A 43813-nucleotide genomic window follows, 5' to 3' on the forward strand; every position below is an offset into this window, starting at 1 on the left:
GGGCCTGTCGATAGGTGAGACCGCGCGGTTCGACTCCGCAATCGAGTGGCGCGTACTCCGGCGCCGAACATTGCCGCAGGGTGTCGATCCCGGATCCGTCGGCGATCGTGGCCCCGCGCGGAGTTCGGAATGGCGTACTCATCTCGACCGCCCCTCGCGTCTGCCGGATGGGGAGGCGACGATGGTGACGCTGGTGCGAAATCGCTGCGTACCTCCCCGATTCTGGTTCCGAGTTTAGGCTCTCGGCACTTGCAGATGCAAGTACATTTGCACGAACGACCAACAGGAATAGAACGGCGGCCGTCGACCGGGAGGCCGATGACCGCCGTTGCGCCGCTTGCGCTTCAGGGCTTGCGTGCGACCGCGCCGTCGGCGATCTGGCCGACCTCGGCGACCTCGGCGGCATCGGTGCGCCACTGGGTTATCGAGACGAATCCAAGCTCTACCGCTTCCAAACCGTCGAATACGGGACGGATTTCGGCCTGCGGCGGGGGTATACAGCCGGTGTGGGTGTAGTTCTCACACAGCGTCACGCACTGCTTGCCGTCGTCGGTACCGTCCCAGATGACCAGGAAGCTGCCCGACGGCACCGTGGCGAGCGCCGTGCGCACGATGCGTAGCAGCTGGTCATAGGACTTGGCGGGCCCGAGCGCGCCTATGAACATCACCGCGATCGGCTTTCGAAATTCAGTACGTTCTCGGCGCACATGAGGAACTGGCGCGACTATGCGGCCATGGTGGTGATGTCGGGGTCCACCTCGACACCTCGGCGAGCTGATAAACAGCGAATCGGACTGCGCAAGCGGGTGTCGCGATTGACTCGCTCCGCCGATGTGCGCTGTGACAGTACAAGATTCGCATCTGCTCGACCGAGGGCGTAGTAGTCGATCACGCATTTCGGGCACGGCACGTGGTGCGCCGCGGCGCTCGCGTAACCCGTTGAACAGACGTCGCGAAGGGGACCGGCAGGTCTGAATTCTTTTGTGTCGCATAGCGGAGCGTCATGCTATCTTGCAGATGTAGGTGCAAATGCAAGAACGTTTGAGCGCACATCTGTAAGGCCGCTCGAGCGTACATCGCACACTGGAAGCCGAGGAGTTGGGAAGATGTTCGACACCGGTACACCCGAGATCAAAGGCGCGTGGCGCAAGAGTTCGTTCAGCGGTCCGTCCGGCGGCAACTGCGTCGAGGTCGCCGAGGCTTCGGATGGTTCGATCGCCGTTCGCAATTCACGCGACCCAGAGGGGGGCATGCTGTTCTACACGCGACCGGAGATCGATGCGTTCGTGCGCGGCGCGAAGGCCGGGGAGTTCGACGACCTGACCAGCTGAGCGGTAATATAGGCGATCGGCGCGGTGTGTTCTGGAACGCGGTTCTTGTGACACACTGTGGTCAAACCCGAGTATCGGAGATGACTTCATGATCGCAGAACCCGATGACGACGGTCGTGTGCAATCGGTTGTAGTGGAACGTGGTCCAACCGTATTGCGGATCGCGCTGGGCGGGCAATTGCGTGATCTCCGGGTGAAGAACGGTATCACCCGTGAGGCCGCAGGTGAGGCCATCCGCGGTTCACACGCCAAGATCAGTCGTCTCGAATTGGGGCGCACCGGTTTCAAGGAACGCGATATCCGCGACCTGCTGACCCTATACGGCGTCGCCGACGCCGAGGAGCGGGAACGTTTCCTGGATCTGGCCCGGCAGGCGAATGAGCCGGGCTGGTGGCATCGCTACAGCGACCTGCTGCCATCCTGGTTCGGCACCTACCTCGGCTTGGAGCAGGCCGCGACCAAGATCCGCACCTACGAGGCGCACCTGGTGCCCGGTCTGCTGCAGACGCCCGAATACGCCAGGGCCGTAATGTCACTCGGGTACGAGGACGCCGATATGGACCGCCGCGTGCAGGTCCGCATCCGTCGGCAGGAGGTATTGCACCGCGCCGATCCGCCGGTCGTCTGGGCGATCATCGATGAGGCAGCGCTGCATCGGCCGGTAGGTGGCTCGCGGGTGCACCGGGAGCAGATGGAACACCTCATCGAGCTGGCGGAACTGCCGAATGTCACAGTGCAGGTCCTGCCGTACTCTGCGGGTGAGCATGCGGCTGCGGGTAGTTCGTTCAGCATCTTGCGTTTCGCCGAGGCCGAGCTGCCCGATATCGTCTACCTCGAACATCTGACCAGTGCCCTGTACCTGGATCGCAAGCAGGATCTGGCGCTGTATCTGTCGGTCATGGACCGTCTGAGTGTGCAGGCCGAGGCGCCCGGCGAGTCGCTGAAGATCCTCGCCGACTACGCCAAGAAAGCCTGAGCGGCTCAGTACCCCGATCGACCCGGCTCGCTCGCGTCGATAGTGCTTGTCTCGGCCGCGAACGTGTCCGTGACGGCGAGATCGAAATCCCGTGGTCACTGCCGAGTCCGCGAGCGACCAGCGCGGCGACCGCACTGCCGAGTATCGCGGCGGCCCGCAGATTCCGGCCGAGCGCGATCGCCCGAATGAAACCAGCGGCGAACGCGTCGCCGCAGTCGGTGGTGTCGACGACTTCGATGGCGAACGCGGAATGTGCTGATGGTCGACGTCGGGGCCGACGAGTAGCGACGGAGGTACTGACGCCATTGTCCTTGGCGTGCTGTAGAACTCGCGCGGCGTTGGTCGCGCCGATCAGCTCCGGGCCGCCGAGGTGCAGATGGTCGACGGCGGCGAGCGCGGCCCAATCGATATCGTCGAGGGCGTCGAACGGGTTGGCACTCAACAGATGCCGGCTGCGACGCTCGCCACTGAGGCGGATCGGCAGAACCGACGACGAGGTGGGCTGATCTTCCTCGCGCACCGCCGGTTCTGTATCGATGCCGGCCTCTGCGTCGTGTGCCGATTCAGGCGCGCAGCCGGGATCGGTTGGCGCGGGTGCTCGAGGTGGCCGATAGGCCGATCGCCGCGGAGGGCGTCGAGGCGCTGACCATGATCAGAGTGGCTGGGAAGGCACGGATTTCGGTCGGCTCCCTATATCAGTACCTGACGGATCGCGAGGCCGTCATCGAAACCCTCGCCGCGGCCTATATCGAGCAGTTGGAGGCCAAGGCGGCCCTGCTGCTCGAGTTCGCGCGCCAGGGACGTTGCGGCGATCCGATCGGTGCGCTGGTGGACGCATTCGCCCAGGTGTATCGGGAAGACCCCGGCTTGCGCGCGCTGTGGTTCGGCAAGGATTTCAACGCGGCCGCATGGGCCGCCGATCGCGAGCACAAACGTCGGATGGCGGTGACGCTACGGGATGTGATACTCGCCCAGGGCGCTGCGGCCGATGTCGAACGACTCGATATCGCCTGCCGCGCTGCCTATCTCATGGGCGATGCCGTCCTACAGGAGGCATTCCGGTCCGATCCCGACGGCGACCCGAAGCTGTTGCGAGGCCAAGATTGCACTGCGGGCCTATATGGCACAATGCGTACCGGCGACCGAGGCATGAAGCAATTCGGTTGCGCTGCTAGATCATTGGGTGCGCGGCTGGTTCTTGCCGGTCACTGCTTGATGAAGCTGGAGGCGATGCGCCAGAAGGTGGCCGGCTGCAGGGCCTCGAGATCCCAGTCGTCGGCCAACGCATGGGCGGTGGTGACGATCCGGTCGATATCGAAATCGTGTCGAGTGGCCGCACCGGTCGACTCGACGGCATCAATGACGAAAGCGACAGCGGTTTCTCGCGAGTATGCGGAACTGTGCTGTCCGCTTCGGGTCGACGGTGTGCTCATAGTTTTTATACCGTTCGCTGGCTGGTCGACCAGTGCGGCTTCGGCGATTCCGAGCCGGCCGCCGTGAATTGGTTGGTCCATTCGAACGCCCCTGACTTCTGGCGACAGCAAACCCCTGGCAACATCGGCCCTTGGCTTACCCACGCGGCCTCCCCTGGTTGTCCCATGTAATGCCTTGCGGGACTGAGTTTAGGTCGGTGCGCCTTTCAGATGCAAGCACATCTGCACGATCGATTGTGCATTCGCGGTAGGGTTTTCGAACCTGCTAATAATCCGCGAACCGGCGCGATCGCGGGCGAATTTCGCGCGATCATTTCGCATTGATCACCACATCGGTGCTGTAGTGCACCTGAGTGCCAGGTTCGACAAATCGGTCGGCCGCGCAGCGCCAGGCGAGGAAATGGTCGGTGAAACGGTGCGCTTCGGCGGCCTCCTCATCGGTATAGACCTGGTAGAGGAAAAACCGGTGTGGATCAACGCGGTCGGCACATGCATCGAATCGCAGGCAACCGGGTTCCTCGCGCACCGATGCGGCCGCACTGCGACCTACCACATCGAGGAATTCGCCGCGGGATCCAGGTCGCAGCTTCAGGGAAGTGATACGGCTGAACACAGTTATGTTCTCCAATCCAGCGGCGAAAAATATCAATCGGTAAGTGCGGCACCGCCTTCGGCGACCGATTGGCTACCGATATCTGAGACCGCTTGTGATACCGGTGTGTCGCCTGCGACGAGTTCCAAAGTGGTACGCGTGGTCTGTGCCGCGTACAGAATTTCGGCGAGAACGGCGGCGACATCGGCACGGGCGATGCTGCCGAAGGGCAGCGGCGGTGTGCTCAGCAGAACCCGGTCCGTCGCGGCGGTATCGAGCAGTCGGCCGGGGCGCAGGATCGTCCAATCGAGATCACGGGCCCGCAGATCGTCCTCTGCCTGGGTCTTGGCGTCCATATAAGCGGCCCATACCTCGTCGGTACCGGGTGCCGGCGGCTTACCCGCGCCCATGGTGGAGATCTGCACGAACCGCCGGACACCGGCCGCCTCGGCGGCATCGGCCGACAGCACCGAACCGCCCTTGTCCACCGTATACTTGCGGGCCGCCCCGCTGCCCGCACCGGCACCCGCGGCGAAAATTACAGCGTCGGAACCCTTTACGATGGCGGCGAGTTCCGCCACCGTGCTGTGCTCGAGATCGAACACGACCGGTCGTGCGCCGGTCGCCGTTACCTCATCCGCATGGTCGGCATTGCGGATCAGGCTGTCGACCTCGTCGCCGTGCCCGGTGAGTATCTCGCTGAGCAGTAGCGCGATCTTCCCGTGTCCGCCTGCGATGACGACGCGCATATGGGTCCTTTCCGGGCGTAGCGACTGCTTGCAGATCGCTGGAAATGATCAGCGTTCGGGGCCTCCGGGATTACACGATGCCTGGACGGTGGCCTGATAGCCCACCGCCGGGCGCCAGGGTTCCAGATTCCAGCTCTCTTTGTCGGGTTGCACCATGCGGGCCCAGACCCAGTGACAGATGAACTGGTCACGCATTCCGGGTGTATCGGCGTCGGGGGAGTGCGTGAGCACCTCCTGCCACGCCCGCTCCTCGGTATTGGGGAACGCCTCGCGCCGCCCGGCCTCGGTGGGGTAGACCAGCAGGCGCGGGCCGTCGACCCCGTCGGTCCAGGTGGTGTGGTCGATGAGCGGCACACCGGCGTAGGGATCGACGCTCGGCAGGGCGGCAAGGGGAGTCGTGGGTGTGGGTGCAGCCGTGGTTGTCGATGTAGTTGTCATCACGGTCTTCCCGACCGACGGTCTCGCGTCGGAGTCGCACGCGGCCACGGCCGCGACTAGCGTACCGCAACACAGCAGCGCCGCGCCCCATCGTGCCCGTTCGGTATTCCGCTGGGTCAATGTCGATCCTCCCGCATGCTGTCCACCATCCGAGAGTAGCCATCGTGCGGCGGCACAATAGCCATACCGAGATGTGGCCGTCCAGCGGTTCACGGCAGCGGTGCCGTAGCCACAGCCAGTACCACCGCGAGCCGCACCGCAGGCGCCGCAGCCCGGTCGGACCTTGCTGTCGACCGGCACAGTGAACCCGGCGTTGACCGCGGCCGAAGTGAACTCCCAGGACTCGGCTCGGGTGGGCGGCGTACTCGAGAACGAGTGCGTCCTCGGGGGTCGCACCGGCGAAGTAGACGGTGATCGGTCGCGGATTCTGGATATCCATCGGATACACCGATTTTCGCTCGGGGGAATCCGTTTTCGGATTTCACAGTGCGGTCCATGCCACGGCCGTCTTCCGACCCGACTCGCCGCGTCGATGGATCGACAGTAAGACGGGCGTCATGGTGCGGTGCAGGGTCGGGCCGATCGGTTGGACATATCACAGAAACGACACCTTGCGATCGGAGACGGTCACGAAGGCGCCTGGCTGCGACCATTGGTCGGGCACCAGGGAGTTGTGAATTCTCAGAACATTTCGCTTTGCCTTTGTCTTCTGACAATCGCGGTCCACTATGTTCGCAGCGTTGGACCATACTCTCCCCCGGAGGCAAAACGTCGATGAAACAGGCCCCACGTAGCCCGATTCGCGCACTCGGCGTCGTGATGAGAACGACCGGCAAAAAGTTGCTGACGATGACGATCGGTCTGCTCATGGTGCTTACGGCGGTGGGCGCCGCCCACGCCACCCCCCTGTATCCCACCCCGGATCCCGACCCCTTCTACGCGACCCCGCCCGATCTGGCGGATAAGAAACCCGGTGATGTGATCGCGACGCGGGTGATGCCTGCGCTGGCGATCTTCCCGGATACCACCGTCACCGTCGTGCGCTTCCGTTCCACCAGCTCCGAAGGTCAGCCGATCGCGGCGACCACCACGGTGCTCACTCCAAAGGCGCATGCACCCGACGGCCCCTTGCTCTCCTATCAGCACATCATCAACGGACTCGGCGCCGAGTGCTCGGTATCCCGGGTGCTCTACACCGGTGATCCGAACCTCATCGTTAGGGAGGCGCCGAGCTGGAATGTGCTGCTCTCGCGCGGCTGGAGCGTCGCGCTGCCCGATCACCTCGGTCCGAATTTCGCCTACGGCGCGGCCAAATTGGGCGGCATGATCACCCTCGATGGCATCCGGGCGGTGAAGCAGGTCGCCGAATTACAGGTGCAGAAGAGCCCGGTATCGATGGTCGGCTACTCCGGCGGCGGTATGGCCACCGCATGGGCGGCCGCGCTGGCTCCCCGATACGCGCCCGAACTGGAGATCGCCGGAGCCGCGATGGGCGGTGTGCCGATGAATCTGGTGACCATGCTCGAGACCCTGGGCTTCAACTCGCACCCGGCCTTCGGGCTCGCCCTGGCGGCCGGACTCGGTCTCGAGCGGGAGTATCCGGACCGCTTTCCGCTCAGCGACCAACTCAACGAGCGTGGCCTCAACGCACGGGCCGCGATCGCCAACAGCTGCACCAATGACATTCTGGCCGCCGGCGCGGGCCGCGGCGCGCTCGACTTCGCGAAGTCGACCTCGATGATCAACGATGCCACCGCCCGGGCGGTGGTCGAGGAGAACAGCCTCGAACTCTACGACGGCGTGCCGACAACGCCGGTCTTCGAATGGCATTCGCCGATCGACGGACTCATTCCCATCGACGCGGTGGTGAATACCGATAAGCGCTGGTGCGCGGCCGGGGCGCGGGTGCAATCCGAGCAGATCCCCGTGCCCGACCATCTCACCGCCGCGGTCCTGGGCATTCCTGCGGCGCTGAATTGGTTGGATGCACGATTCCGAGGGGAAGTGGCGCCGAGTAACTGTTGAGAAGGAGCACAAGCGATTTGGTGCGATCCGGCGCATGCCGGATCGGCATCGAAGCGGATCCGCATTGCTGGACAAGCGGATTCGGCTCGGAATGTTGCGATTCGGCGACGTGACACATACAACTCGGGCACGGCGCGGTAACTCGGCGATTCGCCTCGGTTAGCCTGACGTCCTGGCCTCGGCACTCAGGGGCATTTCGGGGGTCGAAGGCACCAAAAAACCCGGGCGCCAGGGAACCTGATGTCGCACCTTGGGGCGTGTGTTGATGAGTTGCCTGCGTGTCATAGTTTTCGCACTGTTGCTGGTGTGTTCGGTCGCGACGGGGGAGGCGGCGGCTGAACCGCCGCCCGCGCCGGCCCCGCCCGCCATTCCGGGTCTGCCCGCCATGCCGACTCCGACCGGCGGTTCGCTCCTGCCGGATCTGCAGCAGTGGATCGATAAAGTGATCCCGCCGCCGCCGATCGCTCCCGGGCCGCCGGTGTCGGGTCCGAGGCAGGAGGCCACCACCCTGTCCCCGGCGCTGGCCGCTCTGCGCGAGGCCTCGGCACCGAGTGCCATCGGTGATCCGATCTTCGACGCGTGGCCGGCGAATCTGGAGGATTACGCGCCGGGTGAGCTCGTGGAGGTGCGCGATGTCAGCGCCACGGCCGGGCCGCTGGTGCTGGTGCCCGTACGGCAAGCGTTGCTACTGAAATACCGCACCACCGATTCGCGCGGTGCGGCCTCGTATGCCACCGCGACATTGATCATTCCGGCTACCGCATGGCCTGGTCCTGGCGGTCGACCGGTCGTAGTGAACAATCTCCCGATCGACGGGCTCGGCCGGGACTGCACGCCCGGCTACACATTCGCGCACGGCTGGTCACGCAATACCAGCATCACCGACTTGTTTCCGCCTACAACGCAATTGGCGGCATCGCGTGGATACGCGGTGCTGGTTCCGGACCATGAGGGACCGTGGATGGCCTACGCTGAGCCCTATGTCGCCGGACATGCCGTCCTCGATGCGATTCGCGCGGTGCGCGGACTGCGTCCCGACGAATTCGGCGACAGCCGATTCGGTATGACCGGCTATTCCGGCGGTGCCATCGCCACCAAAGGTGCGGTGAAGCTGATCGACAGCTACGCACCGGAATTGGTCGGATCGATCGTCGGCGCCGCGCTCGGCGGCGTGCCCGCCGACTATGAAATTCTCGGGCGCAGCATGAACGGCAACCTCGCCTCGGGGGTGTTCCTGGCCGCGACCTTCGGCGTCGGCCGGGAGCGCCCGGAGATCCTGGCCAGCATGAACAATCTGGCGCAGTGGGCGGCGACCTCGCCGCTGAAAGATCTGTGCGGCAACGCATTCGGTGCGGTCGGCGTGCTGATGCTGCCCATCGATATCGCCGCCAAGATTCCGGATCCACTGCACTCCGAGGTCGCCACCGAGATATACGACGTGACGCGCATGGGGGGCATGAAGTCCGCGACACCGCTCTACATCTACAACGGCGAGCAGGAATTCTGGATCCCGCCCGAGGGTGCACGCAACCTCTACCAGGAGCAGTGCGACCTCGGCGTGTCGGCGGTGTATCGCAGTGTCTTCGGTGAACACATCATCGCCGGGGCAACCGGCTATCCGGAGGCGATGATCTGGCTGGATCAGCGTCTGCAGGGCGTACCCGCGCCCGATGAATGCTGAGGGAATTATGTCGATCGCCTATCAGAGTTGCATCTGGCGCCGGGGCAGCGATGTATGACATGTGACGGTTTCGAGTGGATCTGAGCAGGCCCGCGCGATGGTGGGGCGCCACTATCGGATGTCCGACCATTATGAGGTCGGGCGGGAGAAGATTCGCGAATTCGCCCGCGCGGTTCGCGGCTTCCACCCCGCGCACTGGTATGAGGACGCGGCGTGCGAACTCGGCTACGACGCGCTCATCGCACCGCCGACCTTCTCCTCGATCATTTGGCTGCTGCTGCAGCGCAGGATGTTCGATTCGGTGCTGACCGGCTACGACATCAGCCAGGTGCTGCAGACCGAGCAGAGCATACGGGCGCACCGGCCGCTCGTCGCCGGTGATCGACTGCGCTGCGACTCCTACATCGAATCGTTCCGGCAGTTCGGCGATATGGACTTCATGATCATCCGGAATGTGCTTACCAACCAGTACAAGGAAGTACTGCAGACCGCGCATACCACCGCGGTGGCCCGCACCGACGACGACGTTGCCACCGAACTGGTCACCGCGGTCGACGGTGTCATCATGAGTGGCGAGGCGCTGGCGGAGCGGCAGGACGCGACCCGGCGGCTGCCGGCGCATGTGGGCAACGGCGTGATGTTCGAATGCTTCGACGAGATGGCGCCCGAGGCTTATATGGACGACTGTCCGGTGCGGGTGCCGTGTGGCATCGCGTTCGACGAGTTGCGGGTCGGTGCCGACCTGCCCACCCGCGTCGTCCCGCTCTCGCGGGGCGATCTGGTGAATTATGCCGGGGTATCGGGTGATTCGAATCCGATCCACTTCAGTGAGCATGTCGCGGTGACCGCGGGACTGCCCGGTGTGGTGTCGCATGGCCTGCTGACGATGGGGCTCGGCGCGAGCTATCTCACCGACTGGCTCGGCAATCCGGCCGCGATCGCTGAATACGGTGTACGCTTCGCGGGATTTGCGCCGGTCCCGGCCACCCGACAGTCCGAGATCGAATTCCACGGCCGGATCAAGGCATTGAATCCGGACCGCCGTGCGGCGACCATCGCACTCACCGCGATCTCCGATGGCCGCAAGCTGTTCGGTCGGGCGAACGCGGAGGTTCTGCTGCGCTGACCGAACATGTTCAGGAATGTCCTTGCAGATGCGCGAATGCTTGTGAATGCGGGGCATTTCGGTTCTGGAGAGTCGGTGCTATTTCATGGCAAACGCATCGAATGCGTGCTTCGGCACTCCGACATTAGTTTTCCAGCAAGAATCCGGCTGCCGACGGTGGACCGGCCGCATTGCGAATGATGCTCGGCAGGATGCCACGACTGCGCGAGGCCTGTGACCTCTCCGGCGAGGACGCGGGCGAGGCGATCCGCCGTTCCGCATTCCGAGATCAGCAAACTCCAATGGGGGCGCCAGGCGATTCGCGGTGAAACGCTGAAAACGACAAGCGGCACAATCCGACTCGGCGTGATGCGGTGCAAGGCCGGGTTCGTCAACAGCGTACGGAGTGATGCCGGGTCTCATACGATAGAGACCGCACAGATCCCATGGACAAAGGTATCGACAATGACCGACGATGCTGCGCCCCCGACTCGGCTCGATCGGGAGATCGACCAGAGCAAACCGAGTATCGCTAGGGTTTACGACTATCTGCTCGGCGGTAAGGACAACTATCTGGTCGACCAGGGGGTCGGTGATCACTTCAAGGTGAACCTGCCCGGTTCCGTGGCGATCGCCTTCACCAGCAGGCAGGCGCTGATCCGCGGGGTGCGCGATATGGCCCGCGCGGGTATGCGGCAATTCATCGATTTCGGCAGCGGCCTGCCGACCGCCGACAATGTGCATCAGGTCGCGCAGCGGTACGCCGCCGACGCCCGGGTGGTGTACGTCGACAATGATCCGATCGTGCTCGCGCACGGCCGCGCGCTGCTGGCCACCGATAAGAACACCACGGTGATCCAGGCCGACGCCCGCGATCCAATATCGATCCGCGATCATCCGGAGGTCGCACGGTTGATCGATTTCGAGCAGCCTGTCGGCGTTATCTTCAGCTCGATCCTGCATCACCTCAACGACGACGAGGATCCGGCCGCCGTGGTGCGCTTCTGGAACGACCAGATTCCTTCCGGCAGTTACATATTCATCACGCACTTCCGCTCCGGCCACAATCCGGAGACCACTGCGGCCGAGCAGAAGCTGCAGTCGACCTTCGGGCGCGGGCAGTGGCGTAATGCCGACGAGATCCGCGATCTCTTCGGCGACCTCGAAGTCCTCGATCCGGATGTTGTCCCGTCGGCGCAGTGGCGACCGGACGTGCCCACGGATGATACGGCCACGGTCGGCGCCGTCGGCCGCGAACTCAGCGTCTGGGAGCAGCTGATCGTTACCGGGCTGGCACGTAAGCCCTGATGTGAATCACACCGAACTAATGTCCCGCTGGGACAATAGGGCGTAGACTCCCGGTATGGGCATCGACGACGACGTCGACCTCGACGGCCGTCGACTGCGCACGCTGCGCAGTCGCGCGGCAATGTCGCGTGCCGCATTCGACCTGCTCAACGAGCGCGGGTTGGGTTCGGTGGCTGTCGAGGACATCGCGGAGCGTGCCGGGGTCACCCGGCGGACCTTCAGTCGTCATTTCTCCTCCATCGAGGAGGCCGTACTCGGCGAAATCGAACAGGACGTGCACCTGTTCAACGAGGCGCTGCGCTGCCGCCCCACGGGCGAGTCGCCGCTGGTCGCCTACCACAATGCGGTGCACGATTGGCTGGCCGCCGAACACGCCGGTCCGAAGGCGGCGCGCTTGGCCCGGCGCTGGGCGCTGTTCCAACGCTTCGAGGCGGAGCCGACACTTGCCGCGGGCTATCAGCACATCCGATTGGACGGCCAGCGCGAATCCGTACGGATCATCGCCGCCAGACTCGGTGTCGATCCAGCGGTGGACCGGCGGCCCGAGGCGGCCGTCGCGGCCGGGACCGGACTGCTCATCGCCGCCCTGCAGGTCTGGGGCGCAGGCTCGGACACCGGCGGATTACCCGATCTCATCGACACATTCTTCGCCACCCTGCACGGGTTGACAGCTGAATTCCAGAGCGAGGTGTCATCGTCATGACCGCAGCAACCGGGTCACCGAGCGTTGTCCGCCGCACCTGCCGCCGGGTCGGCCTGGATCGAAATCCGATGCGCCGCCGCGAGGATCGCCTGCAACTGGCGGTCGCCGCGGTGCTCACGCTGTTGTTCCTGATCATCGTCCCACTGCTGTCGATGGCGGTCGGCGGCCGGATCTACCAGACCGAAGACCGCATCGCGCGTGCCCAGGCGGCGCGGTTGCACGAGGTCGACGCGACCGTGCTCGAGGTCGGCAAGACGCCGCTCTATGCGCCCATCACCCCGGCACGGGTGCAGTGGCGCGACGCCGACGGTGCCACGCATACCAGCGACTACCAGGCCACCGGATTGGTGAAAGCCGGTGGCATGGTGAAGATTTGGCTCGACAGCGCGGGCAAGGTCACCGAGCCGCCGTCGAGCACTCGGGCACTGAGTAAGGCAGTGCTGATCACCACCGGCATGGTCTTGGGGATCGCGGTCTCCTTCGGCAGCGGCTACGCGCTGCTGCGCCGCGCGCTCGATCGGCGCAGGGCCCGGTTGTGGGAGGCCGAATGGGCCACGGTGGAACGCATTTGGGGCAACCACGGGACGCGTCCGGATCAGGCATAGTGCCCAAGTGCGGCGCGCCGACTCGGAGTGGGTGGGGAAACTCTCGGTGGGCGCGCGTGTGACACAACACGAACGGGACACCGCACCCTACACCGGGAAGAGGCTGTGCTTGCGTGGGTTGTGCTTGCGGACCGCGTCCTTTTCCCGCAGCAGGCGCAGCGCCATGCGGATCTCCAGACGGGTCTGTGACGGCTCGACCACGGCATCGATATAGCCGCGTTCGGCCGCGGTCCACGGCGTGGCCACGGTGGCGTTGTAGAAATCGATCATCTGCTGGCGCACGGTGGCGCGCTGGTCGGGCGGGGTCGCCTCCAGTTGCCTGCGGCCGATGATGCCGACCATACTTTCGGCGCCCATCACCGCGATCTGCGCCGTCGGCCAGGCCAGGGCCAGATCCGCGCCCAGCGGCTTGCAGCCCATCACCGCATAGCCGCCGCCGTAGGCCTTGCGTGTCACGATCGAGACAATCGGCACGGTGGCCTCGATGACCGCGCGGAAGAACCGGCCGCCGCGCTTGATGACGCCGTTGCGTTCCTCTTCGAGGCCCGGCAGTACACCGGGGGTGTCGACAACGAAGATCAGCGGCAGGCCGAACGCATCGCACAGTCGGATGAAACCCGCCGCCTTATCCGAGCACAGCCCGTCCAGTGCGCCGCCGAGTACCTGCGGCTGATTGGCGACCACGCCGACACTGCGACCGTCGACTCTGGCGAAGCCGGTGATCAGATTCTGGGCGGTGCCCGCGCTGATCTCGTGGAAATGGCCGTCGTCGAAGATACGCAGCAGCACCTCGTGCATGTCGTAACCGGACCGGTCGGAATCCGGAATGATCGAGTTCAGCTCCAGGTCGTGGGCGGTGACCTGCGGTTCCAGGCCCGGATTAACCACCGGGGCCTGCTCGAGGCAGCTCGACGGCAGGTAGCTCAGATAGCTGCGGACCCAGTCGAAAGCGGCCTGCTCGTCGGCGGCGACATGGTGCACCGTGCCATTGGCCTGCAGGGCGGCCGCGCCACCGAGATCGTCGGCGCTGACCACTTCGCCTGTCACCGCCTTGATGACCTCGGGCCCGGTGACGAACATGTACGACTTCTCGGTCGCGACCAGTACATCCATATTGATCGGGCCGTAAACCGAACCGGCCGCGCATTTGCCCAGCATGACCGCGACCATCGGCACGAAGCCGGACAGATCCTCCTGGCGTCGGCACATCAGCGCGTACCAGGCCAGCGATGTCACCGCCTCCTGGATACGGGCGCCGCCGGAATCGTTGATCGACACCACTGGGCAGGCCTTCTCCTGCGCGAATTCCATTGCGGCGGCTACCTTTCGGCCGAACATCTCACCGACCGAACCGCCGTGTACCGTCTGGTCGTGGGCGATGACGACGACCGGCCGGCCGTCGATGTAGCCGCGACCGGTCACAACACCGTCGCCGTACATGCCGTCGGTGCTGCCCGGCTGGCGCACCAGCGCGCCCATTTCGACGAAGGAGCCCTTGTCCAGCAGCATGCGCACGCGCTCGCGCGCACTCGGTATGCCCTTGCTCTTGCGTTTCGCGATACCGGTCTCGCCAGCGGGTTCCTCGGCGAGCTCCAGGATGTCCCGGAGCTCCTCCAGCTTTTCTCGCGTGTCGCTCATAGCGGGTATGCCATCCTTCGAACTCGTCGCCATGCACCGTCCGGGTTCACCGAACGGCACAAGGCGCTCGATGCTGTCGGGCACATAACCCGCAGCACAGGGATTCCACCTTAGTCATAGGACGGCTCACAGGTTAGCTGGGTGTGCTCGGCCTGAGTCCGCACCGAGTGGGTACCGGCGTGCCGTCCACGACGGGCGTCGGTGGATCGCCGCCGGGTGTTACAGCCGTCGCGCCGAGGCGGCGCATCCGCGTCAGTGTCCGCGTGCCGTACCCGGGCTCGGCGGACAATTTCCGGTCATCTGCATGACCGGAAACATTGTGGCCGAGAATCGCTACGCTGCTTGTTGTTTCGCCCGCGCCGGTCGGCGCGGTGTGAATGACTTTCCTAATTACTGAACCGGGTATGCAATTTGGTCCGAACGCCGCTATACTTCCGGATTCTTGGTGGACAAGCAGGCTGGTTCGGGCGGGCAATCCTGGAATCGAAACTGGTCGAATATTTGCCTTTCCAGGCCGGGGTCGCACAGTGTGGAGATCTCGGTACTATCACGCGCAGCTATCCGGCGGAGGTCGCCCGAGTGCTGGAAACGGTTCCACCGCGCTGTCGCCGCTGACGGCTGCACGATCCTGGTGCCCGATCACGAGGATATCCGCCGCCGGTCGCCATCTCGACGAGCACTTGCGCAAGGCCATGGTGTCATCCGCACGGTTATGTGCCATGGGGCGATAGCCGGAACTTCGCGGCCCTGGGCGGTATCGATGGGATCCGGAACAATCGCAGGTATCGGAGTTCGCGCGGGCCCCATGGTGATCAACCTGACCCGAGGTAAATCTGAACTCCTATCACCGGGAGATCTCGGAGTTGTTCTCATTGGACGGCATCTGGCGCACCTGGGTCAGGCGCTGAACAGCGGAGGAAAATCGTCATGCGATCGTCATGCGCGATTATCCGGTGGTGACCCGCGCAGTGGACCCGTGGCCCTCGAACAGGCCATATGGCACATATGTCATCGGTGTCGCGAAACCGGATAAGCTTCCGCATTTCCTGCGTTCGGTCGCATTTGTGACACTATAGGAACTGGCGACCCGGATAAGTCACAGAAATACCGGCGCCGCCTGTAATGAGCCTGTCGCCGAGTGTATGCTGCAAAGAATTGCCGCCGACGAGAACCTGCATATGATCTGCTATCGCAACCTCAGTGCCGCCGCCTTCGCTCGCGATGAGGCCATGCGCGCGGTCACCGATATCGTCAGGCGGTTCCAGATGCGCGGTCTCACCCAGTCCGCCTGCCGGCGAAATGCCGTGGTACTGGGCAAGAACGGCATCCACGACCTGCGCCAGCATCTGGATGTCGTGCTGCGCGCCCGGAATGTGTTCGGCCGCACCGATCTGTGCGACGACGGCGAAGGTGCCCGCGATCAGCGCGGCGCCTTCCTCGACGAGTTGGACATCAAGGTAGCCCGTTTCGAGGAGCAACGCGACCGCGCCGCGGCCGGACAAGCAGAGCGAGCCGCCCTCGTACCATGAGTTTCCGAGCACCGATCACCGCGGCGGCGATGGCCCTCATCGCCGCGCTGGCGTCTGTGCCCGCACTCGCGGATCCGCCTCCTGTCGATCCGGCCATGACGCGGACCGGAACGATCGGCATCGAAGCGGTCGGTCCGCGCCACGAACGTTTCGCCATCGCCTCGGCCGCCATGCGTCGGGTCATTACAGTGGATGTGTTGCGCGGCAGCGGTTCCGGGCCGCGTCCAGTGCTGTATCTGCTGGATGGCGTCGACGGCGAGGCGGTCTCGGGGTGGCTGACCAAAGGCCGTGCGGCCGAGTTCTTCGCGAATAGACCGGTCGATGTGGTGTTGACCAGCGGTGGCACCGGGAGCATGTACAGCGACTGGTTGCGCCGTGACGCCGCCCTCGGAGTGAATCGGTGGGAAACCTTTCTTACCGCCGAGCTGCCACCGATTATCGAGTCGTATCTGAAAACCGATGGGCGACGGGCGATCGCGGGTGTATCGATGGGCGCGCAGGCGGCGATGATGCTGGCCCAGCGCTATCCCGGGCGGTATCGCGCGGTCGCGGGAATGAGTGGATGTTATTCCACCGCAGACGATCTCGGTCGTGCGGTAACCACGATCACTGTCGCCTCACGCGGCGGCAATGTCGAAAACCTCTGGGGCCCACCGGGATCACCGGAGTGGAGCGCGCACGACAGTCTGCTCGGTGCGCCGCACCTGCGCGGCACCACGATCTATCTGTCCGCGGCCAGCGGCCTACCGACCGACGCCGACCTCGTCACGGCATCGCGTGCGTCGGACCTGGTCGAAGCCCTGAAGACGGCGGGTGGGGGTCTGGCCCTCGAAGCAGGGGCGCGCTCGTGTACCGAACGCTTCGCCGCGCGACTGGCTGAGCTGAACATTCCGGCGACCGTCGACTACGCCCCGACAGGCATGCACACCTGGCCCGACTTCGAAGCCCAGCTGCCGCGCGCCTGGCGCGTACTGGCACCGGCCCTCGGCCTGTCCGACCCGTACTGATTGACGCGGCACTCCTGGAGCTGGTGCGGCTGCCGCGGTGTGTCGCGTCGGTAGGGTGGAGGCACATCGACGGAGGGGACATTCGATGCTGGAAGTCGCACACCTGGTGCGCCGGTTCGGGGACGAGGTGGCGGTGGACGACGTGTCGTTTCCGGTGCTGCCCGGGCGCTGACCGGATTCGTCGGCGCCAATGGCGCGGGTAAAACCACCACGATGCGAATGATCATAGGGGGTGCTGGCGATTCACGGTGGGGGAGGTCCGGTGGCGGGGCCGGTCGGTGACCGTCGGGGATCGGCGCTCGTTCGGTTATATGCCCGAGGAGCGCGGACTTTATCCGAAGCAGCCGGTGCTCGACCAACTCGTCTACCTGGCGCGGCTGCGCGGATTGTCAGCTGTCGAAGCCAAGCGGCACGCCGCCGAACTGTTGGACCGGTTCGCGCTCGGGGACCGAGGGAAGGACAAACTGGAGTCGCTGTCGCTCGGTAATCAGCAGCGGGTGCAGATCGCGGCCGCGGTGATCGCTCAGCCGGAGGTGCTGATACTCGACGAACCGTTCTCCGGTCTGGATCCGGTCGCTGTTGATTCGATGGCAGAGCTGCTGCGGGAATATGCGGCGCGGGGGATACCGGTGCTGTTCTCCTCGCATCAGTTCGATCTGGTCGAGCGGTTGTGCGATCAGTTGGTGATCCTGGCGGCCGGCGCGGATCAGATCATCGCGACCGCGAACAGCCTTGCTGACCGTGCCGATAAGAATGTCCACTTTCACGCCGCATCCGGGGGCCGATGTGGCCGCCGTGGAGCGGCAGGTACGTGACGACGCGGTCGATGTCGGGTTGGTGCCCGCCGGGGTGAGTGAGTGGCGCCTGGTCGGCAAAGCCGGCCAGGACGATTATGCCGCGACATACCTGACGGACGCGGTCCGGCAGATTGCGGTGCAGCGCAATGCGATTGCCGCTGGCACATCGATGGGGGAACCGATGGGACTGCGGGGTTTCGAATGAATTGCCTGATCACGTTCGCCCAGGAGTGCCGATCAGGTTCGGGGGCCGGTGATTTCGAGTTCTCGGAGGGTGGGGTGGGGGTTTGGGGTGGTGATGGTGAGGCGGATGTAGCGGGTTGACATGGGGGTGGGCAGGGAGCCGGTGGTCGGGTCGGGGGTTGCCGGGGTCCAGGTGTGGTTATCGGGGGAGGTGGTGAAGGTAGTCGGGGTGGGGATGCTCCAGTGGGGGAGTATTCGGTCGATGTGGGTTTCCTGGCCCAGGTCGACAGTGAGGGTTGCGGTGGGGGCGTCGGGGGACCAGCCGGTGGCGGGGGTGCCGTCCACGGCTGCTTCGGCGTATTTGCCGGGTTCGTCGGAGCTGGTGGTGACCGGTTTGCAGCGGGCGAGGTTATCGGTGGGGGTGCGGTCGGGGCGGCGGGTCGGAATGATCAGCTCGCTGTCGAGGCGGTGGGTTTCGCTGTCGGTTCGGACTTGCAGGGGTTGGCCGCCGGTGAGGGTCAGTGCGGTTTTCTCAGGGCCGATGGTGGCGTCGAAAGTTCGGCCCTGCCAGTGGATGCCATGGATGGTGAGGCCGTTCGGGAGTTCCGGCGGGAGGGTGGGGGCGATGCGGATCTCGTCGGTGTCGAAGCGCAGGCCGAGCAGGCCGTTGGTGAAGGTTTGCAGGAAGCCGCCTGCCGCGGTGACGAATGTGAAAGCGGGTGCGCCCGCAAGTGGATCCTTGGCACCGACCTTCGCGCCGCGCGCCTCGGCGAATTGGCCGAAGGGGGCGCGGACGAACGGGCGGGCGGCACGTTCGAGGAAGGTGTCGGTGGCGCAGCCGGGGACGCCGAGTGTCGCCGCGTCGATGGCGTGCACCGAATCGGTCATTGCCGGGCCGTCGGGGTCTGTTCGCTCCGAATAGTATTCGAGCACATTGGCGGCGACATCAGGTGGCATCGGCCAGTTCAGAGGGTAGACGAGCAGCACGGTGTCGGCCTGCTTGACGGGAGTGCCTGTGTAGCCGTCGAATTGGACGAAGATCCGCAGCTTTGCATCGAAGGGCATGCGCAGACGATCGGCGATCGCGGTCCATTCGGGCGGGTGCGGCACGCCCAGCAACTCCGCCGCGCGTGCGGCATTGCGCAGGGCGAGAGCGGCAACGGCGTTGGTGTAGACCGAGTCGTTCACCCCGTTGCTGTACTCGTCGGGCCCCGCGACATTGCGAATCGAGTAGCTGCCATCGTCATTGCGCGTCACCCGCGAGACCCAGAATTCGGCGAGCGCGCGCATGACCGGCCAACCGCGTTCACGCAGGTAACCGGTGTCACCGGTGGCCGTGTAATACTGCCAGGCCGCCAGGGAGACATCGCCTTGTAGATGGATCTGGGTCAGGCAGTGCGGCGGATCCCAACTGTGGCATTCGTCGAGATCACCGCGACTCGCACTGGTCCACGGATAGAAAGCACCACGGTAGCCGAGCCGCTTGGCGTTGGCCTGCGCCGCGGACAATGTCCGAAAGCGGTAGTCCACCACGGATTTCGCCGACTCCGGTGTGAACTGCAGCAATCCGGGAAGCATCCAGATATCCGCATCCCAGAACACTGCGCCGCCATAGTTGTCGCTGCTGAGTCCGACGGGCGAGATGCTGTTGTCCTGTGCCGAATTCGTGCTGGAGTACAGCGAATACAGCGCACCGCGCGCCCAGATCTGCACGTCGGGCTGTCCGGGCACCTCGATATCACCGTGCCACCGCGTCCGCCAGGCCGCGGATGTTTCGGCGAGCAGGTTCGCCCATCCGGTCCGCACGGCCCGCTGTGCTGCCTCGAATGCGGTCGCCGCGGGATCAGGCGAGGTGCGGGTGGTGTCGACACCGACGAACTTCGTCACCTGATATGTGCCGCCGTCATGCACCGGAAACCGAACATCCTGGCGCACAGTCAGATCGCGTCCCGGCGGCATCGGCTCGATCGCGTTCGAAGCGATACCCGCTCCCGGCCGCAGCACGGAGACGATATCGCCGTCGACATCGGTGCCGTCGGTACGGAAGCCGACTCGAATGGTGTCGTCATCGCGAGCGCCCGCCTCGGACTGGCTCACCCGTCGTGCACCCGCGCCGTCGACGAGATCGGAGACGACCATCTCGCCCGACCAGCGCGGCACCACCGTGACGTGCACCGCGCCGACATGCTGATCCGACTGATCGGCGAGCACGTCGTAGACCAGATCGGTGGCGTTGCCATCGGGTGTGGTCCAGGTCAACCTCGTGCGCACCAGTCCGCAGCGCAGATGCAGGGTCTGTGCGAAGTTCGTGATCTGAGCCGCCGGTGTGGCGGGTGAATAGGTGTGCTCGCCGACACCGACCAGCAATCCGGACCAGTTCGGGATGGCGGCGGCGACCTCGCGGTTATCGGCCACACCCGGAGTGTGGGCGTAGAGGCCCGCGACGAAAGCGCCGTCGTAGGCGGGCGTATAGAGCGGCCAGCCAGTCATCTCATCAGTCGCGGTGTACCCCATGCCGCGCGGCGGCACACGTAACCCGAGATAGCCGTTGCCGACATATGGATGCGCTGCGATCGGCGCGTCTACCTGGTCGTTCGTCGGCGCCCACGCCGGTGCCGATGCCAATGGATCATCCGGACATGCGCCGCTGACCACCCGATCGGTGTGACGCACCACGACCAGCACCGCGGTTGTCGCCAACACGATGACGGCCGCGAATGCGATACCCAACAGAATCGTGGTGCGACGGCTCACACGGTGTAACAACAGGCCGATCCGCGACATTCACGCCTCCACGTCGAGCTCGACGTTCGTGCCGAGCCGCGATACGCGTCGACGACCGCAGGACCGGCTACCGGTTTACGCAGCTGTGGTTCGTATTCTTCCATCCGGCACCAGCCGAACGATGGAATGCGGCGGGGCCCGGGGTGTTGACACACATCACTTCGGGACTCGATCAGGTGCGGTTTCGATTCTGGATCGCTCACGAGTCGGGCGCGGACAGAGCCATCCGGAGGCACTGCGCGAGACCGATGGAATTCGCTCGCCGGCACAGGACTGGGGATATCACCGGTTCTGGGTCTCGGGGCATCACCTCTTGGGGCATCACAGTGTGCCCGGCGTTGTGGGCTCGGCGCCGACCGTATCCGCCGCGGCCACCGCGGCGGCGGCCTGGCGGATCCGGATCGCGACGGCGGGGCGACGGTGCCGAACCATCAGCCCCGGATCGTCGCCGAGCACGGTGGGCATTCGGATGTCCGGAGGCGTTGTGGCGTGCGGGTGGTCGTCGTGAACGTTCGGCGAACTCCGGGACACCGCCGGGAGATGCTGGTTCACTACTAGACGGCAGTGTGATTGGTGTTATATCGGGTGGGCTCGGCACGCCTATCCGCGACCACAGCAACCGACCAGTGAATGGAGATACCGATGCCTGTTCGAAGCACGCCTTGGTCCGAGGGCACCCCGTGTTGGGTGGACTGCCAGGTCGACGACCCGGCGAAGGCGAGCGAGTTCTACGCCGGTTTGTTCGGCTGGACCATCGAGGGCGGTGGGGAGGAGTCCGGCGGATATCTGATGGGATGGAAGGGTGGAAACGCGGTAGCCGGAATCGGTCCGAAACCCCAACCCGGGATGCCCTCGGTGTGGACGACTTACTTCGCTGCCGACGATGCGGACGCGATCGCCGAACGGGTCGGTGCGGCGGGTGGCGAATTGGCCATGGCCCCGTTCGATGTACTCGAGGCTGGGCGCATGTTCATCGGGGTCGACAGCGTCGGCGCGGTATTCGGCATCTGGCAGGCCCGCGCGCACGTCGGCGCGGCCGTCTACAACGAGCACGGCGCCTACTGCTGGAACGAACTGCACACCCGGCAGCTCGACACCGCGAAGAAGTTCTATGCCGACGTCTTCGGCTATACCTACACCGATATCGGCGACGGCAAAAACATGATCTACGCGATGTTCACCCCGCGCGGCGGTGATCAGCCCGCGGGCGGCATGAACGACGACACCGTGATGCCCGGCGAGCCTGTGCCGAGCCATTGGCTGACCTGGTTCCAGTTCGACGATGTCGACGCCGGCGTGCAGCGGGCTTCCGAACTCGGCGCGTCGGTGCTGTTGCCCGCCTCCGACTCGCCGGCCGGCCGGATGGCGATGGTCGCTGCGCCACAGGGCGAGGTGTTCGGACTTATCGACACGAACGTGATGGTGGGCGAGATGCCGCAGTAACTGACGGAATATCTGCGCGTCGTATCTGGAGCACGGACCGTCTGCGGCGATGGTAGCCAGGAAGGTGCGGACCGTCCTGCAAGCATCCGGACCGCGCCGACCTGTGCGACGACCATACGATCCTCCCGAATCTGCTCCAGCGAATCGGCACGCACCGATAATCGACGCCTGATCGGCGTGGGCGGCGGCGCTCGACGATGCCGGCGGGAATGATGTGGCGATGGCCAATGATCCGAGCGTTCCCGATATCAAACCGCGCAGCCGCGACGTCACCGACGGTCTGGAAAAGGCGGCGGCGCGTGGCATGCTGCGGGCCGTCGGCATGGACGACGGGGACTGGGGCAAATCCCAGATCGGCGTGGCCTCGTCCTGGAACGAGATCACGCCCTGCAACCTGTCGCTGGATCGGCTCGCCAAGGCCTGCAAGGAGGGCGTATTCGCGGGCGGCGGGTATCCGATGGAATTCGGCACCATTTCGGTCTCCGACGGCATTTCCATGGGCCATGAGGGCATGCATTTCTCGTTGGTCTCGCGGGAGGTGATCGCCGACAGTGTCGAGACGGTGATGCAGGCCGAACGGCTCGACGGTTCCGTCCTGCTCGCCGGATGCGATAAATCCCTACCCGGCATGCTGATGGCCGCGGCGCGACTGAATCTGGCGAGCGTATTTCTGTACGCGGGCTCGATCCTGCCCGGTATCGCGAAACTCTCCGATGGCAGCGAGCGCGAGGTGACGATAATCGACGCGTTCGAGGCTGTCGGCGCGTGCTCGCGCGGGTTGATGAGCCGGGCGGATGTGGATGCCATCGAGCGGGCCATCTGTCCCGGCGAAGGCGCGTGCGGCGGGATGTACACCGCCAACACCATGGCCAGCGCGGCCGAGGCCCTGGGCATGTCGCTGCCGGGCAGTGCGGCGCCGCCCGCGACGGATCGGCGGCGCGACGGCTATGCGCGGCGCAGCGGTGCGGCGGTGGTGGAATTGCTGCGGCGCGGGATCACCACCGCCGATATCCTCACCAAGGAGGCCTTCGAGAACGCGATCGCCGTCGTCATGGCATTCGGCGGCTCTACCAATGCGGTACTGCACCTGCTCGCGATCGCGCACGAGGCGAATGTGGATTTGGCGCTGGACGATTTCGCCCGTGTCGGTCGCCGGGTGCCCCACCTCGCGGATGTGAAACCCTTTGGGCGACATGTGATGACGGATATCGACCGGATCGGCGGCGTACCCGTGATGATGAAGGCGTTGCTCGACGCGGGCCTGCTGCACGGCGACTGCCTGACCGTGACCGGTCGGACGGTGGCCGAGAACCTCGCCGATATCGCCCCACCGGATCCCGACGGAAAAGTGGTGCGGGCCATGACCTCCCCGATCCACCCGACCGGCGGTATCACCATCCTCGCCGGATCCCTCGCGCCCGGCGGCGCCGTGGTCAAGTCCGCGGGCTTCGACTCCGACGTATTCACCGGCACCGCACGGGTTTTCGACCGTGAGCGGGCGGCGATGGACGCGTTGGAGGACGGCACGATCACCGCGGGCGATGTAGTGGTCATCCGCTACGAGGGCCCCAAAGGTGGTCCCGGAATGCGTGAAATGCTCGCGATCACCGCGGCCATCAAAGGCGCGGGGCTCGGCAAGGACGTGCTACTGCTCACCGACGGGCGATTCTCCGGCGGGACCACCGGTCTGTGCGTGGGCCACGTCGCCCCCGAAGCGGTGGACGGCGGTCCGATCGCGGTCGTCCACGACGGCGACCGAATCCGCCTCGACGTCGCCGCGGGCACCCTCGACCTGCTGATCGCGCCCGCGGAAATCGCCCGCCGCCGCGACGGTTGGCATCCCTTGCCGTCGCGCTATACCCGTGGCGTACTTGCCAAGTATTCGAAGCTGGTCGGCTCGGCGTCCTTCGGCGCGGTCTGCGACTGACGGCAGGTCCGGTCGGATCGGGTTCGGTGTGCCGGCGAAGGTTCGGTAGAACATTCTTCGCCGATATCGATCCTGATCCCGTCGATCGCGGAATTCGATGCAGCACAGCGCCGTATGCGAACTCGCACAGTGTGCAATGTCGCACTGCATGCCAAGAGCTGGCTATCGGCCCACGATCACCGCCTGGTCGGCGGCGGTCGCAGCCCGAGATGCTCGCGCAGCGTGGTGCCGGTGTATTCGGTGCGGTACGAACCGCGCTCCTGCAATTCCGGAATCAGCCAGTCGACGATCTCATCGAGCCCGGTGGGCACGAGATAGGGCGAGATATTGAACCCGTGGGTCGCGCCGTGGCGGACCCAGCGAGTGAGCTCGTCGGCGACCTGGCCCGGTGTCCCGGCGAATCCGGACCGCTGCGAGGTTTCGATGGCGACCTGGCGCAGCGACAGATTCTTGGCCTCGGCCAGCGCACGCCACTCGCGGGCGATCGCCACTGGATCCTGACCGGCGCGCTGTGCGCCGCGCTCGCCCGACATCATCCGGGGCTGCGGGTCGTCTGCGGGCAGCGGACCGTCCGGATCGAGATCCGACAGGTCACGACCCCACACCTGGCCGACCAGGGAAAGTGCGGTTTGGCCGGTGAATTGGCCCTCCAAAACCCAGCGCGCCTTCTCCTCGACCTCGGATTCCCGTTCCGCCAAGACGATCTGGGTGCCGGGCAGGATCTTGATGTCATCGGCCGGTCGGCCCGCGCGTTCCAGGCGGGCGCGAATATCGTTCGCGAAGGCGAGCGCGGCGTCGAAATGTGTTCCGTGCCTGGAGAAGATGACTTCGGCATTGGCCGCGGCGAAATCGCGGCCTGCGGGTGAATCACCGGCCTGGAAGATCACTGGATGGCCCTGCGGGCTGCGCGGCAGGGTCGGTGTGATCGCGACGTGGAAGTGCTCGTCGTCACGGGTCACTGTCCGGACCGAATCCGGTCTGGCCCAGTCGGTATCGTGGCGCGAGGTCGCGATCGTATTGTCGGCCCAGGCATCCCAGATCTCACGGGCTGTCCGAATGAATTCGCCCGCGCGCTCGTAGCGCTGCGCGTGATCGAGGAAGCCGCCGCGCCGGAAGTTCGCACCGGTCCAGGCATTGTTGGTGGTGACCGCATTCCAGCCCGCACGGCCGCCGGATAGCAGATCCAGGCCCGCGAGTCGGCGGGCGAGATCGGCGGGTTCGTTGTAGGTGGTGTTCTGGGTGGCGACAAGACCGATCCGGCTGGTGATACCGGCCAGCGCCGCCAGCTGAGCGATGGCGTCGGGACGTCCGGCGATATCGGTATCGAGCAGCTGTCCGTTCTGCTCGCGCAGGCGCAGGCCCTCACCGAGGAAGAAGGCGTCGAAGAGTCCGCGCTCGGCAGTGCTGACGGTATGCCGGAAGGTCTCGAAGTCGATCTGCGAGCCGCTGCTCGGATCCGACCAGATGGTGCTGTGGTTGACGCCCTGGAAGAAGACGCCGAAATGGACCTGGGCGTCAGGAAACGGAACCTGCGTCATCAGTGCTGATCCTTCGCATAACGGTTGATCGGCCGCGCCAGGCCGAGATCGGCGCGCAGGGTCGAACCCGGCACCGGACGGTGGGTCACACCGGCCCGCAAGAGTACGGGCAGGACGTAGCGCGCCAATGCCGGGAGGTCTTCATCGATGACGGCAGGATGCACCCGCACGCCGTCGACGTGGTGCGCTAGCTCGGTGATGAGCCGCACGAGTTCGGCAGGGGAGCCCGAGAATCTCAGGCGTTCGGTGCTATTCGCGGCCGTGTAGGAGTCCAGGTGGGCGAGGCGTTCGGCGGCGGTCGTGTCCGGAATATCCAGGGCGACATCGAGTTCCGCGAATACCAGCGCACCGGTGGCCCGCGCACGGTCGGCGGCGGCGAGCGTCCGATCGAGATCGCCTCCGGTGACCAGGATGACGTCGGCGGCGCCGGTGTCATGGGCGAAGACGACCACCTGCCCCTGTGGCGGCCGCGGCACGATCGCCGGACCCTTCACCGAGAACGTTTCGCCGCTGAAGTCGATGTAGTGCAGCTTGTCTCGATCGAGAAACCGGCCCGCCGCATAATCGCGTACCACGGCATCGTCTTCCCACGAATCCCAGAGCCGACGCGCGACCTCGATCGAATCACGTTGTTCGCGTGCGAGTTCCGCATCGGTAGTGCGCGCGGGACGTCCCCAGGCGGTGGCGGCTGCGGCATCGGTCGTCGCGATCCATCCGCCGCGCCCGCGCGAGGCGTAATCGAGTGTGGCCAGTTGTGACGAGGTGTGGAACGGTTCCGCGTAGGTGGTCGCGACCGTGGCCACCAATCCGATGGTGCTGGTGGTCGCCGCGACGAATGAAGCCCGCGTCACCGCGTCGATCCGCCCCGCCGGAGCTGCGACAGGCGGCAGGATCGAATCATCGAAGGTGGCGAGGGTGAAACCGGCATTCTCGGCGGCGCTGACTCGTTTGTGCAGCGTACCGCCGGTAAGCAGCTGGTCGGGGGCATGCGCGGCCCGCCGCCACGCGGCCGGGTGATATCCCTCGCCATCCAATTCGATGCCCACCGCGAAGAAGTTTCCGCTCATTGGTATGACGATCGTCAAACTTGCCCGCCGCCGCCATGATTTGCGTCGCGATGATCCGAACCCGCCGCATCGAGCCGACGATTCCAGTGCGGCACACGAGAACCTCGGCCGTCGTGGCAAATGGGCCCGCGCCCGATCTGTGGGACTGGACCGGTTCACCGTCTCGTGCCGCGACGGTCCGCTCGTTAACATTGGTACACGCAACAGCTGAATACGGTCTGGTCAGGGCAAGTCGAAGCCCAGCGCCTCGGCCGCGGCGGTGGGGGTCGGCTGGGACCAACGCTCGATCAGGGTTTGGCTGGAGGTCAGCGAGCGGGTGATGGCGCGATCGAGGTAAAGGGTGCCCTCGAGGTGGTCGATTTCGTGTTGGACGATGCGGGCGGGCCACCCGGACACTTCCTCGTCGAGTTCGCGGCCGCGTTCGTCCTGGCCGCGCAGGCGCGCGCGGGCGTGACGCGCGACGACGGCCTGCCAGCCCGGGACGCTCAGGCAGCCCTCGAAGAACGCGGCCCGTGCGTCGCCGATGGGTTCGTAGCTCGGGTTGATCAGGACTCGGAACGGTAGCGGGACCCGCCCGCGAACCGCGCGCAGCTCATCGGTCACCTCGGCCGGATCCTCCAGGACGGCCAGCCGCAGCGGTATCCCGACCTGCGGTGCGGCCAATCCGACGCCTGGCGCGGTATGCATCGTCTCTCGCATCGCCCGCACCAGGCGGTCCAATTGCGCCTGCGTCAGCTGTCCGTCGTAGTGCGCGGCGGGCGCGCGCAGCACCGGGTCGCCTGCGGTAACAATGGAGAGTGGACCACCGAGCAGCGTCTCGACAAGATCGGGGAGCGGGATCGTCATGGTTACAGGATCGCAAGGTGCGGCGCGACGCACTGATCTGACCAGGCCCGTTGCCGAAAATTTGCCGCACTGGAATATTTAGCCAAGCTAACGTGTTGTTGGCTACGGGCGTCTTGAATCTGCACAGAACAACCGACGGTCGGCATAGGACCGAAGGAGGCTGGCCATGATTATTGATACGCGGATGGAACAGGTCGTGCGTCGCATCGCCGACCTCTACGCCACCTATCCGGACATTCGCGACGCGCGACCGATACCGGAGACTTTCGCCGCGATCCGAGAACCCGGAATGCGGCCGGCGCAGATCGTGGCGACGGTCATGGCGGCCTACGCTGATCGTCCCGCGCTCGGGCACCGGGTCCTCGCGCCCGCGACGGACGAGTCCGGGCGGCGCACGCTGCGACCGCTGCCCGAATTCGCCACCATCACCTACGGCGAGTTGTGGGCGCGCGTCGTCGCGATCGCCGCAGCCTGGCAGCACAATCCCGACAACCCCGTCAAAGCGGGCGACTTCATCGCGACAATCGGCTTCACCAGCGGCGACTACGCCACGCTCGATCTGGCGTGTCTGTATCTCGGCGCGGTCGCCGTACCACTACAGGCTGGTGCCGCGCCGAAGCAATTGTCGGCGATCCTCGCCGAGACCGCACCGCGCGTCTTCGCCGCGACGCCCGAAAACCTCGCTACCGCGGTGGAGTGCGTCCTCGCCGGAGCGACGCCGGAACGCCTCGTGGTCTTCGACTATCACCCCGAGGACGATGATCAGCGCGACGCGTTCGAATCCGCCCGCGCTCGCTTGGCGAACACTCCGATAGTGGTGGAATCGCTGGCAGCGGTGATCGAACGCGGCCGCACCGTGGCGCCCGCACCACTGTTCGTACCCGCCGACGACGATGCGTTGGAGGCGCTGATCTACACCTCCGGCAGTACCGGCACTCCCAAGGGCGCCATGTACACCAGCCGGCTGGTGACCGCGATGTGGTCGGCCCAGCCCGAGGTAGCTGGGATCAGCCTGAACTACATGCCGATGAGCCATGTGGCCGGACGGTTGTCGCTCTATGGCGTGCTGGCCCGTGGCGGCACCGCGTATTTCACGGCCAAGAGCGATATTTCCACGCTGTTCGAGGATATCGGCCTGGTCCGGCCCACCGAGATCTTCTTCGTGCCGCGCGTGTGCGATATGGTCTTCCTGCGCTATCAGAGCGAAATGGAACGTCGTTCGGAGTCGGGTATCGCTCACGCGGAACTCGACCGTGCGGTGAAAACCGAACTGCGCGAAGACTTCCTGGGCGGCCGATTCATATCGGCCATCGTCGGCAGCGCGCCGCTGGCCGCCGAGATGAAAACCTTCATGGAATCGGTCCTCGATATGGACCTGCACGATGGCTACGGTTCGACCGAGGCGGGCGGCGCCGTCATGGTCGACAATATGATCCGCCGTCCACCCGTGCTCGACTACAAGCTGGTGGACGTGCCCGAGCTGGGATATTTCGGTACCGACCAGCCGAATCCGCGCGGTGAGTTGCTGCTCAAGACCACCACCATGTTTCCCGGGTACTACAAGCGCCCCGAGGTCACCGCGGAGATCTTCGACGCGGACGGCTTCTACCGGACCGGCGATGTCGTTGCCGAACTCGGACCCGATGAACTCGTCTACGTCGACCGTCGAAATAATGTACTGAAGCTGTCCCAGGGGGAATTCGTCGCGGTCGCACATCTGGAAGCCGTATATGCCAGTAGCCCGCTGCTCGAGCAAATCTTCATCTACGGCAGCAGCGAACGTGCCTACTTGCTCGCGGTCATCGTGCCGACCGAGGAGACGTTGCGCCTCGCCGATCCGAAAGCGGCACTGAGTGATTCGCTACAGCACATCGCCAAGGAGGCTGATCTCGAGTCATATGAGATCCCGCGCGATTTCCTCATCGAAACCGAACCCTTCACCACCGAAAACGGGCTGCTCTCCGGCATCGGCAAGTTGTTACGTCCCAGACTGATCGAGCACTATGGCGAGCGGCTGCAGCAGCTGTATGCCGAACTGGCCGAAGGGCAGGCGAACGAACTGATCGCGCTGCGTCGCGAGGCCGCCGACCTGCCGGTGCTGGAAACCGTGAGTCGGGCCGCGCGGGCATTGCTCGGCTGCGCCACAACCGATCTGCGACCCGATGCGCATTTCACCGATCTCGGCGGCGACTCACTGTCCGCGCTGTCGTTTTCGAATCAGCTCCGCGATATCTTCGCCGTCGATGTGCCGGTGGGCGTCATCGTCAGCCCGGCCAACGGATTGCGCGAGTTGGCGGAGTATGTCGAATCGGCGCGGCAACCCGGCGCGATGCGGCCGACCTTCGCCGCAGTCCATACGCGTGCCGGTGTCGCGCGTGCCGATGAGCTGACACTGGACAAGTTCATCGATGCGCAAACACTGTCCGCCGCGACGACTCTCCCCCGCGCCACCGAAACGCAGACGGTGCTGCTGACAGGTGCCAACGGGTACCTCGGCCGCTTCCTGTGCTTGGAATGGCTCGAGCGACTGGACGAGTCGGATGGCACACTCATCTGCATCATCCGAGGCAAAGACGCTGCGGCAGCGCGGAAACGGCTCGACGAGGCCTTCGACAGCGGTGATCCGGAACTGCTGCGGCATTACCGCGAGCTGGCGGCCCGGCGCCTCGAAGTTCTGCACGGTGATATCGGCGACCCGAATCTCGGCTTGGACGATACGACCTGGCATCGGCTGGCCGACACCGTCGATCTGATCGTGCACCCGGCCGCGCTGGTCAACCATGTCCTGCCCTACGACCAGCTGTTCGGCCCCAATGTCGTCGGCACTGCCGAACTCATCCGCCTGGCCATCACTTCGCGGATCAAGCCTGTGACGTATCTGTCCACGGTGGCCGTCGCCGCCCAGATCCGTCCGTCGTCCTTCGAAGAGGACGGCGATATTCGCGAAATCAGCCCCACACGCGCCATCGACGACAGCTACGCCAACGGCTACGGCAACAGCAAATGGGCGGGAGAGGTCCTGCTGCGGGAAGCCCACGACCTGTGCGGACTTCCGGTCGCCGTCTTCCGATCCGATATGATCCTGGCACACAGTCGATTCGGCGGCCAGCTCAACGTTCCGGATATGTTCACCCGACTGGTGCTCAGCCTGGTGGCCACCGGCATCGCCCCGTATTCCTTCTACGAGACCGATGCCGACGGTAAACGTCAACGCGCACACTACGACGGCCTGCCCGTTGATTTCACCGCGGCGGCGATCACCACCATCGGTGCCGAGGCACGTACCGATTTCCACACCTTCGATGTCCTCAATCCGCACGATGACGGTATCTCCCTCGACGAATTCGTCGACTGGCTCATCGAATCCGGCCACCCCATCCAGCGGATCGACGACTATCAAGAATGGCTGCGCCGATTCGAAACCGCGCTGCGCGGGCTCCCCGAGAAGCAGCGACAGGCCTCGCTACTACCGCTACTGCACGCCTATAGCCGACCTGAACGGCCGATCCGTGGCGCCGCCCTCCCGGCGAGGGGTTTCAGCGCGGCCGTAGCAGCCGCGAAAGTCGGTGCCGAACACGATATTCCGCATCTGAGGCCCGCGCTGATCGACAAGTACGTCAGCGATCTGCGATTGCGTGGACTGCTGTAGTCAGGTGAGCTCGAGCATGGTGAGGGTGAGTCGGGTGGCGTAGTCGACCACCTCGTCGCGGTTGGCCTCGACATCGCCGTCGAGCCAATCCAGGAACAGTGCGACGAGCGCGCCGGATATCGCGCTGACCGGCAGCGGTATCCGCCCCGGCCCGGATGTGAAGCGCGCGGCCTGCCCCGGTGCGAGCTGGGTTGCCACAAGCGTGACGAAGGCGCGCAGTGCGTCGGCGCCGTGGACGCGCAGCGTGTCATCGGCCAGGGTTTCGCGGAACATGATCCGCCCGCGGCGCGGATCGTCCGCGAAATACTGGGCTGCGGCGTCGAAAGCCGCTCGGGCACGGGCGGTTTCATCGACAGGGGCATCGCTGAGCCGGGTGGTGACGGCATCGACGAGCCCGTGTGCGGTCTGGTCGTAGATCTCGATGAGCAGGGCTTCGCGGTCGGCGAAGTTCTCGTAGAAATAGCGCAGGCTCAGGCCGGCTTGGCGGCAGACCGCCCGCATGGTCGTCGCCGCCGCCCCCTCCCCGCCGAGCAGCGCATAGCCGGCGCGCACGAGTAGCTCGCGGCGCCCGGCGGCGCGGCTGGCCATGGTGCTGCCGCGCCAGGTAGTGGCTGACGAACTCATGGGTTGGGTCATGTCATGCGCTGCCGGACTCGCTGCGCGAGCGCTCTTCGAGCTCGCGCAGCAGCACGCGCAGCTGTTCGTCGGTGCTGAGGTAGTGGTCCATCAGCACATTGACAGCACCACGCAGCAGGGAGTAGGGCTGCCAGACGCGGGGTGCGATGGTGCGCGGGGCGCGGTCGGCAATGCCATCGGCGATGGCCAGCGCGGCTTGGGCAGCGCTGATGCGCTGGTTGAACGGCCACGGCAGCATGGCGTCGGCCGCGCGGCCGAATTCGTCATCGTCGAGCGTGTGGTGGGTCATGGCGGTATCGACGATGCCGAGATAGGCGACCCCGGCGGTTGCCCCCGAAGCGGCGAGTTCGACCCGCAGCGCACGACCCAACTGTTCCACACCGGCCTTGCTGATCATGTACGGTGACCCGCCCATTCCGGGCGCGAATGCCGCACAGGAGGAGACCACCACGACGTGGCCGCGGGTTGCGACGATATCGTCGAGAGCCGGTCGGACGGTATTGAAGACACCGGTCAGGTTGACCCCGATGACCCGGTCGAAATCGGCGGGGTCCATCGTGCGCAGCGTGGCGGGCCTCGGGGTGATACCGGCACCGGCGACGACGAGATCGATGCGGCCGAAGCGGTCGCGGACCGCCGCCATGGTGGCGACCATACTGTCGCGGTCGGCGACATCGGCGCGCAACGCAACCGCACGCGATCCCAACCGTGATGCGGCAGTGCGGGCTCCGGCCTCGTCCAGGTCGAGCAGGACGACCCGCGCGCGGCGGTGGTGCAGGATCCGCGCCAGTTCGGCACCGATACCGCGCCCGGCACCCGTTATCACCACCACCTTGTCGGTCACGTCGAAGGTGTCCTCGGTCGGCAGCAACCGCAGCAGGTTCACGATGCCTCGATCAGGTAGGCGTCGGAATCGAATCGCATGGTGCGCCTGGCATATTCGAAGCTCCAGTTCGGATACAGCCCGGCATTGTGCCGACCGTCGGCGGTTTGGTAGTAACTGCGGCAGCCGCCGGTCACCCACACCGTATCGCGGCTACGTTGCTCCATCTCCTCGATGAAGTCCCGTTGCACCTGTGGCCGCACCTCGATGCGGCGAAGTCCCTTGTCGCGCATATTCTTTACCGCATCCACGAGATAGCGGATCTGGGCTTCGATCATGAAGATCGCCGACTGGTTCCCGGCCACGCCGAACGCGCCGAGGGTGGTGAAGAAGTTCGGAAACCCGGTGACGGTGGTGCCGAGATAGCTCTGTGGGCGTTCGCGATACCGCTGGGCGAGGGTGCTCCCGGCGGTGTCGTGGATAGCCTCGAATATTCGTGGTGGCACACCGAATCCGGTGCCCCAGATGATCGTGTCGACCGCGTGTTCGGTGCCGTCCACGGTGACGATCGATCGCGGCCGGACCTCGGCTATGCCTGCGGTCTCGACCTCGACATTCGGCTTGCTCAGCGCGGGGTAGTAGGCGTCGGAGAAGATCGCGCGTTTACAGCCGATCATATAGTCGGGCGTCAGCTTCCGGCGCAGACGCGGATCGGAAACCTGCCGACGCAGCTGCATTCGACCCAGCGCTTCGAACGGATGCCGGAACCGCGTGTCCACGAATCCGACCAGCCCGAATCCCTCGATACCGGTGAAGTACGCGGCGCGGATCATCTTGCCCAGCAAGGGCATTCGGCGCAGGAGTGCGCGCTCGACGGCGCTGGTCGCCCAATCCATACGCGGCACGATCCACGGCGCCGAACGCTGGAACACCGTCAACTGCCCCACGACCGGCTGGATCTCCGGAATGAACTGCACCGCGGACGCGCCGGTGCCGATCACCGCGACCCGCTCGCCGGTCAGATCATGGTCGTGATTCCAGTGCAGGGAATGGAACTGGGTGCCGGTGAAATCGGCGATGCCGGGTAGGCGGGGGATTTGCGCCTCGCTGAACGGTCCGATCGCCGGGATCAGTACATCGGCGGTCAGCCTCGCCTGCCCTGTGCGAATGCGCCACCGTCGGGTGGGCTCGTCCCACACGGCGTCGAGTACTTCGGTGTCGTACCGAATGTGTTGTGGCACATCGTATTTATCCGCGACACCGCGAAGGTACTCGAGGATCTCCGGTTGGGTGCCGTAGCGGCGGGACCAAGTCGGGTTCGGGGCGAAGGAATACGAATACAGCATCGACGGCACATCGCACGCACAGCCCGGATAGGTGTTGGCGCTCCAGGTGCCGCCGAGGTCGGAGCCGCGTTCCAGGATGACGAAGTCGCGGAAACCGGCCTCGCGCAGCTTGACCGCCAACCCGATACCGGCGAACCCGGCCCCGATGACAACGATCTGCACATGGTCAGGGTGCGTCGTCGGCTGGTCCATCTGCATTCCTCCGGACGATTCCGCATTCGAGCTTATGAGAATCGGTCGATTCCAATGGAATCAGATGGTTCCTATTGAGTGGTTCGGTGTCAAGGCCGAGTGGTCGAAGGCTCGACCATAGATTTCGTCGATGATCGGGTTCTTGCCCAAGTTGTAGTCGGCCGGTGTGTTGGTTGTCTGCGCGGCCAAGTCGCGTTTGGCGGTTTCGTACAGATCTCGGTCGGCGGGGTGGCTGCGCAGCCAATCGCGAAACACCACGTGCCGAATGTGCTCGGGCGCGTTCGTGCTGAACACGTGTAGGTTCACGGCAGGGTCGGTACGGGTGAGCATCCGGTGCTCGTGCCAGTGCGGCTCCCGCAGGACCAGACGAAACCCTGTTGCTTCCAGCCTGGGAAGGTAGGCGGGCTCCTGCGCGGAATCGGCCACGAGGAGGTCGATGTCGATGATCGGTTTGGCGGCCAGGCCGGGGACCGCGGTACTACCGACATGCTCGATCGTGACGTCCTGGCCGACCAGGGCGCGGCGGATCATGTCGGCTTGCTCGGCGAAAAGCTGTGGCCAGCGCGGATTGTAGGGCGCGAGGACAATCGGTTCGGCCTGTGGCGGCCTGCCACCAACCCACGCAGCGGCCATCTGCTCCGGCGTACTGCGTAACCGTTGCCTGACCTCGGGCGGAAACTTCACTGCCACACACCTCCTGATACCGGGAAGGCAGTCCACGAGCATATCTCGACAAACGAACCGAACCGACAGATATATCGCCTGAGTCTCGGCGGCCATGCCGGTGCTGTAGGCGAGCCGATAGCGGTCCTGCGTGACCGGACCCCAATGCGTTCCTCTCGCCAACGGCTTCGCTCGTGCGAGTGGTCGCGCTGGCGGTTCTGGAATCTGGACGAATATATCTCTTATCGCACCGAAATATCCCAGCTCAGAACCTATTCCTGTCGTAAATGAACCGAGTCATGAACGACTTTCGGAGACAACCGAGGTCGATAATCGCGAAGTCTGGATGCTGATCATCGTCTTGACCGAGCGCAGTAAGGAGATCGATATGAGTCGAACCGGTACGGGCGGCGCTTTCACCAGGGTGTTGTCGAGGACTGCCACATGGTTCGCCGCGGTTGGTCCGTGCAGTTCGCGCTGGGCATTTCTGGATCTGCCGCCAGAGGACATCCAGCTGGTTCATCGAATGTATTCGACATCAACGTCCATTATGTGACTCAGTAATAGATCGGGCCGGGTACGCCGCCGCCCACCGCGATAGCGTCACCGGTGATCGCGACGCTGCGCGGAGAGGCGAGGAAGGCCACGACATCGGCGACCTCGGTCGCGTCGATAACGCGGTGCAGTGTATTCCGGACGAGTTCGGATTCGAGTTCTGCCACCGTCTGTTTCGTCTGCCCGGCTTGCTCGCTCAGGCGTCGGGTCAGTCGCTCGGTCCGGGTCAGGCCTGGATGGACGACGGTCACATTGACCCCGTATGGACCCAGCTCGTCCGCGAGATTCTTGGTCAGCGCGGAGACGCTGATGTTGCGGATCGTCTGGGCGATGGAATTCGCTTGCCGCGCACCAAGTCCGCTGATATTGATTATCCTTCCCCAACGTTGCTCGATGAGGTGTGGTGCGACCGCGCGGGCGGTTCGTAGATAGCCCAGAACCTTGATCTCGACCTCACGGCGGACGATCTCATCGCTGGTCGCCGCCAAGTCCGCGGGCGCACCCGCGCTCCACGGTGTGGCAGCCGAATTCACCAGGATATCGACTCCGCCGAGTTCGGCCACCGTGCGCTCGACCAGTTCCCGGACGCGGTCGTCGTCGCCGGTGTCGGTGGGTATGGCGATCACTCGCCGCCCGGTCTCGTCCGAGAGTGTGCGTGCGGCAGCTTCGAGGGTTTCAGCATCGCGTGCCGCGATCACCACGTCGACGCCTTCGGTCGCCAATGCTCGGGCCACGGCGTAGCCGATGCCGCGGCTACCACCGGTGACGATGGCACGCTTTGCATTCAATTGCAGATCCATTGCCCCGACATTAATGAGGTTGGCGTCAGGACCGACCGATCTTGATCGCGATGATTCGAAGTCGCGGTCACGTCGCGCGGCGCCGAGTCAGCACGCACCCGGTAGGCGGCCTGAACGCCAGTTTTCACCGGCCCGGGGACGCAAGTAGTCGAGCCGATCGGTGCCGCCTCATCGTCGGTCATAGAGCGTGTTCGTCTTTGCGACCGATTCGCCGTAGACAGCACCGTCCATCAGCACGGCTGGGGAGACGAATCTGCCGGGTCGGGCACCATCCGCCACCGCGGGCGGCCGACCTACGGTCATAGATTGCCATAGAGGATGCAAAGATGAGCCATGCGTTGGTTTCTGCTTCTGGTTCCGGTTGTCGTTGTGACGGCGTGCTCCTCGGGATCGGGGCCGGCCGGTCCGCCGTCGGTCAGCATTTACAGCCTTCAGTCCAAAGGGACGGATCTGTTCAAAAGCAAGATTCATCAGGATCCGAAGTCGGTGTCTTGCGACGGCGAGCTGGACGCCACAGTGGGTGCGACACAGAAATGCACGGTCGTGGATCTCACCGGCGGGCAGTGGGCGTTAACTGCCAAGGTCACCGATCTGGACGGTGACATCGCCGTATATGACATGAATTTCGACGACAAATTCGCGACAGCCGAGGAGGTGGCGAGACAAGTCGGCGAGCTGGTCCATCTTCAGGGGATCAGTACCATGAATTGGCAGTCGGTCGGAACAGTCGAGTCGAGTACGTGCGACGGAGTTCTGCGCGGCACGGTGGGTGCCGAAATCCATTGCACCGTCACGAACAGCGATGGGACTGTCGTGCCCGCGACCGCGAAAACCGTGGGGATCGAGGCTGGCACCGTGAAGTACGACGTGTTCGCAGGCGGAAACCATTGGAGCCGTTAGCCAGTTCCTCGTCACTCGGCGGCACGATATGCCTCGCGCAGATGCACCGGAATCTCCTATCACGGCTGCTCAGGACCGCAACTATCAGCCATATCTCGCACAGGGCACGCGAGACCACGCAACAACCTTCGACAGTTGGGATCCTGACAGCACCGCAGCCCGCCGATGCCTCCGATATCAGCGGCGCATTGGTGCGCAGGGCCGTCACCCACGCCGCCCAAGCCTCGATCCGAACACCGAATCCGCCGCTCGCACCGCCGTCACGAGGTAATGGGTGAATCACCCTCCACCGTGCGCCGCGTGGTCTCGGTAACACCTTCGAAGATCTTGCGCCCCTCGGGTTTCGACCGCTCGAACACCTCGCCGGGAACGACGTCGTGGTAGTCGTGGCCGGTTACATCGACGCCTAGTACGTGGGAGACCGACACGCGATGTCGTGCGGGCTCTCTGGGCGCCGGCCCCGCGATGCCCGCCTGCAGCAGCGCGGGGTAGGAGATCTCCTCCTCCGCCTGCGCGTGCAACTCGAGGAATGCGGCCAGCCTGCCCCAGATCGCGGAGCGCGTGGGTCGGCCGGTTACTGTGGCGGTGTGGGGTTCAGTGAATACGGGCCGGGCGACGTCGTCTACTTCCCGGAGGGACCGTTCAACGGGATCTGTGCAGTAGTGCAGGAAGTCGACCTGCGCCGCAGCAAGCTGCGTCTAGTCTTCAGTGAGGGCACTGTCCATCGCGAAGGAAACGTTCTGCGGGAACGGCGCCACAGCCTGACTGTCGGATTCGATGAGATCGAGTTGATCTAACAACCATCAAGCTACCGAGGATGACGTGCATTCCGGATCCGGCGAGGGCACCGACTGCCGCCGCGCGCCACAGTGTGGCGGCGGTGTTGAGTCCGTGCGCGCTCGGCCCGTCGCGCGGAAGCACGCCTGCGCCGAGGAAGTCGATACCTGAAACGACCTGTGCCGCAAAGCAAGTCGGGGTCTATGCCGCTGAAGCGGTGTACGGACAGCAGCACGAACAGGGTGGATCCGGCGGCGATGAGCGCGTTGGTACGCAGGGCCGCCATACGTGCGCGGTACTGGCGTTCGAGCCCGATCACCGCGCCCAAGCCGACTCCCGCGCCCAGGCGCACCAGCATCCCCGCTCGACATAACGAACTCCCGGTCACTCGGCAGCCACAATCGGGGCCGTAGGGTAGCCGGGTTGCAGGACGGCAGGCTGGTGCGCTAAAGGTTGTTCGGTGAACATTCGGCGAACCACCGCTTCGGTCGGGGTCATCGCCTCGGAGTCGGGCACGCCATCCAACTGAACCTGCACTACGGCGGCGTCGGCCTGCCCGAGCAGCGAGACGGCGCACCCTGCTGATCTTCATCCAGATCAGGGTCTACTCGCGGTATTCGGACAGGTCGTACGCGGTTACCGTACCAAGGTGGGCGGGAGGAAAGTGGGCGGTGACCCAGTCGCGGATATCGGTGTGGGTACCTGCGCGGTGGTCGTTGCCGACGACCAGGTAGTAGCCCAAGCGGTGCGCGCGTACCTCGTCGACGAACTGGTCCAGTGTCGGTGTCTGGTCGGTGCCGGCAAATCCGCCGATCGCCATGACGGCCGTGCCGGAAGCCAGTTCCAGCTCGGCCGCGGTCTGTGAATGCTCGACCGCGGCCGACCAGGTCGTACCGGTCGACGACAGCAGCGACACAAGTTGTGTATTCGACGCCACGTCGGGTGAACCGTTGGCCCAGACCTTCGGACCCGCCACCAGACGGACCTGGTGGGGCTGACCCAACGTCGCGACGGTGTATGCGGTGCAGCCACCGAGCAGGCCGACCATTCCTATGGCCAACGCCACCAGCGCCCGCCGCCGCGACATGGTCGGGCGCAGCAGGGCGATGCCTGCGATCACCGCGGCCGCCAGCACCGTCCACCGCAGCAGGGGATGCCACGCGCCGTTACGGTGCAATACCCAAAACCCCCAGATCCCGCTGGCGAGAACGATGGCGGACAACCCCGCTCGGCCCGTTCCGGTGCCGCGCAGCCGCCACATCTGGTGGATCCCGATCGCAGTCGAGGCTGCCACCGCGGGGGCGATCGACAGGCTGTAGTAGGGGATCACCAGCCCGCTCATCGAACTGAGCACGCCGCCGTCGACGAGGATCCAACTGCCGAACACGATGGCGGCAGCGCGGACCGGATCGGTGCGGGGCGTCCCCCGCCGCACCATGACAACCAACACCACCGCCAGCAGCGCAGCCGGCAGCAACCAGCTGATCTCGAAGGCGAACTCACCGGTGAAAAGCCGCGCGGGGCCGTTCGCGAACGCCAGATGGCCGGGACTGTGCGCGGGCGGCCGATGACCGAGAAGCCGGGCGAAACCGTTGTAGCCCAACACGAGATTCATGAACGTGTTGTCCGTCGATCCGGCGATGTAGGGCCGCGCGGACGGCGGCCACAGCGCCGTCAACACGACGTACCAGCCGGCCGAGATCACCAGCGCGACCAGGGCACCGAGCAACTGCAGCAGCCGCGCGCGCAGCGGGTTCGGCGCGACGATCAGATAGGTCAGCCCGATCGCGGGCGCCACCATCAGCCCTTCGAGCATCTTCGCCAGAAACGCGAATCCGAGCGCGACACCGGCCAGTGTGATCCATGCCGTGCTCGCTGTCGGCAGCGCTCGCACCATCGCGTACACCGCGGCGGTCATCAACAGCACCATCACCGCGTCGGGCTTGTCGAATCGGAACATCATTGCCGCTACTGGCGTCAGCGCCAGCATCGCACCCGCCAGCAAGCCCGCCGCTCGTCCGGCGAGGCGCCCGACGGCGCCATACAGCAACGCGACAGTCGCGACGGCCATCAAGGCCTCGGGAACCAACTCGGCGGCACTACTGAACCCGAACATCCGTGCCGACAACCCCATCACCCATTGCGAGACCGGCGGTTTGTCGACGGTAATGAAGTTCGCGGGATCCAGCGAGCCGAATAACCATGCTTTCCAACTGCGGGACCCGGACCACACCGCCGCCGCGTAGAACGCGTTACCGGTGCCGTTGACCGTAATCCGCCACACGTAGACGACCGCCGTAGCTGTCAGCAAGGCCGCCAAACCGACACGATCCCGCATTGAGCCGGGCGCCGCGCGAGTGGTGGCGCGCCGGGACAACACGGACGTTGCAGTGAGCATCACATCGCGATTGAGCACCCGGCCATTGATCCACAACCGACCTGCGAATCGCTGTGACCACCCGGTGAATTGGCTGAGTATCCAGCCGGGCTTACTCGCACTCGCCGACTCGTTGCCAGGAACCTGGTCGGTGGATCGGGCCTACTACGCGGCATTTCGCGCACGTCAAATATTCGTCGGCATTCTCTCCGACCGCTGGCCTTTGTCAGCGACCGGCGGCCGGCGCGATCTCCCGACTGATCAGCGACGGAACCTGGCGCGTAGCTGCGGATCGTTCTCCCACCACAACCCCGAGGTCTGCGGTTCATCGTCTTCGACTGGCGCAGCCGTCCTCAGGCCGTGGCGCGCGGCAGGTGCGGAATTCGCCTCGACCGCATCGAGTTCGGCGTCGACCTGGGCGGCCTTGCGGCGCTCGTCGGAGGCCCACGACCGCATCAGTGCGAGCAGATACGGCAGTCCCAGAACATCGCCGAGTACCCAGATGATGCCGGCACCGATGACCTGATCCAAGCGCATATCTGGACCCCACGTGCGACTGATCTCGGCGTAATAGCCGGCTGCGCACAGCGGACCCAGCCATAGCACCAGTCCGAGAATGCCATCGGCCAGCGACTCGAAGATCGTGATGAGCAGCGAGATGCCCTGCGAATACCGGCGCGGTACCGGGTCGGTCTGCAGCCGCGAGTAGAAGTACCCGAATCCAATGGTCACCAGCCCGATTCGCGTCGCCGCATCGGCGAGCCCGTGCCGCAGCACCACTTCATACCATGGCGTAAGGAACAGCAGCCACGGTGCGGCCAGGATCGCCAGCGACGACACCAGCGGGTAGGTCAGCGCCCGCGCCAGTGACGAATCCAGCACCCGATCCAGCCGGGCCTGCCCGGTAGGTCCCAACGCCGTGCGCAACACGGTCACCGGCCGGCCGGCGGCCAACCCGAATGGAACCACATACAGCAACAGCAGCGTCTGCAGGGCCCGCACCCAGAACAACGTGCTGGAGTAGACACCGACGACGCTGATCCCGGTGAGCAGCCAGACTCCCAGGCCCATGACCAAGAAAGCCGCCATGCGTCCCGCCGAAACAGCCTGCCCCCGTTGTCGGGCACGCGAGCGCGCCACCCAGTAACCGGCTCCCAGCACGACGGTCACGACCAGGGTCGAGGTATCCCATCGCCACGATTCCAGCAAGGACTGCAACGTCAGCGGTGTGTCGTTCCATGCCATGGCCGCCAGTATCCCCTTGTCACCACCACTGCACGACGAAAGCTGGGCCGCTGACGCGTGACAGCGAACGCGCGCCACTTTACTTTGGCAGTGTTCGGGGTCCGGGGTTCGAGCCCCTTTAGCTCCACTTCACAGTGAGGCCGCAGGTCATTGACCTGCGGCCTCACTGTTGTGTAGTACTCCGCGAAACCCTTTGTGGCGGTTCAGTCATGGGACACGCTGAGCCCAGTGGTGCAAAGACGACGGAGGTGGTTCCCGACAGGCGACACGGCATCGAGAATCTAGCTAGAATTCTGTACAGTTACAGTATGTCCATCCTGCGCAACCCTCATGAGCTCAGCGTTTCCGACGCCGCGCAGCGAGGCGTCGCTGGACTGGTAGCGGATGCCGAAGGTGGTACCGACCTGGTGGTCACCCGCCATCACCGGCCGGTTGCCGCCGTGGTCAGCATGAATCGGCTCGCTGAACTGGATCGCGCGGAGTCCGACCTGCGTGACCTTGCGCTGGTGCTCGCCCGGGCCGCGACCGACGGCGGGAACCGAACGTCACTCGATGATGTGCTCGGCGCCTTCGGACACACAAGGGAATCCCTCGCCGAACTCGATGACCACGGGTAAGCCGATGGTCGAAGTCCTCTTCACCGATGCGGCAATCGACGACCTTCGAAAACTCGGCCCCGATGCCGTGCCCAAAGTCCTCAAAAAGGTGCTCCTGCTGCTGGATTCACCGCAAGCCGGCTATCCACTCGGCGGCGAATTGACCGGGTTCCGCAAGCTTGTCGTTGGCCGCAACACCTGGCGGATCGTGTACCGGGTCATCGACCAGCAGACCATCGAGATCTGCGAGATCTGGGCAATCGGAGCACGCGCCGACTCAGAAGTCTACGCGGAAGCAACTGCCCGCATCGTCGCGGCCGCCGGTCGGCTACCGGAATTCAGCAAGCTCGGCGCAGTGGTCGAGCGACTCGGCCGCAGTGCCGAATCGCTCGGAATTCCACCGACACCGATGCGCGAACCTGTTCCCGATTGGCTCGCACAGCGATTGATCCACACGGTCGGCATGGCACCCGCCGAGGTCGCGGCACTCGGTCTCGAACAGGCCGTCGACCACTGGGCCGAATACACCTCGCGGCCATCAACGTAACCAGGCCGAACACGATCCTGCCCTACCAGCTCCACCCGTCGACCCGGGGCACGTCCCTCACCGCGTCCCAGCGGCTGTTCGTCTGCCGACCGGCACGATCCGAATCGCCGGCCCCTCGACTGTCAAAGGGTTCAGGGTTGTGGAGCGTTGGGCCCATATCCCGAAGCCGGGGTGAAAGCCGAGTTGGCTGAAGTTTGCGGCGAATCTCGAGGAGGGTGCTCCGACGCCCTCCGAATGCTTACACAACACCTATTGCACGTCAATATTCTGCACGTATCAGCCACGGACCTGCGGAAATGCAGGGAATCACAAGGCATTCCAGGCAGCGAACCCAAGAGAAGCGGCTGCACTGGCCCGTGGGATACGCTGTTGGTTAACGAAGAGTTAACAATCGTTACCGTTGCCGGGGACATGCTGGCGGATGGTGTACAGCCGATGAGCGAGGAAGATCCGTTCCGGACACTCCGTGACGTGTCCGAGCCGGTCACAAACGAACTGGCGGCGGCCGGGTTCGAGGAGGTCGGGCGGGGCGGTTTCGGCGTGGTCTATCGCTGCATGCAGACCGAGCTGGATCGGACGGTGGCGGTGAAGATTCTGACCGCTGAGTTGGATGAAGAGAACCGGGCGCGGTTTTTCCGGGAGCAGCGCGCGATGGGGCGGCTGACCGGGCATCCGAACATCGTGACGATGTTGCAGGCGGGTACCACCGCGAGCGGACATCCCTATCTGGTTATGCCGTATCACCCACTGGACTCCCTTGATGCACGGATCCGCCGGAACGGTCCGTTGCCGACCGAGACCGTGTTGTGGATCGGGGTGAAGATCGCCGGGGCGTTGGAGAGCGCGCATCGCCTGGGCATCGTGCATCGGGATGTGAAACCGGGCAATATTCTGCTGACCGATTACGGCGAGCCCGCGTTGACGGACTTCGGGATCGCGCGGATCGTCGGGGGGTTCCAGACCACGGCGGGCACCCTGACCGGGTCGCCGGCCTTCACGGCC

The 43813-nt window shown here is 65.0% G+C and carries 41 protein-coding genes and 1 pseudogene (1 of these 42 cut by a window edge); 21 read left to right on the plus strand and 21 right to left on the minus strand.

From position 1 onward, the window contains the following. On the minus strand, window positions 1-142 hold the 5' portion of the coding sequence (locus tag ACW2Q0_RS07760) for a hypothetical protein (RefSeq protein ID WP_457187646.1). It extends 95 nt beyond the left edge of the window; only the first 142 of its 237 coding nucleotides appear in the window; it begins with the start codon at window positions 140-142; its stop codon lies beyond the left edge, outside the window. Window positions 143-344: 202 nt separating this feature from the next. Continuing rightward, window positions 345-665 carry an SAM-dependent methyltransferase gene (locus ACW2Q0_RS07765; RefSeq protein WP_457187751.1) on the minus strand — a complete coding sequence of 107 codons (321 nt, stop codon included), beginning with the start codon at window positions 663-665 and terminating at the stop codon, window positions 345-347. Between the two features lie 441 nt (window positions 666-1106). Between ACW2Q0_RS07765 and ACW2Q0_RS07770 the strand changes: the two genes are divergently transcribed. Both ACW2Q0_RS07770 and ACW2Q0_RS07775 read left to right on the plus strand, forming a co-directional pair. After that, window positions 1107-1331 carry a DUF397 domain-containing protein gene (locus ACW2Q0_RS07770; protein WP_457187648.1) on the plus strand — a complete coding sequence of 75 codons (225 nt, stop codon included), beginning with the start codon at window positions 1107-1109 and terminating at the stop codon, window positions 1329-1331. Window positions 1332-1419: 88 nt separating this feature from the next. Further along, window positions 1420-2307, plus strand: coding sequence for a helix-turn-helix domain-containing protein (locus tag ACW2Q0_RS07775; RefSeq protein WP_457187650.1), 888 nt, complete (start codon window positions 1420-1422; stop codon window positions 2305-2307). On the opposite strand, the gene ACW2Q0_RS07780 is transcribed toward ACW2Q0_RS07775, so the two are convergent. Beyond that, window positions 2228-2827: a carbohydrate kinase family protein gene (locus tag ACW2Q0_RS07780; RefSeq protein ID WP_457187652.1), complete on the minus strand. Its 600-nt coding sequence runs from the start codon at window positions 2825-2827 to the stop codon at window positions 2228-2230. The two genes, ACW2Q0_RS07775 and ACW2Q0_RS07780, sit on opposite strands and share 80 nt — an antisense overlap. A 35-nt stretch (window positions 2828-2862) precedes the next feature. On the opposite strand from ACW2Q0_RS07780, the gene ACW2Q0_RS07785 reads away from it, so the two are divergent. Further along, on the plus strand, window positions 2863-3807 hold the full coding sequence (locus tag ACW2Q0_RS07785) for a TetR/AcrR family transcriptional regulator (protein ID WP_457187654.1): 945 nt from the start codon (window positions 2863-2865) through the stop codon (window positions 3805-3807). A gap of 243 nt (window positions 3808-4050) precedes the next feature. Here the strand turns inward: ACW2Q0_RS07785 and ACW2Q0_RS07790 are convergent, their stop codons facing one another. Genes ACW2Q0_RS07790 through ACW2Q0_RS07800 form a run of 3 tightly spaced genes read right to left on the minus strand, consistent with a single transcriptional unit; the run spans window position 4051 to window position 5519 of the window. After that, window positions 4051-4353: a putative quinol monooxygenase gene (locus ACW2Q0_RS07790; protein WP_457187656.1), complete on the minus strand. Its 303-nt coding sequence runs from the start codon at window positions 4351-4353 to the stop codon at window positions 4051-4053. Window positions 4354-4385: 32 nt separating this feature from the next. After that, the gene (locus ACW2Q0_RS07795) at window positions 4386-5081 is read right to left on the minus strand and encodes an SDR family oxidoreductase (protein ID WP_457187658.1); all 696 of its coding nucleotides are present in this window, start codon (window positions 5079-5081) and stop codon (window positions 4386-4388) included. A gap of 48 nt (window positions 5082-5129) precedes the next feature. After that, window positions 5130-5519, minus strand: coding sequence for a DUF2599 domain-containing protein (locus tag ACW2Q0_RS07800; protein ID WP_457187660.1), 390 nt, complete (start codon window positions 5517-5519; stop codon window positions 5130-5132). Between the two features lie 849 nt (window positions 5520-6368). On the opposite strand from ACW2Q0_RS07800, the gene ACW2Q0_RS07805 reads away from it, so the two are divergent. The 6 genes from ACW2Q0_RS07805 (at window position 6369) to ACW2Q0_RS07830 (ending at window position 12946) form a co-directional block, all read left to right on the plus strand. Continuing rightward, complete coding sequence (locus tag ACW2Q0_RS07805) at window positions 6369-7544, plus strand: lipase family protein (protein WP_457187662.1); 1176 nt, start codon at window positions 6369-6371, stop codon at window positions 7542-7544. 265 nt (window positions 7545-7809) lie between these two features. Further along, complete coding sequence (locus ACW2Q0_RS07810) at window positions 7810-9225, plus strand: lipase family protein (protein ID WP_457187664.1); 1416 nt, start codon at window positions 7810-7812, stop codon at window positions 9223-9225. Window positions 9226-9286: 61 nt separating this feature from the next. After that, complete coding sequence (locus ACW2Q0_RS07815) at window positions 9287-10351, plus strand: fused (3R)-hydroxyacyl-ACP dehydratase subunits HadA/HadB (RefSeq protein WP_457187666.1); 1065 nt, start codon at window positions 9287-9289, stop codon at window positions 10349-10351. Between the two features lie 444 nt (window positions 10352-10795). After that, a complete protein-coding gene (locus tag ACW2Q0_RS07820; protein ID WP_457187668.1) occupies window positions 10796-11638 on the plus strand; it encodes an SAM-dependent methyltransferase in 843 nt (280 codons plus the stop codon). Window positions 11639-11693: 55 nt separating this feature from the next. Then, window positions 11694-12341, plus strand: coding sequence for a TetR/AcrR family transcriptional regulator (locus tag ACW2Q0_RS07825; protein WP_457187670.1), 648 nt, complete (start codon window positions 11694-11696; stop codon window positions 12339-12341). Continuing rightward, window positions 12338-12946, plus strand: coding sequence for an Rv1733c family protein (locus ACW2Q0_RS07830; RefSeq protein WP_457187672.1), 609 nt, complete (start codon window positions 12338-12340; stop codon window positions 12944-12946). The genes ACW2Q0_RS07825 and ACW2Q0_RS07830 overlap by 4 nt, the downstream gene beginning before the upstream one ends. 87 nt (window positions 12947-13033) lie before the next feature. Here the strand turns inward: ACW2Q0_RS07830 and ACW2Q0_RS07835 are convergent, their stop codons facing one another. Beyond that, on the minus strand, window positions 13034-14584 hold the full coding sequence (locus ACW2Q0_RS07835) for an acyl-CoA carboxylase subunit beta (RefSeq protein WP_457187674.1): 1551 nt from the start codon (window positions 14582-14584) through the stop codon (window positions 13034-13036). Window positions 14585-15675: 1091 nt separating this feature from the next. Between ACW2Q0_RS07835 and ACW2Q0_RS07840 the strand changes: the two genes are divergently transcribed. The 4 genes from ACW2Q0_RS07840 to ACW2Q0_RS07855 all read left to right on the plus strand — a co-directional run bounded on the left by ACW2Q0_RS07840 (window position 15676) and on the right by ACW2Q0_RS07855 (window position 18122). Next, window positions 15676-16113 (plus strand): acyl-ACP desaturase, encoded by a 438-nt coding sequence (locus ACW2Q0_RS07840; RefSeq protein ID WP_457187753.1) that lies wholly within the window; start codon window positions 15676-15678, stop codon window positions 16111-16113. Then, window positions 16110-17120 carry an alpha/beta hydrolase gene (locus ACW2Q0_RS07845; RefSeq protein WP_457187676.1) on the plus strand — a complete coding sequence of 337 codons (1011 nt, stop codon included), beginning with the start codon at window positions 16110-16112 and terminating at the stop codon, window positions 17118-17120. The genes ACW2Q0_RS07840 and ACW2Q0_RS07845 overlap by 4 nt, the downstream gene beginning before the upstream one ends. A 278-nt stretch (window positions 17121-17398) precedes the next feature. Then, window positions 17399-17935 carry an ABC transporter ATP-binding protein gene (locus ACW2Q0_RS07850; RefSeq protein ID WP_457187678.1) on the plus strand — a complete coding sequence of 179 codons (537 nt, stop codon included), beginning with the start codon at window positions 17399-17401 and terminating at the stop codon, window positions 17933-17935. After that, window positions 17916-18122, plus strand: a complete 207-nt coding sequence (locus ACW2Q0_RS07855; RefSeq protein WP_457187680.1) for a hypothetical protein — start codon at window positions 17916-17918, stop codon at window positions 18120-18122. The genes ACW2Q0_RS07850 and ACW2Q0_RS07855 overlap by 20 nt, the downstream gene beginning before the upstream one ends. 32 nt (window positions 18123-18154) lie before the next feature. Here the strand turns inward: ACW2Q0_RS07855 and ACW2Q0_RS07860 are convergent, their stop codons facing one another. Continuing rightward, on the minus strand, window positions 18155-20884 hold the full coding sequence (locus ACW2Q0_RS07860) for a discoidin domain-containing protein (RefSeq protein WP_457187682.1): 2730 nt from the start codon (window positions 20882-20884) through the stop codon (window positions 18155-18157). A 321-nt stretch (window positions 20885-21205) separates the two neighbouring features. Further along, window positions 21206-21349, minus strand: a complete 144-nt coding sequence (locus tag ACW2Q0_RS07865; protein ID WP_457187684.1) for a hypothetical protein — start codon at window positions 21347-21349, stop codon at window positions 21206-21208. A 177-nt stretch (window positions 21350-21526) separates the two neighbouring features. On the opposite strand from ACW2Q0_RS07865, the gene ACW2Q0_RS07870 reads away from it, so the two are divergent. Continuing rightward, a complete protein-coding gene (locus ACW2Q0_RS07870) occupies window positions 21527-22327 on the plus strand; it encodes a VOC family protein (RefSeq protein WP_457187686.1) in 801 nt (266 codons plus the stop codon). Window positions 22328-22547: 220 nt separating this feature from the next. Then, a complete protein-coding gene (gene ilvD / locus ACW2Q0_RS07875) occupies window positions 22548-24254 on the plus strand; it encodes a dihydroxy-acid dehydratase (RefSeq protein WP_457187688.1) in 1707 nt (568 codons plus the stop codon). 176 nt (window positions 24255-24430) lie between these two features. Here ilvD and ACW2Q0_RS07880 read toward each other — a convergent pair whose 3' ends face one another. The 3 genes from ACW2Q0_RS07880 to ACW2Q0_RS07890 all read right to left on the minus strand — a co-directional run bounded on the left by ACW2Q0_RS07880 (window position 24431) and on the right by ACW2Q0_RS07890 (window position 27705). Further along, complete coding sequence (locus tag ACW2Q0_RS07880; RefSeq protein ID WP_457187690.1) at window positions 24431-25792, minus strand: NtaA/DmoA family FMN-dependent monooxygenase; 1362 nt, start codon at window positions 25790-25792, stop codon at window positions 24431-24433. Next, window positions 25792-26859, minus strand: a complete 1068-nt coding sequence (locus tag ACW2Q0_RS07885) for an LLM class flavin-dependent oxidoreductase (protein WP_457187692.1) — start codon at window positions 26857-26859, stop codon at window positions 25792-25794. Before ACW2Q0_RS07885 ends, ACW2Q0_RS07880 begins: the two co-directional genes overlap by 1 nt. A 222-nt stretch (window positions 26860-27081) precedes the next feature. Continuing rightward, the gene (locus tag ACW2Q0_RS07890) at window positions 27082-27705 is read right to left on the minus strand and encodes a peptide deformylase (protein ID WP_457187694.1); all 624 of its coding nucleotides are present in this window, start codon (window positions 27703-27705) and stop codon (window positions 27082-27084) included. Window positions 27706-27871: 166 nt separating this feature from the next. Here ACW2Q0_RS07890 and car point away from each other — a divergent pair, with 166 nt between their 5' ends. After that, window positions 27872-31354, plus strand: coding sequence for a carboxylic acid reductase (car, locus tag ACW2Q0_RS07895; RefSeq protein WP_457187696.1), 3483 nt, complete (start codon window positions 27872-27874; stop codon window positions 31352-31354). Here the strand turns inward: car and ACW2Q0_RS07900 are convergent, their stop codons facing one another. From ACW2Q0_RS07900 to ACW2Q0_RS07920, 5 genes are all read right to left on the minus strand, one after another. Then, entirely contained in the window at window positions 31355-31978 is a 624-nt protein-coding gene (locus ACW2Q0_RS07900; RefSeq protein ID WP_457187698.1) for a TetR/AcrR family transcriptional regulator, read from the minus strand. Window positions 31979-31991: 13 nt separating this feature from the next. After that, window positions 31992-32876 (minus strand): short-chain dehydrogenase/reductase, encoded by an 885-nt coding sequence (locus ACW2Q0_RS07905; RefSeq protein ID WP_457187700.1) that lies wholly within the window; start codon window positions 32874-32876, stop codon window positions 31992-31994. Continuing rightward, window positions 32873-34351, minus strand: a complete 1479-nt coding sequence (locus ACW2Q0_RS07910; protein ID WP_457187702.1) for a flavin-containing monooxygenase — start codon at window positions 34349-34351, stop codon at window positions 32873-32875. The genes ACW2Q0_RS07905 and ACW2Q0_RS07910 overlap by 4 nt, the downstream gene beginning before the upstream one ends. A 60-nt stretch (window positions 34352-34411) precedes the next feature. Beyond that, the gene (locus ACW2Q0_RS07915; RefSeq protein WP_457187704.1) at window positions 34412-35035 is read right to left on the minus strand and encodes a GrpB family protein; all 624 of its coding nucleotides are present in this window, start codon (window positions 35033-35035) and stop codon (window positions 34412-34414) included. 536 nt (window positions 35036-35571) lie between these two features. Then, entirely contained in the window at window positions 35572-36369 is a 798-nt protein-coding gene (locus ACW2Q0_RS07920) for an SDR family NAD(P)-dependent oxidoreductase (RefSeq protein ID WP_457187706.1), read from the minus strand. A 333-nt stretch (window positions 36370-36702) separates the two neighbouring features. Here ACW2Q0_RS07920 and ACW2Q0_RS07925 point away from each other — a divergent pair, with 333 nt between their 5' ends. Further along, on the plus strand, window positions 36703-37269 hold the full coding sequence (locus tag ACW2Q0_RS07925; RefSeq protein ID WP_457187708.1) for a DUF4333 domain-containing protein: 567 nt from the start codon (window positions 36703-36705) through the stop codon (window positions 37267-37269). Window positions 37270-37529: 260 nt separating this feature from the next. On the opposite strand, the gene ACW2Q0_RS07930 is transcribed toward ACW2Q0_RS07925, so the two are convergent. Continuing rightward, window positions 37530-37790 (minus strand): hypothetical protein, encoded by a 261-nt coding sequence (locus ACW2Q0_RS07930; protein ID WP_457187710.1) that lies wholly within the window; start codon window positions 37788-37790, stop codon window positions 37530-37532. A gap of 66 nt (window positions 37791-37856) precedes the next feature. Here ACW2Q0_RS07930 and ACW2Q0_RS07935 point away from each other — a divergent pair, with 66 nt between their 5' ends. Further along, complete coding sequence (locus tag ACW2Q0_RS07935; protein WP_457187712.1) at window positions 37857-38066, plus strand: hypothetical protein; 210 nt, start codon at window positions 37857-37859, stop codon at window positions 38064-38066. Here ACW2Q0_RS07935 and ACW2Q0_RS07940 read toward each other — a convergent pair. The 3 genes and pseudogenes from ACW2Q0_RS07940 to ACW2Q0_RS07950 form a co-directional block, all read right to left on the minus strand. Next, a pseudogene (locus ACW2Q0_RS07940) lies at window positions 37975-38638 on the minus strand (MgtC/SapB family protein). The gene ACW2Q0_RS07935 and the pseudogene ACW2Q0_RS07940 sit on opposite strands and share 92 nt — an antisense overlap. A gap of 12 nt (window positions 38639-38650) precedes the next feature. Next, window positions 38651-40384, minus strand: coding sequence for an ArnT family glycosyltransferase (locus ACW2Q0_RS07945; protein WP_457187714.1), 1734 nt, complete (start codon window positions 40382-40384; stop codon window positions 38651-38653). 300 nt (window positions 40385-40684) lie between these two features. Then, window positions 40685-41668 carry a cytochrome c oxidase assembly protein gene (locus ACW2Q0_RS07950; RefSeq protein WP_457187716.1) on the minus strand — a complete coding sequence of 328 codons (984 nt, stop codon included), beginning with the start codon at window positions 41666-41668 and terminating at the stop codon, window positions 40685-40687. Window positions 41669-41976: 308 nt separating this feature from the next. On the opposite strand from ACW2Q0_RS07950, the gene ACW2Q0_RS07955 reads away from it, so the two are divergent. The 3 genes from ACW2Q0_RS07955 to ACW2Q0_RS07965 form a co-directional block, all read left to right on the plus strand. Next, on the plus strand, window positions 41977-42285 hold the full coding sequence (locus tag ACW2Q0_RS07955) for a hypothetical protein (RefSeq protein ID WP_457187718.1): 309 nt from the start codon (window positions 41977-41979) through the stop codon (window positions 42283-42285). Beyond that, window positions 42272-42811, plus strand: coding sequence for a type II toxin-antitoxin system RelE family toxin (locus ACW2Q0_RS07960; RefSeq protein WP_457187720.1), 540 nt, complete (start codon window positions 42272-42274; stop codon window positions 42809-42811). The genes ACW2Q0_RS07955 and ACW2Q0_RS07960 overlap by 14 nt, the downstream gene beginning before the upstream one ends. Window positions 42812-43246: 435 nt before the next feature. Beyond that, window positions 43247-43813, plus strand: a 567-nt coding sequence (locus ACW2Q0_RS07965) for a serine/threonine-protein kinase (protein WP_457187755.1), incomplete at its 3' end; no start/stop codon positions are given.

This window comes from Nocardia citri, assembly GCF_054065835.1.

Excerpts from the sequence above, each read along its gene's own strand:
- ACW2Q0_RS07765 (WP_457187751.1), bottom strand. The coding sequence starts at position 665 with ATGTTCATAGGCGCGCTCGGGCCCGCCAAGTCCTATGACCAGCTGCTA.
- ACW2Q0_RS07770 (WP_457187648.1), top strand. The coding sequence starts at position 1,107 with ATGTTCGACACCGGTACACCCGAGATCAAAGGCGCGTGGCGCAAGAGT.
- ACW2Q0_RS07775 (WP_457187650.1), top strand. The coding sequence starts at position 1,420 with ATGATCGCAGAACCCGATGACGACGGTCGTGTGCAATCGGTTGTAGTG.
- ACW2Q0_RS07795 (WP_457187658.1), bottom strand. The coding sequence starts at position 5,081 with ATGCGCGTCGTCATCGCAGGCGGACACGGGAAGATCGCGCTACTGCTC.
- ACW2Q0_RS07800 (WP_457187660.1), bottom strand. The coding sequence starts at position 5,519 with ATGACAACTACATCGACAACCACGGCTGCACCCACACCCACGACTCCC.
- ACW2Q0_RS07805 (WP_457187662.1), top strand. The coding sequence starts at position 6,369 with ATGACGATCGGTCTGCTCATGGTGCTTACGGCGGTGGGCGCCGCCCAC.
- ACW2Q0_RS07810 (WP_457187664.1), top strand. The coding sequence starts at position 7,810 with ATGAGTTGCCTGCGTGTCATAGTTTTCGCACTGTTGCTGGTGTGTTCG.
- ACW2Q0_RS07820 (WP_457187668.1), top strand. The coding sequence starts at position 10,796 with ATGACCGACGATGCTGCGCCCCCGACTCGGCTCGATCGGGAGATCGAC.
- ACW2Q0_RS07825 (WP_457187670.1), top strand. The coding sequence starts at position 11,694 with ATGGGCATCGACGACGACGTCGACCTCGACGGCCGTCGACTGCGCACG.
- ACW2Q0_RS07830 (WP_457187672.1), top strand. The coding sequence starts at position 12,338 with ATGACCGCAGCAACCGGGTCACCGAGCGTTGTCCGCCGCACCTGCCGC.
- ACW2Q0_RS07835 (WP_457187674.1), bottom strand. The coding sequence starts at position 14,584 with ATGAGCGACACGCGAGAAAAGCTGGAGGAGCTCCGGGACATCCTGGAG.
- ACW2Q0_RS07845 (WP_457187676.1), top strand. The coding sequence starts at position 16,110 with ATGAGTTTCCGAGCACCGATCACCGCGGCGGCGATGGCCCTCATCGCC.
- ACW2Q0_RS07860 (WP_457187682.1), bottom strand. The coding sequence starts at position 20,884 with ATGTCGCGGATCGGCCTGTTGTTACACCGTGTGAGCCGTCGCACCACG.
- ACW2Q0_RS07865 (WP_457187684.1), bottom strand. The coding sequence starts at position 21,349 with ATGCCCACCGTGCTCGGCGACGATCCGGGGCTGATGGTTCGGCACCGT.
- ACW2Q0_RS07870 (WP_457187686.1), top strand. The coding sequence starts at position 21,527 with ATGCCTGTTCGAAGCACGCCTTGGTCCGAGGGCACCCCGTGTTGGGTG.
- ilvD (WP_457187688.1), top strand. The coding sequence starts at position 22,548 with ATGGCCAATGATCCGAGCGTTCCCGATATCAAACCGCGCAGCCGCGAC.
- ACW2Q0_RS07880 (WP_457187690.1), bottom strand. The coding sequence starts at position 25,792 with ATGACGCAGGTTCCGTTTCCTGACGCCCAGGTCCATTTCGGCGTCTTC.
- ACW2Q0_RS07885 (WP_457187692.1), bottom strand. The coding sequence starts at position 26,859 with ATGAGCGGAAACTTCTTCGCGGTGGGCATCGAATTGGATGGCGAGGGA.
- ACW2Q0_RS07890 (WP_457187694.1), bottom strand. The coding sequence starts at position 27,705 with ATGACGATCCCGCTCCCCGATCTTGTCGAGACGCTGCTCGGTGGTCCA.
- car (WP_457187696.1), top strand. The coding sequence starts at position 27,872 with ATGATTATTGATACGCGGATGGAACAGGTCGTGCGTCGCATCGCCGAC.
- ACW2Q0_RS07900 (WP_457187698.1), bottom strand. The coding sequence starts at position 31,978 with ATGAGTTCGTCAGCCACTACCTGGCGCGGCAGCACCATGGCCAGCCGC.
- ACW2Q0_RS07910 (WP_457187702.1), bottom strand. The coding sequence starts at position 34,351 with ATGGACCAGCCGACGACGCACCCTGACCATGTGCAGATCGTTGTCATC.
- ACW2Q0_RS07920 (WP_457187706.1), bottom strand. The coding sequence starts at position 36,369 with ATGGATCTGCAATTGAATGCAAAGCGTGCCATCGTCACCGGTGGTAGC.
- ACW2Q0_RS07925 (WP_457187708.1), top strand. The coding sequence starts at position 36,703 with ATGCGTTGGTTTCTGCTTCTGGTTCCGGTTGTCGTTGTGACGGCGTGC.
- ACW2Q0_RS07945 (WP_457187714.1), bottom strand. The coding sequence starts at position 40,384 with ATGCGGGATCGTGTCGGTTTGGCGGCCTTGCTGACAGCTACGGCGGTC.
- ACW2Q0_RS07950 (WP_457187716.1), bottom strand. The coding sequence starts at position 41,668 with ATGGCATGGAACGACACACCGCTGACGTTGCAGTCCTTGCTGGAATCG.
- ACW2Q0_RS07955 (WP_457187718.1), top strand. The coding sequence starts at position 41,977 with ATGTCCATCCTGCGCAACCCTCATGAGCTCAGCGTTTCCGACGCCGCG.
- ACW2Q0_RS07960 (WP_457187720.1), top strand. The coding sequence starts at position 42,272 with ATGACCACGGGTAAGCCGATGGTCGAAGTCCTCTTCACCGATGCGGCA.